This is a genomic window from Bacillus sp. ISL-35, assembly GCF_018613355.1.
Classification (GTDB): domain Bacteria; phylum Bacillota; class Bacilli; order Bacillales; family Cytobacillaceae; genus Mesobacillus.
Window position 1 is genome coordinate 1 of record NZ_JAGGQK010000010.1, and the last position, 57,671, is coordinate 57,671.

Consider the following 57,671-nt stretch of genomic DNA (forward strand, 5'->3'; position numbering starts at 1 on the left):
ACAGAATAATGGGCTTGACTTAGCTACCTCCTAGTTTCTAACAGCTATTCTCCGAACTATTTTTCCATTTATATTTTCCGGTTGATATGGAGAACCCGATCTGCCATATAACTATGGAAAAACCATTCACCAGACGCGATTAAGGCAGCTGCAAAAAGTGATGCTCCAATCAAGCCATTAGTCTGTTCAAACAACATCAGCCCCAGTCCCCATATTACGAGAAACGACAATGCAAAATCTGCAAGTGAAGCTGTCAGATTGCTAGTTTTGGGGAGGATAAACAAATCTCCTGCCAAGTATGATATAGCTCCAAGGACAAGGGTGATTATCAAGATATCCCCTATCCCTGCATAACTGCCCAAAAACAGAAGCAGGATGGCAAATGTCATGATGGCTTTAATCAGCAATGCTTTTGCGTGCTCCATATGCTCCCTCCTTTTTCCTTCACTATTTCCATTTGGCTTCCTGATTAAACACTTACTGTAAAAACCTCCGAGCGTACATTTCGCTTTCAGAAAGATTTTTTAGTAATATAGATATAATCGATTTTAAAAAGATTGATTCAATCAAAAGCAGAAGGACAAAGCCGCAAAAACTTGTTGGCAGACCAACAGGCGAATCATTCATTTTTCACATAGAAGGCTGTCACTTCGGCTATTATAAATTGAAAACATCGAAATCCGGGAAGGAGGAATAAGGATGGATCCGGTGATTTTGTCAGATGTCCAGGAAGCGTTGGACGGTTTTAAAGACAAAGAAGTCTATATTCATTTGGAAACAACAAATGGGGCATACGCTTCACATAACGATGAATCGTTCTTTTCATCAGGCGCATATATCCGAAACGCAAAGGTCACTTATGAACGCGCGAAGATTACTGGTGAAGGTCCATATCGGGCTGGTTTAAAGATCCCCTTCGGCTGGGTTTACGCAGAAGGAATCACTCATTTTGAGATTGATGATAAAGGCAGGCTGCTGCTTGCAGGCCATGATTTTACTGGAAAGTTAGCCGTTGCCCTTGAAATAAGCGAAACGCCGTTCGAATAAATAGTGTACAGAAAGGAGAGATCGTACGATGGAAAAAGAAAGGCAGGTACTTGTCGTGTTCCCTCATCCTGATGATGAGGCATTTGGTGTTTCAGGAACAATTGCATCCCATGTCAATATGGGGACGCCTGTCACATATGCCTGTTTGACACTTGGACAGATGGGACGAAATATGGGAAATCCGCCATTCGCAAACAGGGAAACCCTTCCTGCAATCCGTGAGCAAGAGTTAGATAACGCCGCACGGGCTATGGGAATCAACGATTTACGGAAACTTGGATTCCGTGACAAGACGGTTGAATTCGAGGATGAAAATATGCTCACAAACCTGATGTCCTCACTGATTGCTGAATTGAACCCTTCACTCGTCATCACATTCTACCCTGGCTACTCCGTCCACCCCGACCACGAGGCAACAGGTGCAGCAGTGGTGCGCGCAGTCGAAAAAATGCCTGAAGCAGACCGTCCAAAACTGCATTGCGTAGCATTCTCGCGTAACTGTGTTGAAGAACTAGGCGAACCAGATATCGTCCATAATATCAGTGCCGTTGCCGACATCAAGCTGGATGCCATTCGCGCCCACCGCTCGCAAACTGAGCTGATGCTTGCGAATATGGCTGAAAAGCTGAAAGAGAAAGACCCGCAAACGATGGCATGGCTGAATAATGAACGCTTTTGGACCTATAAATTTTAATCCACCTGTTACAGGTGGATTTTTCATTTTCTTTCATAAACTCCTTCAATCATCAAGCCTTTCACGAATACTACTTCCTCGGCAGGCTCTCCTTTGATTTTCCATACTGATTCCTTGAAGCCAAGGAACTTGCTGTTGTTTGTCTTGCCGATCAGCCTGTCAATTTCAAAATTACGTTCCCCATTATGATAAAACTTCTGATACGTTTCATAGCCGGTATGGAATTCTTGATCCTTAAAGACCAGGACCCCGTTTGTTTTGCTGGTATACACATCAAGGTTCGCATCATAGAAGTAAAGTCCGGAGATTAACAGGACCGGAGCAAGGATCAGAACCCATCTCTTCTTTTTCAGGAACAAGGAATCACTTCCCCCATTTTTAAAATTTTCAGTTTCTTCTATTTCATATAATAGCATATCATCAAAAGCTTTTAACGTAATTGTCGGATTGTAAACGAATTTGTGAGTGATTACTCACTATACAAATTCTTGCGAATGCGTTATGATTTTAGTGAGTGATTACTCACTTTTAAAAAGGAAGGTGAAATCAAATGATTGTTTCGGTAAAAAATGTAAGTAAACGCTACGGTACTCATGAAGTATTAAAAAATCTCAATCTTGAGATTGAGAGCGGGGAAATCTTTGGCCTGCTGGGCCCCTCGGGTGCCGGGAAAACCACTCTTGTCAGGCAGCTTGTCGGACTGGAAACACCAACCGAGGGCGAAAACTATCTTTTCGGCGAAAAAATGCCGTCATTGGCATTGATTGAGAGAATCGGCTACATGGCGCAATCTGACGCACTTTATACTGAATTGTCCGCCAGGGAAAACCTTGAATTTTTCGCTTCCCTATTTGGTCTGAAAGGCGCGCAGCGAAAAAAGCGAATCCTCGAAGTGATGGAGCTGGTAGACCTCTCCCAACACCTTAACAAACTGGTAACCAATTATTCTGGCGGCATGAAGCGACGCCTGTCCCTAGCTGCTGCATTGCTTCACGAGCCTGAGCTGCTGATTCTCGATGAGCCGACAGTCGGCATCGATCCTGTACTCCGTCAGAGCATTTGGTCGGGATTTTATGATTTGAAAAACAGCGGCAAAACGCTGATTGTCACAACACATGTCATGGATGAAGCAGAGAAGTGCGACAGGCTGGGACTGATTCGTGACGGAAGGCTGATTGCTGTCGGCACTCCTGCCGAGTTGAAGGAAAAGACCGGTTCAGCCAGCGTCGAAGAAGCATTTTTAGCATACGGAGGTGTCCAACATGCGAATTAGAGCTCTGGCAATCAGGATCATCCGGCAATTTATGAGGGATAAAAGGACGCTTGCAATGATGCTCGTTGCTCCTCTTTTGATCTTGACGATGCTCCACCTTGTCTTTAATGGGGAAAACTATATTCCAAAGGTCGGTTTGGTCAATGCCCCGGAAACAATCATCAACAAACTGGATTTAAAAGATGTCAAAATGACAGAATATGACTCTGAAAAAACCGCAAAGAAAGCCGCCCTCGACCATTCTCTTGACGGGTATGTTGTATTTGAAGGTCCAATGGTGGATAAAGTCGTGCTTGAAGGAAGCGACCCATCCGTTAACGGCGCTTTTATGAAGTGGTTTAAACAGGCGGCGAAACAGATTTTTCCATCACAAGGGAGTCCTGAATTGAACGCCGAATACCTTCACGGATCGGAGGATATGGGGCAATTTGATTATTTTGGGCCTGTATTGCTTGGATTCTTCGCCTTCTTCTTTGTATTTATCATTTCCGGGATTTCATTTTTGCGGGAGAGAACGAGCGGCACGCTTGAAAAATTACTGTCGAGTCCTTTGAGAAAGTGGGAAATCGTTGTCGGCTATATTCTTGGATTCGGGCTGTTCACCTTGCTGCAGGCTACCTTGATCGCCTGGTATGCGATTTATATCCTTGGAATGCTAATGGAAGGTTCGTTTATCTATGTGCTGCTGATTACGCTGATGCTTTCTATGACGGCCTTGACACTCGGGACACTGCTGTCAGCGTTTGCGAATAATGAGTTCCAAATGATCCAGTTCATCCCGATCATCATCGTGCCGCAATTTTTCTTCTCCGGGCTGATCAATCTGGAGACGATCTCCGATTGGCTCAGCTGGCTCGGACCGATCACGCCGCTCTATTATGCTGCTGAAGCTTTGCGTGATATTATGGTGAGAGGATATGGCTGGGATGCCATCTACGGCAATTTATTGATGCTTGCCGGGTTTTCCGCTTTATTCATGTTCCTGAATATTTTAGCACTGCGGAAACACCGTGCAGTATAGACCGTGGTGAAAGGAGTTACCGATGATCGATCATGAATTTAAGATTGACGAGTTGATGGATGGAGAAGAGCTGACGGATAAGCAGAAGAAAATCATTATTTCCGCGATTGAATCCTTCTCCGAAAAAGGATTTTCCGCTACATCAACCAGCGAAATAGCCAAAAAGGCAGGCGTAGCGGAAGGAACGATCTTCAGGCATTATAAAACGAAAAAGGATTTGCTGCTCGCGATTGTCGCTCCAGTGATGGCAAAGTTCGTGGCGCCTTTTATCATAAAAGATTTAAAGAAAGTCCTGGACCAGGACTATGAGCATGTTGAAGATTTCCTTAAGGCGATGCTAGAAAACCGCCGGGACTTCCTGATCAAGAACCTTCCCACTGTGAAAATTCTGGTGCAGGAAATTCCGTTCCATCCTGAATTGAAGGAGCTTTTCAAGGAGCATATCGGATTGAGGATCTATGAACGATTCATTAAGCTCGTAGAGTATTATCAGGCAAAAGGCCAAATCATTGAAATTCCTGCATACAGCGTATTTAGAATGGTGTTTTCCTCCATCTTCGGTTATTTGATCGCACGCTATATGATCCTTCCTGAAGCAGAGTGGGATGATGAAGCAGAAACAGAACGGACGATCCAGTTCATCATGCATGGATTGGCAGGACCGAATAGTAAGAATTAAACCGGGCGTGGTGCCCGGTTTTTTTGAATTGGAAAAAATCAAAGAAAATTTCCAGTTCGCCAATAAATTTTGATTTTCGCCAATAAACCAGTGAAAATCGCCAATAAAAAACTTTTTTCGCCAATAAAAGGGTGAATTTCGCCAATAAAACTCGAACTTCGCCAATAAATTGGTTAGCTCCTTTATAATAGGAAGTTAAAACTCTCCATCCTCCCCAAAAAAGAAAAGAAGCACCATTTTAAGTGCTTCTTGTGAACAATTTTAACGCAATTCATCAAGTTTTACGCGATATAGCTTATCATCGCCCTCACTCGGGGTGCCGCGGCCATCTGTATTGTTGCTGACGAAATACAGATACTCCCCATCCGCCAATACATCCCTGATCCGGCCGACTCCGGTGACGACTTCTTTCGTCGTTTTTGCAGCTGGATCGACTTCACGGAGTGCATTGCCTCTTAATGTTGCGACGTATAGCTTGCCATTATGCGCCGCCATGCCAGATGGTGCCCATGTACCGCTGCCAGACTGGAAAATGGGGGTTTCCATGCCCTGCTTTGTAGCGTCGCCGGTAATTTCTGGCCAGCCGTAGTTTTTCCCTGCTTCAATCCGATTGATTTCATCGTGGGCGGATGGTCCGTGCTCGCTGGCATACATGGTACCATCCTTTGACCAGGCGATGCCCTGCGGATTGCGGTGGCCGTAGCTGTATACAAAGGAATCTTCGAACGGATTATCTGCAGGAACAGACCCATCAAGGTTCATCCGCAGGATTTTTCCGCGGAGCGAAGTTAAATCCTGGGCAATTTCCGGGTTTGTTGCAGCATCCCCTGCTGTGGCATATAATTTTCCATCCGGCCCGATTTTCAGCCTTCCTCCATGATGGAAGCGGCCACTAGGGATATGATCGAGCAGCAACTTCCCTTCCGTCCATTCATCGTTTTTCAAAGTTAATTCGACAATGCGATTGTACTGGCCGGTGCCATTCTCGTATGTGTAGTATGCAAATGCCTTATTGGATTGCTCGAAATTCGGCGCAAGGACGAAGCCAAGCAAGCCTGCTTCAGCAGCCTGGGACAACTCTTTTTTCAAAGAAACCTTTTGCCTTGTCGTGCCGCCGCTATCGATTTTCACAATCGAACCGGGACGCTCACTTAAGTAAAATGTTTCATCGACTTTGTTGATTGACCACGGCACTTGGAGATTTTCCGCGACAACCTCAAGCTCGCCAACTCTGGCCGCCGCTTCCTCGTCCGCTTGATTTTCACTGATTTCACCGGCAGGTTGTGTTTCTTCGTCACTGCCAGTACATCCTGATAAAACCATCAGCATCGCCAGCAAAACATACAAGATTCTTTTCATGACACCAATCCTTTCTTAAATCAGTCTGCCAGCACCTGCATAATCGCCTTTCCTACACCGCTCTCTTCATTCGTCATTGTGACTTCGCCGCATAAGACTTTGATTTCTTGTGCTGCATTGCCCATTGCAACTGGCTTCCCGACTTTTTCAAGCATCGACACATCATTGAAATTATCTCCGAGGGCCATCGTTTCTTCGAGGCTGATTCCCCTTGATTGAACGAATTTTTCCAGGGCGATGCCTTTTTGGGCATCAAGGCTTGTGATTTCGATATTCTCCCGCCCGGATGAACTGACTGCTAATCCGGCAATTTCCTTCAAACCAGACCTGGCAGCATCAAGCTTGGCATCATCGAGCGAAAAAGCCAGAAATTTGTATATTTCGTATTGGTCATCCTCGAATAACTGGTCATATTGATCAATCTTTGTAATCAGTCCTTTATGCATCCTTTCCTCAGCCGCCGCAGCAATCTGTTCGATTGGCACTTCTGGATTGGCTGTTGAAAAAATATCGACGATGATCGAGACCGCTTTATCTTCGTCCTCCGTGAATGTGCCTTTGTTTGTATACACCTCGAAATAGACACCGTTTTCCACTAGACGCAGTGCAGCCTGGCGGGCCTTAGCCTTGTCCAGCGGATTGGAGGCAACAACCTCGCCTGCTACCGAACGAACCTCGGCACCATTCACACAGATCATCGGCAGCTTAAGTCCGGCTTCCTCCACCACGAATCTTGCCTCCTGGTAAGATCGCCCGGTCGCGACCACTACCTCGACCCCCTGCTCCTTCGCTTTTAAAATTGCTTCGCGGTTTTCAGGTGTAATCTCCTGGGTCGCCGTCAATAATGTTCCATCCATATCAGTTGCTATGCACTTAATCATGTCTTCACCTTCTGCTCTTATTTTTCAGTATTATCATCCATGATAGACCTTCAAACCCGCCACAAGCAAATAATACGTGTATATACATCATGCTATTGTTTTAACCGCTGTAATCAAACTTTTTTGCCAGCTTAAATTCTCTGAAACTTTCATATTGTCATCGTGAAAATCATATGCTATTATGTAGCCACAAGCTGCAATCGTTTGCATATGAGGATAGCATTATTCAATTTTTGGCGAAAAGTCCAGTAACAGCAATGTTCACAGGCCTTTTAACCCTTATATGTAAGCGTTTTAAAGGTGTTGTATATTATCAATATCTTCTAGAATCTATGCAAAAATATGCAAACGCTTTCAGAACGCATGTATTGCATGCAAAAAAACAAAATATTTGGGGGTATCTCAGCAATGAAAGCAAAAAAGCTATTTCCAGCAGTTCTTTCTCTTGGGCTTCTAGTTGGCGGCGGTCTGGCAGGATGTTCATCAGACGATGATGCGAAAAAATCAGGAGATGGCGGCGGCGACCAGGTTACCGTTGACATTTTCCAATTCAAGGTAGAATTCAAGGATCAATTCGAAGACCTTGCAAAAGCTTATGAAGATGCACACAAGGACGTAGACATCAACATTACAACTGTTGGCGGCGGCGAAGATTACGGTGCAGCACTTAAGTCCAAGTTCGCTTCAGGCAATGAGCCTACAATCTACAACGTTGGCGGACCGCAGGACGTTGCAGACTGGCAAGATAAGCTTGCTGACCTTTCTGATACAAAAGCGGCAAAAGCTGCTCTAAGCGGAACTCTTGAAGGCGTAACGAAAGATGACAAAGTACTTGGACTTCCATACAACCAGGAAGGCTATGGCTTCATCTATAATAAAGGCATTTTCGAAAAAGCAGGAATCGACCCTAAGAGCATCACAAGCTACAGTGCTCTAGAAGAAGCGGTTAAGACACTTGACAGCAAGAAGAAGGACCTTGGCCTTACATCTGTTTTCGCTCTTCCTGCAAAAGAAACTTGGGTAACAGGACTTCACCTTTCAAACGTGTTCCTTGCACCTGAATTCGACCAGAATGTAATCAACGCTTTCGAATCCAAGGAAGTTACTTTTAAACACGGTGATGCATTCAAGAAGATTCTTGACCTGCAAAACAAATATTCTGACCAGCCTACTGTAAGCCTTGACTATGCTAAGCAGGTTGAAGAACTATTCTCAACTGGCAAAGCAGCAATCATCCAGCAGGGTAACTGGGTATCTGGTTCTATCGCTGGAATCGACGAAGAGCTTGCTAACAGCGGCGTAGGCATCCTTCCTATCCCTGTTGAAGGCTATAAAGAAGACTCAATCCCTGTAGGCGTGCCAATGTACTGGGCTGTAAACAGCAACAAGGACGACAAAGAAGTAGCAGCAGCTAAGGAATTCTTAGACTGGTTGTACACTTCTGAAGAAGGTAAGACTGCCGTCATCGAAGACTTCAAATTCATTCCTGCATATGAAGGTTATGACGCTAGCAAGATCTCTGACCCTCTTGCAAAAGAAATCTATGAATACTCTTCAGCTGGCAAGACTTTGGCTTGGACATTCATGGGTTACCCAACTGGATGGGGACAAGAAAAGCTTGGCGTTAACATCCAGAAGTACGTAAGCGGTGAAATGAGCTGGGATGAACTAGTTAAAGAGTCTTCCAAAGCTTGGGCAGACGCTCGTAAATAATAGCTTTTCATCAGAGAAGGAAACAGAACGGCCGCGGCTGTTTTGTTTCCTATCTTTTTTCTGAGAAGCTTTCGCTCCGCCGCTGATTTTTGCGGAATTATGAAAAAGCCCTGCTGCCGGTTTTTTCATAATTCTTCTGCAGCGTTACAGGAGCATCATTTATTAAATTAGATTATTACATCATTAAGAATAGGAGGATTTACAGATGCGCAACCGGAATCTTTGGTACTGGCTTTTTCTTGCTCCAGCTTTGCTTGCTCTGGCTGTGGTGGTTCTTCTGCCGCTGGCTTACGGCGTTTATTATTCATTTACAGACTGGAATGGGATTAAGACCCCATCTTTTGTAGGTCTAGAACACTATAAAGCACTTTGGGCTGAAGAAGAATTCAGGGAGGCCCTGTGGTTCACTACAAAATTCACTGTCGTTTCAGTGTTCCTGATCAACTTTTTTGGCCTCTCCCTGGCATTGCTGGTCACACAGAAATTCAGGACAAACAATATCCTGAGAACGATTTTCTTCATGCCGAACCTGATCGGCGGATTGATCCTTGGATTCATCTGGCAGTTCATTTTCACAAAGGTCTTCGCCAGCATTGGTGAGCTCATCGGCGTGGAAGGCCTCCAGGGCTGGCTGTCGACTGAAACGACTGGCTTCTGGGCAATGGCAATTTTGATGAGCTGGCAAATGGCCGGTTACATCATGGTCATCTATATCTCATTCCTTGAAGGCGTGCCGCAGGAATTGCTAGAAGCAGCTGAAATTGACGGTGCGAACAGCTTCCAGCGCTTTTACCATGTCACGTTCCCGCTGGTCATGCCGGCATTCACGGTCAGCTTGTTCCTGACACTGTCCAACTCTTTCAAGCTATATGACCAGAACCTGTCGCTTACTGGCGGAGGTCCATACAACTCCACCCAGATGGTCGCAATGGAGATTTTCAAGACGGCGTTCGTCGAAAACGCCATGGCTTTCGCACAGGCAAAGGCTGTCATCTTCTTCCTGATCGTCGCGGCCATTTCGTTGACACAGGTGTATATCAATAAGAAACGGGAGGTCGAGATGTAATGAAAAAGAAGAAGCAAAGCCGCATCATTCTTGAAGTTCTCGGCATCATCCTTGCGCTGGTCTGGCTTTCCCCGTTTTATTTGATGATCGTTAACTCTTTTAAAACGAAAAGAGAAATGTTCGAAGATACTTTAAAGCTCCCGGATGTTTTTACATTCGAGAACTATACGGTTGCATTTGAGCGCCTTGATTTTATTAAGACATTCTTTAACTCTGTTCTGATTACTGTGCTCGCCGTTGCGGTGATCATCATTTTCTCCTCGATGGCTGCATATGCCCTGTCAAGACGGGGCGGAAAAACGAGCGGAATCATCTTCATGCTGTTCGTTGCGGCGATGCTGATTCCATTCCAATCGGTCATGATCCCGCTTGTATCCATTTTCGGAAAGCTCGAGATGCTGAACAGAGCCGGCCTGGTTTTCATGTACCTTGGTTTTGGCGCGAGCCTGTCGATTTTCCTTTATCATGGAACATTGAGCGGGATTTCAAAATCGCTTGATGAAGCGGCGACGATTGACGGAGCGAACCGGTTCCAGATTTTCTGGTACATCATTTTCCCGATGTTAAAGCCTGTTTCCGTTACTGTGGCAATTTTGAACATCATCTGGATCTGGAATGACTACCTGCTTCCTTCTCTTGTCATCAACCAGCAGGGAATGGAAACAATACCGCTAAAGATGTTCTTCTTCTTTGGGGAATATACGAAGCAATGGCATCTGGCGCTCGCAGGATTGACGATCGCGATCATCCCGGTCATCATCATCTACTTCTTCCTGCAAAAACAAATCATCAAGGGAGTTTCAGAAGGCTCAGTAAAATAATCGATACTATAGGAGAGACGATCAATGGCAGTCACAATCAAAGATGTAGCCAGAGCAGCCGGTGTGTCACCTTCCACCGTTTCCCGCGTGATTGGGGATCATCCTCACATCAATGACGAAACAAAGAAACGTGTGCGAAAGGTGATGGATGAACTGGGGTATCATCCTAATTACCAGGCACGCAGTCTCGTGGGAAAAAGTACAGAAACGATCGGGATCGTCATGCCAAATTCGGCTACCCAGGCATTGCAGAATCCCTTTTTCCCTGAAGTCATCAGGGGAATCAGCATGAAAGCCCATGAACACCAATTCGGGGTCTATTTAACAACCGGCATTACAGATGAGGAAATCTATCAGCAGGTCGTTTCGATGGTACAGGGGCGCAGGGTTGACGGAATCATCCTTCTGTACTCGAAGACAGACGACAAGATCATGAAATATCTGCTGGATCAAAAATTTCCTTTTACCGTCATCGGCCGTCCGAGCAAGAATGCCGAGCGAATTACCTATGTTGATAATGATAATATCTATATCACCAGGCAAGTGACAGACTATCTCATCGGCCTTGGCCATAAAAGGATCGCGTTTATCGGTGTCAATACCGAATATGTTTTCACGATCGACCGGCTAGAAGGCTTCAAACAGGCTCTTGAGGAAGCGAACATTCCTTTTGAAAAGGAATATATCATCCATGAACATTGCTTGAAATCCGAGGGGAAAGAAGGCATCCAGTCATTCCTTTCTTCTCATGAGCCCCCTACTGCCCTTGTAGTAGCGGACGATTTTACAGCGATTGAATTGATGAGTTACTCGGAAGAATTGAATATCTCGGTTCCGGATGATATCTCGATTGTCAGCTTCAATGACGTACCGCTGGCAGAGCATATGAAACCGCAGCTGACCTCAGTCAATATCGAGATTTTCCAGCTGGGATTCGAAGCGGCTCACTGTCTAATCGATCTCATCAAGAATCCGCACGCCTTGCCTAAGAGAGTCACAATCCCGGCAAAAATGATTGAGCGAAAATCTTGCAGTGCAATTAATAAGTAGGCTACTGGCAGTGCAAAATGATTAATATGAATGCTGTTTTCGTAAAGATTGTTGTTAAAATCCTAAAGCCGATTTCAACGTGATAATAGCCATTTTGTATGTCGGTACTAAGTTTGAAGCTCTTTTCTCAGCATAAGCTTTAATTGTGTAAATAATCTTAGATAATTCAATCCTATTATGTAGGCAATAGCAACGAAGTTTGAGAAAAGAGCCCTATGAAATTACAGGTTACATCAGGATTAAACAAAGAAATGAGGGTTCACATTGAAACATACATGGTGGAAAGAGGCTGTTGCCTATCAGGTATATCCAAGGAGCTTCATGGATTCCAACGGCGACGGCATCGGCGATTTGCAAGGAATGATTTCAAAGCTTGATTATTTAAAAGATTTAGGGATTGATGTCATCTGGATTTGCCCGATGTACAAGTCCCCTAATGACGATAATGGGTATGATATCAGCGATTACCAGGATATCATGGACGAATTCGGGACAATGGAGGACTTTGACAAACTGCTTGCTGAGACGCACAAGCGCGGCATGAAGCTGATCATTGACCTTGTCATCAACCATACGAGCGATGAGCATCAATGGTTCATCGAATCCCGTGAATCCAAAGACAGCCCCAAGCGCGACTGGTATATATGGCGTGACGGCAAGGATGGCGCCGAGCCGAACAACTGGGAGAGCATTTTTGGCGGATCTGCCTGGGAATATGATGAGACAACAGATCAGTACTTCCTGCACATCTTCTCTCGCAAACAGCCGGACTTGAACTGGGAAAACAAAGAGGTCCGCACAGCATTGTACGATATGATCAACTGGTGGCTTGATAAGGGAATCGATGGTTTCCGTGTGGACGCGATCAGCCATATCAAAAAGGAAGAAGGCCTGAAGGATATGCCAAACCCTGAAGGGCTTCAATATGTGTCTTCCTTTGACAAGCATATGAATGTCGATGGAATCCAGACCTTCCTTGAGGAGCTGAAACAGGAGACCTTCTCTAAATACGATATCATGACAGTTGGCGAAGCAAATGGCGTAAGCATCGAGGAAGCGGATCTCTGGGTCGGCGAGGAACAGGGCAAGTTCAATATGGTCTTCCAATTTGAACACCTTGATCTGTGGGACTCTGAGAAGAAAGCATTGGATCTGGCAAAATTGAAGGATACATTTACCCGCTGGCAAAAAGGCCTTGAAGGCCACGGCTGGAATGCGTTATTCATTGAAAACCATGATAAGGCGCGAATCGTTTCGACCTGGGGAGATGACAAGGAGTACTGGCGCGAAAGTGCGACAGCGCTTGCGGCAATGTACTTCCTGATGCAGGGTACACCATTCATCTATCAGGGACAGGAAATTGGCATGACGAATGTCCAGTTCCCTTCCATAGATGATTATGATGATGTTGCCATCAAAAACCTGTATAATATTCGCCGCGAAAACGGAGTCTCTCATGAAGAAATCATGGATTTCATCTGGGCAACTAGCCGTGACAACTCAAGGACACCTATGCAATGGTCCGATGCTGAAAATGCCGGGTTCACATCAGGAAATCCATGGCTGGGCATGAACTCGAATTACACCACGATCAATGTTGAATCACAACTCAAGGACCCAGATTCCATCCTTCATTTTTACAAAAAAATGATTCAGATGAAGAAGGCCCATGAAGTGTTCACTTACGGCACATACGATTTGGTGCTGGAAGAACATGACCAGATCTATGCATATACGCGGACATTGGATGACAAGCAGGCGATTGTGATTTCAAATCTATCCGGTGAACCGGCAAGCTTCGAATTCGACGGATTCCCGCTTGAAACAAGCAAGCTTTTGCTCAACAATTATCAAGTGGAAGAGCATGGACCTGCGGCAAAGTTCACGCTCAAGCCTTTTGAAACAAGGGTTTATATTAAATAATGATAAAGGGAGTGCCCGAATGAAGGTACTCCCTTTCTTTATTCCATTAAAAACGTTTGATAAATAACCTCTTCCCCATCCTGCACTTCCACATGCTCTTCTATATCAATCCCTGGGCTGCTGATAAACTTTTCTTCAAAACTTGATTACATTCATTCGCTTTTCTTCTATGAAAATAAGGTAATAGTTCTATTAGAAATTCCTCGTTGATGGAAGGATTCCTTCTGTAAAATATTGAATTTGACAAAATAGGTGCGTATTTGCAGTTTAGCTTGATAACTTTAGGAGAATATAACACAGGAAGGAATTGGACTGAGAAAAGGGTTGGCAAATCAGGGGTTATGAATTAAAATAATTTTTGGTTTATAAATATGTATTAAGGGTGAATTGAATTTTGGAAAAACCATTGCGTAAACAGAGATCAATAGGGGATTTATTAGCATTCATCATCCCCTCTTTAATAGGAATATTCTTTTTCATGGTACCGATCTCCTATCAAGGGAAAATCACAATCCCAATCGCGGTATTGTCAGGTTGGGTCCAGGAATTGCTTGGCGGCACGCTGCCGGCGATCATGACTGTCATCATAGTATTGACATTAATCGGTACAGTTTTAATAAAAACTATCAGGCCGGAAATCCTGAATCGCAATCATTTTCTAAAAGCATTATTCGATGTTCCGGCGATCTGGCTTGCTGCACGTATCTTAGGCGCGATTTTTGCGATTATGACCTTATTCAAATTAGGGCCCGAAGCCGTTTGGTCGCCAAATACAGGCGGACTGCTGCTCAATGACCTTTTGCCAATCCTGTTCGCTGTCTTCCTGTTTGCTGGCTTGTTCCTTCCATTGCTCCTGAACTTTGGTTTGCTCGAGTTATTTGGAACATTGCTGACAAAAGTGATGCGTCCGATTTTTAAATTGCCTGGCCGCTCTTCGATTGACTGTCTGACATCCTGGCTTGGCGACGGCACGATCGGTGTCCTGCTGACAAGCAAGCAATATGAAGAAGGCTATTACACCAAAAGAGAAGCGGCAATCATCGGAACGACATTCTCTGTTGTCTCCATCACATTCAGCCTTGTTGTCATTTCCCAGGTTGACCTGGCCCACATGTTCGTCCCATTCTATCTTACGGTGACAGGTGCCGGAGTCGTTGCTGCGATCCTGCTTCCGCGAATTCCGCCCCTATCCAGAAAGCAGGATACGTATTTCGTCGAGCAGAACAATGACTACTCAGAAGAAAACATCCCAGAAGGCTACACACCATTCTCCTGGGGGATGGCCCAGGCTGTCGAAAAAGCAGGCAGCAATAAAAGTCTCAAGGATTTCTTTCTTGCCGGTGTCCGCAATATCCTTGATATGTGGATGGGTGTTGCACCAATCGTCATGGCGCTTGGAACCCTGGCATTGATCGTTGCGGAGTACACTCCAGTATTCCAATGGCTGGGAATACCCTTCATTCCGTTGCTTGAGTTGATGCAGGTTCCAGAAGCGAAGGCTGCATCCGAAACACTGGTAGTCGGCTTTGCAGACATGTTCCTTCCTTCCGTTATCGGAGCCGATATCGCCAGCCCGATGACAAGGTTCATTGTTGCGGCTGTTTCCGTAACCCAGCTGATTTACATGTCAGAAGTCGGCGGATTATTGCTTGGATCAAAAATCCCTGTTTCATTCGGGGAACTGTTCATCATCTTCCTGCAGCGTACCATTGTGACATTGCCAATCATCGTACTGGTTGCGCATATGCTGTTTTAAGCAATTTTGGCAACCAACGATCCATATAAAATATGTAAATCCATGAAAACCGGTTGGCGTTATGCCAGCCGGTTTTTTCATCGTAGGGCAATTCCGTGAAAAATACGCTGGATTCTGCAAGAGAAGAATCGATTTCCGCGAGAGTTGATTGGGGTTGCGCGAAATGAGGCTGGGATAAGACGAAAAATGACTGGACTCCGCGGAACTAGTTTCGGATTCTGCGAAACAGAACCGGAATCCGCGAAATTAGTAACGGATCTTGCTTAAACAATACTCCATTTCGCTTAAACAGTACTGGATTCCGCGAAAAACGGCACTGAATTCCGCGAAAAGAGAATCAGATTCCGCGAAAAACCATATTAATTCCGCGAACTCCGCAGGTAATTCCGCGAACTGGAAAAAAACCGCGATTTTTTCCAGTCAAAAAAGAGAAGCAACACGCTCCTCTTTTCGATTCTTCTTATTTAACACTGGAATGACCGAATCTGTCTGAGATCCATACCGTAGTATACCCATCCGCGGCGGCGGCTCCATCTCCAGCCGGCAACTGAACTGCGGCCGAGGAAGACTGGATAGAACCAGAAGCTTCTGCCATCAATCAGCCAAATGTACGTAAACCGGAACATGCACCTCCGGATTCCGCCTGGGTCGACTGCAAAGGCTGTCGCCTGTTCTTGCGGGACGTAGGCTGGCGGTGGCGACGATGGCGGCCCTCCTGCCTGGCCTCCGCCTGGCGAACCGCCGGGGCCGCCCGGGAATCCGCCAGGTCCTCCTGGACTGCCTGGAAACCCGCCAGGTCCACCCGGAAACCCGCCTGGGCTGCCTGGAAATCCGCCGGGACCTCCTGGGAAACCGCCAAACGTTCTTGGGTCCTCCTGTTGATAATATTCATTTCCATAGCAATCATAATCATCTTCAAATTGCTGGTTCGGTCCGTATGGGTAGAAGTTGTTGTTATGCAAACTCATATCCCCTCTCTTGGTGTATTCCATGTAATCTATGCAAAACGCCCAGTTTGGTGCTAATTGGCACTAAGGTTTTCAAATTCTTTTTTGATTTTGCCGGTGATTTCATTCACTATTTCAAAGTCCATCGCTCCGATATAGATGCTCTCCAGTTGGTCGCGCAGTTCTTTAGCATGTGCCAGTGAGGCGATTGCTTCATTCATTTTTTCTTTGTACCGTCCGCCGACATCCTTGATTTCTTCAGCATACTTCTCATCGGTCCCGGGAGTGATCAGTTCTTCGTACATATCGATGATCTCATCGGTTTCTCTTTCGGGAAAATATTCATGCGGTGCAGTGCTGTCAAAAATCGCAAAATCCAGCTCGCGGACAATCACCATATCAAGACTGTGGGGATCAAATCCGCAATGGTAAACCTCAACGTCATACCCGCGTGATTGCGCTTCCGCTGCCAATTTCTTCAGCATCGTTGACTTTCCAGAGCCAGGACGTCCTTTGATGAAATATCTTTTTCCTACTGTTTCCGTCAGGTTCGGGACAAAATCAACCGCCCCCACCGGTGTTGCGGCACCAAGAAACCGGTCATACACCCGCCCATTTCCCGTTGCTGACCTGCTGTCGCCGAAGAAACTCTCGATCAATCTGTTTGTCAGACCGTTTGCTTTTTCAAAATCCATATTTTTGATATAAATTTTTTCCCATTCATCATGAATTCTCAGCGCTTCAGCAAAAAGGCTGTATGCTGTATTGAATGCTCCGCTGATTTTTTCAGTCAGCTCCAGGATTGTCTTCTTATGCTCCTTCAGCTTCCCGGAATTCCATGCTTCCCCAAGATTGATATACTCCTCCACCGCTCCCGGAGCCTTAGGCTCGATGACATGCGGCGCTGTGCCGTCGACAATTCCCACGTTCAGTTCAGGAATCAGTACACCATCAATCGAATTATTATCTGAGGAGCAATGCAGAAATTGAATATCGTATCCTTTTTCCTGCCATTCATTCCCGATCTTTTTCATGAGCGATGATTTTCCTGTCCCAGGACCGCCCTTCAATATGAACAAACGTGACAAGCCCTGCAAGCTTGAGTCATATAAGCTGTAAAATCCGCGGGCTGTGTTGCCGCCGGCGAAAAAGTTGAGGATTCTTCCTGCCATATAATCGCACTCCCTCCAGCCGTTGACCATAACGGCAAGTTTTTGCTTCCCCCTTACTATATGCAGGGCGTTTGTGCTGGGTGAATGCCCAATTGCAAATGTAATTTTGTCTATTTTTAAACTTTATTTCCCGGGCAAGTGATGTTATTCACAACCCCTCACAGCGCTTTCACAAATCATTCACAATAAACACAAATATGTGTGCCGTACATCACACTGCCGATTTTTTGAAAAAGTTAGGATGTAATTGTAAATCAATCTAGGGGGGAAGAAAGTGAATAAACCTGTCATCCATTTCATCTTAAGTGCTGTTCTCGGACTCGGAATTGGTTATATAGCCTACGACGTCATCCCACAAGGCAATGGGCAGGAAAAAGAAGTCACGGCTGTCGATCAGTCTCCAAAGGCTGAGGAACCCGCCAAGGAAGAAAAAAAATCGACTGAGACTTCTACAGCTTCTGCTGGCGAAGAAAGCATCCTGCAATCAAAAGGCTGCCTTGGCTGCCACTCTGTCGAAGCATTGAACCTAAAAGGCGGAGCAACCGGACCGGACCTGTCCCAGGCATTCAAAAATGTCGAAGGAAAGCACGGCAAACCTGTCAATGAATTTTTGAAAGAGCCTACCTCCGCAGTCATGTCAGGCGTCATCGGCGGCAACCCGCTGACAGATGAAGAAATAAATCAAGTCGTAGAAATTTTGAAGGAAGCTTCAGAAAAATAAACCAAAGGTGGTGCAGTATTAATGAAAAAATGGGTTCCCGCAGCTTCAGGGCTGCTTGCCGGTTTCATGGCGGCAACAGTATTTTTCGCTGATTTTTCACCAGGACCTAAAGGAACGGCAAGTAGTGACAACAACGCAAACAAGTCTAACGCTGAAAAAGTATATGTACCATATGGCGAGCTGGATGAGTATTACATGCTTTCATCAGGCGGACATTCTGGCCAGCTATTTGTATACGGACTGCCTTCCATGAGGAAGATCCGCACGGTGCCTGTCTTCTCGCCAGACCCGGCAACAGGTTATGGATTTGACAAAGACTCGAAAGAAATGCTTGGCAAGTATACTTGGGGGGATTTCCACCACCCGGCGATTTCCGAGACAAACGCTGAATATGACGGTAAATTCTTGTTTGCGAATGATGTCGCCAACAACCGGATCGCCGCAGTCGACTTAAGCATTTTCCACACCGCAGATATCATGGAAATGCCGAATATGGGCGGACCTCACGCCGGCACATTCGTCACCCAGAATACAGAATACATCGTGATGCCTACCCGCTTCTCGGTACCGATTGGTAAAGAGTATGCTCCTCTTGATGAATTCGAGGAGAAATATAAAGGCGTTGTGTCAATGGTCACTTTTGACCAGAAGAAGAAGGACCTTGACCTTGCTTACCAGATCATGCTTCCCCCTTGGTCCTATGACTTGTCTGACGCTGGCAAAAAGATGTCTGGCGACTGGATTGTCATGACGACTTACAACACTGAATTCGCAACAACCAATAACGAAATCAACGCATCACAGAATGACCGTGACTACATTGTATTATTGAACTGGAAAGAGCTTGAGAAGAAAGTAGCAGCAGGAGAGTATGAGGAAGTCAACGGCGCGAAGATGATTGACCCGCGCAAGCACAAAGGTTCCATTTACGCCGTACCTGTCGCAAAATCACCCCACGGCGTGGACGTCACCCCAGACGGAACACGCTTCATCGCATCCGGAAAACTGGCTCCTTTGATGACAGTGTTCTCTTTTGAAAAAGCATTCGAAGCCATCAAGTCTGGCGATTTTGAAACAGAGAAATTCGGAATTCCTGTCCTACCTTACGACAAAGTAGTTGAACGCGAAGTTGATCCTCCGGGAGCATTGGGACCACTTCACACGCAATTTGACGACAGAGGCAATGCATACAATACGATGTTCATTTCTTCCGAGATCGTGAAGTGGAAAATCGATACTGGTGAAATTATTGACCGTACACCTGTCCACTATTCACCAGGACACTCAACCGCTACGGAGGGTGACACAGCCTCTCCGGATGGCAAGTGGATCGTATCCTTGAATAAAATCGCGAAGGACAATTTCCTGTCTGTTGGACCTTCACACCCTGAATCAATGGAATTGATCGATATCTCTGGCGACAAGATGTCTCTGACTTACACAGCTCCGGTCGATCCTGAACCGCACTATGCGCAGACGATCCACCGCGATAAGATCAAGACGCTGAAGATTTATGAAAAGGATGTAAACCGCGAAAATTCTGTTTGGAAACAGGAAGATACACGAATCGAACGCAAGGGCAACGAAGTCCATGTATACGGAATCGCAATGCGTTCCAAGTTTGTCTTCGATGCAAAGGCGAAGCGTCCTGATGAAATCAAGGTTAACCAGGGTGACAAGGTCATCATCCACCTGACGAACATCGACCTTGACCAGGATATCACCCACGGCTTCGGCATCATGGACCATGACCTGAACTATGAAGTCCAGCCAGGCCAGACGAGCACCATTGAATTTACCGCTGACAAAGCCGGTACATTCCCAATTTACTGCACAAACTTCTGTTCAGCTCTTCACCAGGAAATGAGCGGCTACCTGCTGGTTGAACCGAAGTAACAGCTGGAACTGAAGGCGGAAAAGGGTATTGAGTATTTGCCGATACCCTTTCTCCCTTTTACAAAGAATTGTAAATCAAGAAATGACCAAATGCGCATTTCTTTTAGGAGATGATTCAGATGGCAAAGAAAATATCTGCTGGTTCTATGGCTAGTCTTATCGGGGCTGCAGCATTCCTATTTGCCTCTATCAAATTCCCCTGGTGGGGGATGAAATTTTTTGCACCACAGTATCCTGAAGGTCTTGATATTGTCGTTTATCCAAGCAAGCTTGACGGCGACATCGATATCGTCAACGGCCTGAACCATTATATTGGCATGTCTCCCTTCAGCAATGAAAGCTTTCCAGAGCTTCAATACCTGCCCGGCCTGATCATTGGGATGGCAATCCTTTTCATTATCATTGCTTTATTCAGAAGGAAAAGCCTGCTTTATTTTCCAATTGGACTGCTCGCTGTTGGCGGCGCCGTCGGCATCTATGACATGCACCGCTGGCTGACGAAGTTCGGCACTGAGCTTGACCCGAAGGCACCAATTGAGCTCGACCCGTTCGTACCGCCGATCATTGGAGAAAACATCCTTGCGAATTTTGTAACACACAGTTATTTCACGACAGGTTCATTCCTGCTCGGGGCAGCCTTCCTCCTTACCCTTCTGCCGTTCTGGCTGGAGCGCCGGAGATGAACAGGCTATTGATTCTTTTTGTTGGGATAGGCGTCTGGATTTTATCCACCCTGCCTGTCTCGGCAGATGCCTCCCTGCAGCAGCTGATTGATGAAACTCCAATAAACGGCGAATTGATTTTAGAGAACAAGCAATACGATGGCAATATCGAAATCACGAAACCAATCATGATCATAGGAAAAAAGGGCACAACTATCCGCGGTGACGCGAAAGGAAATGTCGTCCTGATCAAAGCTTCGAATGTTACGTTGAAAAACTTAACGATTGAACACGGCAGCCTGAACAGGAGCTCCGATGAGGAATATTCGGGGATCCGCACGATGGGAGAGCACAACCAGTTTATTAATCTAGTTATCCACGATGTTTACCATGGACTCTATATTAATAGTTCAAAGCATACACTCGTAAAAAATATCAAAGTCACCGGACAGGGCACAGGAAAGCTTGGCAGCCAGGGAAACGGCATCCAGCTTGTACGCACCTCCAATAATATTATTGAAGACTCTACGATCTCCAATACACGCGACGGCATTTATGTCGAATACGCCGATAAAAACGAAATCCGCAATAATTTTGTAAGCGAAACAAGGTACGGCCTGCACTATATGTACTCTAATGATAATGTTTTTTACAGAAATCGTTTCAATAAAAATACCGGTGGAGCAGCCATTATGCACTCCCAGAACATCCTGCTGAAGGAGAATCAGTTTTCCTTCAACCAGGGATCGCGTTCATTCGGGCTCATCATCCAGACGAGCACAAGCAATACCGTCCTGGACAATGAATTTTACCTGAACCAGCGCGGAATCTACCTGGAGCAATCCACACAGAACAGGATTGAGGGAAACAAGTTTTTCCACAATGACATCGGCGTCGAACTATGGACGACTTCGACATCGCAGGTATTCACGAAAAATCATTTCAAGCAAAATGTCGCCAATGTCCTGACGATTGGCGCAGAATCAATTAACCAATGGAATCAAAACGGGGCGGGCAACTACTGGGGCACAGAGCTATCTGTCCTCGACCTGGACCAGAACCAGATCGGCGACTCCCCTGTTGAATATAAATCATCGCTTTACAAGCTGGTAGAAGAAAATGAGCTGGCCTACTTATTTTTAAAAAGTCCGGCCATCACAATCTATGAAAAAATCAATGAAGTCTTAAGCACCCAGAAAGTCATGGTCGTGGACGAATTCCCGCTGATTGAAGCGAAGAAGGAATCTGAATCATGGAAGCTATTGGTCATTGCTGCAATTGCAATTCTCGGGTGGATATTTACCAAGAAGAGAAGGAGGCGTTCATCATGAATTACATTTGGAAGGAATGGCTTGAACAGTCACGCGGGAAAGGCCTCTGGCTCGGCCTGGCCATGGTCATGCTCTCTTCCATCTTCCTGTTGATGGAAGCACGCTCCTATCCAGCTGAACTCGGATTTGACGCTTTTCTTCTCTCGCTCTATGACATGAATATATACCTGGTGCCAATCTTCGCGCTGTTCATTTCGTCATTTTCAATCTTCCAGGAAAAAGAGCTGAAAACGTCGATGATCCTGTTGACGAAAAAGGAATCGAACTTCAGCCTGATGCTGAAAAAAAGCATCGCGATCCAAACCGTCGTCGTCGGCGTGTTTGTTGGCTGGTACTTCGTGCTTGCCATCGTGATGAAAATGTTCCTGCAATTCGAGATTGCCAGCTTTCTCTATTTTATCTGGACAGTTGTCGTGTTACTGCTGATTTTCAACCAACTGGGCCTGTTCCTAGGGAACATCACAAACACGAAGATGCAGCTGATCGGAGCGACGATTTTCACCTGGTTCCTGTTCGTGTTCCTGATTGACCTGGCCTTCATCCAGTATGTCCCGTCCGTTTCCTATGAAAATGTCAAACTGTTCTCGTGGCTCTACTTCCTGGACCCGCTGCACACATTGCGCTTTTACCTGGAAACATCACTCGGCCTGTTCTCGCTGAACAATATGTCACGCCTGATGGAAAAAATGATCTGGATGGCACCATCGAAGTTTCTGTTGATCGACCTGGCCTTCTGGATGATCACCTTCTTCGGCCTTTCCATCCTGTTCCGCAGCAAGGGGGAAAAATCATGATTGAAATCAAGAATCTCTCACAATCCTATAAAAACAAACAAGTCTTGAAAGATATCAACCTGACAGTCGAGAAAAATGAATACTGTGCCCTGGTTGGGCGAAACGGTGCCGGAAAATCCACTTTGATCCGATCGATTCTCGGTTTACAGCCGGTAAAAAAAGGCTCGATCACGCTTGGGGGATTTCCAAATTCAAAAGGAGATTGGAAGAAGATCGTTTCTTATCTACCGGAAAAATTTCACCTCTACCCTCACCTGACTGGTGAAGAAAATATGCGGTTTTTCGCATCGCTTGGAACCGGTGAGGTCGATGAAAAGAAAATCGAAGAGAAGCTCAAACTTGTGTCCTTGTGGGAGGATCGCCATAACCAGATAAAGGGCTATTCCAAAGGGATGCTCCAGCGCCTCGGACTGTGCGTCATGCTCTATTACGATACAGAGGTGCTGATCCTCGATGAACCGACGAGCGGACTCGATCCACTTGGGCGTGAGGAAATCCTGCAAATTTTGAAATCCTTGTCTGGAAAAACGATTTTCATGGCCTCACACCATATGGATGAAATAAAGCAAATCTGTACACATGTCGCTTTTTTGGAAAATGGCGAAATGACCAAATACACAGTTGATGAATTCCTGAATGAACATTTAAAAGGAGCGGATTACAAATGAAAAAATTGATCGCAGGCTTCCTGTTGCTGATGTTGGTTCTTGCCGGTTGCGGATCAGGGTCTGATTTTGAGGTCAGTTTAAAGGAAGCACCGAAATATAAAGGTGGTGAAAGTTTTCCCGTCGTGATTGAGATCCTACAGAATGGTGAGCCCGCTTCCGGCCTCGAATTCACTGCCTATCTTGAGATGGCCAAAATGGACCATGGCACACTCGAACTGAATTTCGAGGATAAGGGAAATGGGATCTATGAATCCAGTGTCGAACTGCCGATGGCCGGAGAATGGATCGCCAATATCGAAGGCGAAGCAGATGGCTCAGCTTTTGAACATGTGATTACATTCGAAGTGGAAAAGGAATGACGACGATGAAACGCATACTTTTTACTTTGCTCAGCCTGCTCATCATCAGCTTTGGGCTAGCCGCCTGCCAGCAGGATGAAAAACAGCCTGAAGCTGAGAGCCGCGCTGGTGCCGAAAGCCAGACTGGTGCTAAAAGCCATACTGAAAAAAGCAAGTCTGCCCAAAGCGACGGCTTCACTGCCGAAGACAAAGTCGTCACCATTAGCGGCAAGGTCCTTTCCTATGAGGACCTGCAATTTTACCAGCTGATGAACAAGGTCGACATCCAGCTGAACCGCTCTGTTGATGAAAAGAATCTCGAAGGCGAAAACTTGAAGGAAAAATTGGCTTACTGGGATGAGCAGCTCAAGTATCACGATAACTTCCATGTGAATCTATCAAAAATGATCGAACAGCACGCAATGTACCTGCTTGCGAGGGAAAAAGGACTGGATGTTGAAAGTGCAGCTGTCGCGAAAACAGTGGAAGAGTTCACTGCCAAAGCCAAACAGAATGAAGTAGCATCACTGCTGATCTCTGAATTCCCATCCGATGCATATAAAAACCGGCTGAACAACTACTTCACCGAAAAACTGCTGACACAGCAGATTTACGACACACTCAAAGCCGATGTGATAAAAGAAAAACCTGACGCGCCAGAAATTGAAATCGCCTATGACACTTCAAAAAACTACGAAGAACTCTATCAATCACAAATCGCCAGCCTGGAAATCAAGATCAATGCGGCTGAAAAACAATAGAATAGGAAAATAGGAAACAGCCCCTGCGTACGTACAGAGGCTGTTTCCTATTTTGTGTGGGAAATCTGATTTACTTCAGACAACTTTTCCGCTTTCTCTTGCAAACCTGTCCGAACTCGGGTCTACTTCAGACAACTTTTCCGATATTCCTCGCAAACCTGTCCGAACTCGGGTCTGATTCTGACAGCTTTTCTGAATTCCCCTTGAAAGCTGTCCGAACCGGCACCAGATCTTGGCACGATTAGTCTCTTTTGACCGTTACCAGATTGGCATATTCCCCATCAGTTGCCTGAATCAGCTGATCTGGTGCCAGCTCGACCTGGAAACCGATTTTCCCGGCACTGACGATGATGGTTTCAAGCTCTCGTGCGCTCTCATCTAAGAAAGTTGGATAGTTCTTTTTCATGCCAATCGGTGAGCAGCCGCCGCGGATATAACCGGTGAATTTCTGGATGTCCTTGACCGGCAGCATTTCCACTTTCTTCTCGCCAGCTTCCTTTGCCGCCTTTTTCAGGTCCAGCTCCTCTTCAACCGGAATGACAAAGACATATAAATTCTTGCTTGCCCCTACTGACACAAGCGTCTTGTAGACCTGTGCGGTATCGCGGCCGATCTTGCCGGCAACCGTAACACCGTCTATCTTGCCATCATTCGCATCATAAGTAAGAATTTCATACGGCATTTTCTGTTTATCAAGGATCCGCATTGCATTCGTTTTAACCTTAGCCATCCTGGTCCCTCCCAAACTGAGGTATTTAGGTTCATTTTACCTTATCCTGCCAGTCAGGCACAATGACCATCAACGCTTGAAACTCTTCAGGCTGTCGTGAACATTTATTGCCTTCCTGCCGATCGAAAAATACGTCAGTCCAGTTGCTTCTGCCTGGTCCAGGCTATAGCAATTCCGTCCGTCAAAAATGATAGGCTGCCGCATCAATAATGGATACCGCGTTAATTCATACTCCTTAATTTGCGGCCATTCGGTCATGATGAACACCGCATCCGCTCCTTTGATGGCAGTGTCGGCCTTTTCAGCATAATAAAGCTTGCTGCCAAAAATATCTGAGACTTGGCCTAAAGCAGCCGGGTCATAGACAGAGATATCCGCCTGTTCGTCCAACAGCCTGGTAATCAGCTCAATGGCGGGCGCCTCGCGGATATCATCGGTATGCGGCTTGAAAGCAAGGCCCAGCACAGCCACCCTTTTCCCCTGAAGACTCCCAAACAGCTCCTTCGCTTTATAAAAAAGCTGCTGTTTCTGCCTGCTGTTCACCTCAATGACGGACCGCAGGATTTTAAAATCATAATCGTAGTACTCCGTCAGTTTTTCCAGCGCCTTCGTATCCTTCGGGAAACAGGATCCTCCATAGCCAATCCCTGCGTTTAAAAACTGGCTGCCAATCCGATGGTCCATGCCCATTCCCTTTGCCACATCCTCGATATTGGCACCCGTATGTTCACATAAATTCGCGATTTCATTGATAAAACTGATTTTCGTCGCCAGGAACGCATTGGATGCATACTTGATGAGCTCCGCACTTCGGACATCCGTCTGCACTACCGGCCTGCCAAATGGTCCATACAGCTTTGCCACCGCGCGGCCGGCCTCATGATCATCTGCACCGATGACAATCCGGTCCGCGTGGAAGGTATCAAGGATGCCCGAGCCCTCGCGGAGGAACTCGGGATTTGAAACGACGGTTGCCCGCAGTTCACTCGGTATAATCGCCTTCAGACTTTCCCGGACGCGTTCATTGGTCCCTACAGGCACCGTGCTTTTGATGACAATGACTGCATCCCTGTCCAAGCTCTTGCCAATCTCGGCAATCGCGGCATCCAGATACTCAAGGTTCGCTGACCCGTCTTCATTTTCAGGCGTTCCGACAGCGATAAAAATATAATCAGCCTTTTTGCAGGCGGTTTTTGAATTCTTTGTAAAATAAAGCCGGCCCTCTGCAAGATTCCTTCTCAGCATCTCCTCAAGACCTGGCTCATAAATCGGACACTTCCCTTCAGAAAGGGCAGTGATTTTATCTTCATCGATATCAAAACAAGTGACATTGCAGCCGATTTCAGCAAAACAAACACCAGTGACAAGGCCAACATAGCCTGTCCCAAAAACTGCGATTTCCATATTGGCCTCCGTAACTTTTTATTTTTTATTTTATCATGCTGCACCCGCAATCCTGGCCAATTCGCTCAATTTGGTAAAAACTTGTCTATCCATATTTTTAGGGGGTAAAAGGAAAAATAGCATGATTCTCACTAAAACAGGAAAAATTAGATACTATGAAGACTTTTAAGGAGGATTGTTGATGAACGATTATACTTCAAAGCTGCCTCGTTTCCCTGAGCCCTACTGGCGCAAAACAGCTGAACTGCCTTCTTTTCCGAAGCTGCAGGAGGACCTGAAGACAGACGTTGCGATTATTGGGGGCGGGATCACTGGCTTGACCTCTGCCTACCTGCTGGCGAAGGCTGGCGCGAAAGTCGCGGTAATCGAAGCTGGCAGCATTTTGAACGGGACAACCGGGCATACAACCGCAAAGGTGACCGCGCAGCATGGGATGATTTATGACGAGCTCATCAGCCACTTTGGTGAGGATCAGGCACGTCTCTACTACCAGGCCAACTATGACGCGATGCAATTTGTCAAAAGTCTTGTAAAAGAACAACAGATCGATTGCGATTTTTCCGAAGAAGATGCCTATTTATATACCAATTCCGATAAGGAAATGGAAAAGCTGCTGAAGGAATTCAAAGCCTATGAAAAACTGGGCGTGGTGGGCAGTGAATATGTTTCCGAGGTGCCGATTCCGGTCGACGCGATGGCAGCGATTGTCATGAGGAACCAGGCCCAGTTTCACCCGCTGAAATTTTTGAAGCATCTTGTGGAGCGTTTTACAGAAATGGGCGGCCAGATTTATGAAAATACAACCGCAGTCGATATGGAGGAAGGCTCTGAGCCAGTCGTGACCACCAGGGACGGGCATAAGGTGCACTGCAATCAGATGATCATAAGCACCCACTTCCCATTTTACGATCTAAAAGGGTTCTATTTTTCAAGGATGCAGGTCCATCGTTCCTATGTGCTCGCTGTTAAGACAGAAAAAGAATTCCCGGGCGGCATGTACATCAATGCCGAGACACCATCCCGCTCCCTGCGTTATACAGACTGGAATGGCGAAAAGCTGGTGCTGTTTGGCGGAGACAGCCATATTACCGGACAGGATGATAATACGCACCAGTATTATGAGGCCCTTGAAGCGTTCGCTGCCCAAACGTTCGGCGTAAAGGAAATTCCATTCCGCTGGAGCGCGCAGGACCCGACTACACTTGATAAAATCCCTTTCGTCGGCAAATACTCGTCAAGCACGGATAATATCTTTGTTGCCACAGGCTACCGGAAGTGGGGAATGAGCAACGGCATTAATGCCGCGCTGCTCATGTCCGATCTTGTCCTAAGGAAAGGCAATCCGTATGTGGACGTTTTCGAACCGCAAAGATTCCATGCAAAACCGGATGTGGCGACATTCGTTGCTGACAATGCCACCGTCGCAAAGGAACTGGTTAAAGGAAAACTGGAGCGACCATCAACCAATCCCGAGAGCCTTGCTCATGACGAAGGTGCTGCCGTAACAGTCAACGGCAAACGTGCAGGAGCGTATCGCGATGAAAACGGCCAGCTGCACGTCGTCGATACCACCTGCACCCACATGGGCTGCGAGCTTAAGTGGAACAACGGCGATCGCACCTGGGATTGCCCATGCCACGGCTCACGCTTCTCCTATAAAGGAGATGTTATCGACGGCCCTGCCGAACTGCCGCTGGAAAAAGTCGATCTGGAATAAAACGAAGCCGCCATTCATGTTTGAGTGGCGGCTTTCTTTTTAGAAACGCATTTTTTAAACCGGGAGAAAGATCAATCCAACCGGTATTATATTGCTACCAACCGGGAATAAAGTGGTCTCAACCGGTATTAAATTGGTTCCTACCGGGAATATCTTGCTCCTAACCGGAGATATTTTGCTTACAACCTGAGAATTCTACTCACAACTGGATATATCCTGCGCCCAACTGGAGAAATCCCGCTCACAACTGGAGATATCCCACGCACAACTGGAGATATCTTGTTCCCAACTGGAGATATCCTACCCTAATCGAGAATACCTCGCTCCAAACCGGAAATATCTACGTCCAACAGGAAAAGATTACTTCAAAAGGATAAAACTACCTCATAACAGCAAATTATCCCTTGTCCGCTAAAAGTGTCTTATGGATCCAGATGCTGGCCTGCATGCCGTCTCCCATTGCGATGGTGGTCTGCTCGGAATGGGCTACAAGGTCGCCTGCGGCCCAGACGTTTTCGACATTGGTCATTTTCGTCCTCGGGTCCACTAATACATGCTTGTTTTTATGAAGATCGACGCCAAGCTGTTGCGCAAGCTGCGACTTTACTTCATTCCCGCCAAAGGCCATGAAGCCGCGTTCTGAAGTCAGCTCCTCACCGTTCGCGAGCACAACCCCTCTGAAGTCTGGACCATCCGCCAACACCTTTTCAATCGGCCCTTCAACATACTTAATTCCCTTATCTTTCATGGCGGACATCACATCCTCGTCCACTTCTTTGTTTTCATGATTCACATACGTGAGTTTATCGGTAAAATAACTCAGGGTCAGTGCCATGTTCGCACCAGGATTACCTGATCCCATCACAATTGTCGACTTGTCTTTCACTTCATGTCCATCGCAATCAGGACAGATATACACACTGATTCCAAGAGTCGGCATCAGCTCTGGGAAAGGAGGAATCCGGTCCATGACTCCTGTGGCCAGAAGCAATGTCTTCGCTTCGTAAGTGTCCCCGCTCTCCGCCTTGACTTCAAAACTGGAACCTGTCTTTCGTGCAGCTTCGGCTTTACCAATCACAAACTCGACGCCATATTGAGCAGCCTGTTTTCGGCCGATTTCCCGTAACTGTGGCCCGCTTACACCATCCGGGTAGCCCAGGATATTATGATAGCTCTGGCATAATGCCGACCGTCCATCTCCTGCATCAAGCACCATTGTTTTATGATTATAACGTCCGAGCTGAATCGCCGCCTGCAGACCGGCAATACCGCCTCCAACTATAAGGCAATCGTACATACTGCTACACCGTCCTTTTTAAAAATTCCCATAGTAGCATATTTCCCTGTTGAAGAGCGGATAATCCAGCAAATGCTTTCTGAATGTTTTTACTAACACTAGTTTTGTCGAAACCAATTAAATAGCTACTTTGGCACTATGGCATCAGTTATAATGAAACTGAGGTGGATAATAATGACAAATGCCGTCGTGAAAAAACCAAGATTCTTGCTTTTTGCCGTTTTAGCCTCTTTGATTCTAGCAACGAATTTCATCCTTTACCGTACACCGATGTTCGGACCGGTACCGGATGGCGCTGTCATCGGTTCACTGCTGGACCTGTTGATCATTTTGCCTCTCCTGACATATTTCATGGTCATCCGCAAAAGGTATTCACTCAAATATATGGGACTCGTCATATTCGCTGGCTTTGCTGCTGCCTACTTCATCGTCCCGCAGCATCATCTTTCAGATTACCCCTTCCTTCCCTATCTTTTAATGGTTTCAGAAGGCGCATTCCTGCTATTCGAGCTTTATTTAGCCTATACCGTGATCACCAGGCTGCCCAAACTGCTAAAAGGGTATAAAACCATGTCAAACCAAAATTCGTTTTTTCTTTTCAACATTCGTAATGCTGTTGAAACAAGCTTACCGGGCAATACTGCTGCCAAAATTCTTGTCACTGAATTTTCCCTGTTCCATTACTCACTTTTCTCTTGGAAAAAGAAAGTGAAGATTGACCATTGCATGGCTTTTACCTATCATCAAAAAACAAGTGTGAATGCTGTCTACATCATGATTATCCATGCCATCGCAATCGAATCAATTGGGCTGCACTATTTCCTGCACGGCTGGAATCCAATCATTTCGTACATTCTGCTGTTTTTGAACATCTACGGCATTCTGTTCATCCTGGCTGAGCTCCAGGCGACCAGATTGACGCCATTCCTGCTGACAGAGGACCATTTGTTATTGCAGACAGGCTTTTCAAAATCGATGCACCTGCCCTTAAATAACATTAAGGAAATCAAACAGTACGACGGCCCGGAAAAATTCAGCAGAAAAGAGCAAGCTGAAGTCTTTGATGCCAGGGTGCCTGATTTGATTCAGGAAAAACCAATGTTTGAAATCCTGCTTCATCAGCCGCAAGACGTCCAGCTTATGTATGGAATGAAGCGTAAAGTGAACCGGATTGTTCTGAATGTTGACGAACCAGATGCTTTTTTTCGTGAAATGAAGCGGTCACTCATTGAGTGATTGCTTTTTTAAAATTTTAAAACCCAGCCGCACATTTACGACTGGGTTCTGGAATGTTAACCATTATACACTTCTACGATTTTCTCAAAAGAAAGCTCTGCAGTGCTGGCATAGACAATATCAGCATTTTCAAAGCTTTCCTTAGGACCGACAGCAACTGCAAACATACCGGCCGATTTGATAGCCTGTACGCCTGCTGCTGCATCCTCGACACCGATGCAGGCTTCCGGCTCAACGCCTAGCATTTCAGCAGCGCGTAGGAAGACTTCCGGATGTGGCTTGCCGTTTATGACTGTTTTCGCGTCAACGATGATATCAAACTCGGATTTCATCCCAAGCGACTCCATCACAGTAAACGCATTCTTGCTCGCGGACGCTAGGCCCAGTTTTAGGCCTTTCCCTTTGATATCGATGATCAATTCCTTGATCGCCGGCAACAAGTCAGCAGGAGTGATATTCTGGATCAATGTCAGGTAGTGCTCATTCTTCTTCTCAGCCAATGCTTCTTTTTCCTCAGCAGAAAAATCCCCAGTCCGGCCGCCCAGCTCAAGAATCTTTTCGAGAGAATCCATCCGGGAAACACCCTTCAGCTCCTCGTTATCCTCGCGGGTAAAAGTAATTCCCAAATCCTCAGCCAGCACCTTCCACGCTAAAAAGTGGTATTCCGCTGTATCCGTAATGACCCCATCAAGGTCAAAAATAAATGCTTTAAGTGGTCTAGTCATCGTCAAACTCCTTTCATGAATCATTCATGTAGCCTCAGAAGCAGATTCAGAGTATCATTGGACATTTCATAGCCCTCTACTCTTCAAAATGTCCATTAAATCACACTTCTTGGACATTTCAACGCCTTGTGCTCTCCAAAATGTCCATTAAATTACGTTTCTTGGACATTTCAACACCTTGCACTCCCCAAAATGTCATTTAAATTACGTTTCTTGAACATTTCAGCACCTTCCGCTCTTCAAAATGTCCATTAAACCACGTTTCTTAGACATTTCAGCACCTTCCGCTCTCCAAAATGTCCATTAAACCACGTTTCTTAGACATTTCAACATCTTCCACTCTCCAAAATGTCCATTAAATCACGTTTCTTAGACATTTCAGCACCTTCCACTCTCCAAAAATGTCCATTAAATCACGTTTCTTAGACATTTCAACACCTTGCGCTCTCCAAAATGTCCATTAAATCACACTTCTTGGACATTTCAACACCTTCCGTTCCCTAAAATGTCTATAAATCACGTTTCTCATACATTTCACGGCAATTCACACACCAAAACCTTACCCCAATGAGAGAGACCTCCGGGCTCGCCCAAAGATCTCTTCATCGACTTATTTCAATTTTACAGATAGCTCGCCTTCAGCAGGGATTGTTACGTTCTCGCCGTATAGTTTCATGGCGAGTTCTGGTCCTTGCTGTGTAAGGACGACGTTTTCCTGGTTCACTTCTACCTTGATGTAGTGGTCGCGGTAGATGATGTTGAAGCTGTATTGATCCCAGGCTTTCGGGATGAATGGTGCGAATGACAGTGTGCCTTCCGCTGTGCGCATGCCTGCGAAGCCCTGGACGATTGCCAGCCATGCACCTGTCATGCTTGTGATATGCAGGCCGTCTTCTGTATCGTTATTGTAGTTATCCAGGTCAAGGCGCGCCGTACGGTTGTACATTTCGTACGCCTTTTCTTCCATGCCAAGTTCTGCAGCAAGGACTGCGTGGATACTTGGAGACAATGAAGACTCGTGAACGGTCATTGGCTCATAGAATTCAAAGTTACGGCGCTTTTCTTCCTCTGTGAATTCATGGTTGAAGAAGTATAGTCCCTGGAGGACATCTGCCTGCTTGATGAAGCAGCTGCGCAGAATTTTATCCCATGACCAGTTCTGGTTGATTGGGCGATCTTTAGCAGCAAGCTCATCCACTGTCATCAAATCTTTATCAAGGAATGTATCGTGCTGGACGAATACACCTTTTTCTTCATCGTACGGGAAGTACATTTTTTCGATGATGTCCTGCCATTTTGCCAGCTCTTCGTCCGTGAACTCTAGGCCTGCGAGACGCGCCTCGTGACCGTTCTGCTTAAGGAATTCAATGACTTCGAGCGTGTAGCGCAATGTCCAGACAGCGATACGGTTTGTGTACCAGTTGTTGTTGACATTGTTTTCGTATTCATTCGGTCCGGTAACGCCATGCATCATGTAGACGTTCTTGGACTTGTTAAAGTGGACGCGGTCTGCCCAGAAACGGGAGATGCCGGCGAGCACATCGATTCCATATTCCTGGAGATAATCTTTATCTCCTGTGTAGTTCACATAGTTATAGATTGCGTAGGCGATTGCGCCGTTTCGGTGGATTTCCTCGAACGTGATTTCCCATTCGTTATGACTCTCTACGCCTGTAAAAGTAACCATTGGGTATAGCGCACCCTTCAGTCCCTGCTGCTTTGCGTTATGATAGGCGCCGTCAAGCTGGTTGTGGCGGTAGATTAGCAGGTTGCGCGCAACCTCTGACTCTGCGGTAGAAAGATAGAGCGGGATTGCGTAAGCCTCTGTATCCCAGTAAGTCGCACCGCCGTATTTTTCACCTGTGAAGCCTTTAGGGCCGATGTTCAAGCGTGAATCTTCACCATAATAGGTCGAGAATAGCTGGAACAGATTGAAACGGATTCCCTGCTGTGCCTCGTCATCGCCTGCGATTTCAACATCAGCGATTTCCCAGCGGCTCAGCCAGCCATTCCGATGCTCTTCCAAAAGCTGATCAAAGCCTTTTTCAACAGAACGATCAAGCACTTCACGGCCTTTTGAAACCAGTTCGCCTTCTTCATAGTCACGGTCCGTTGTGACAGCGACATATTTGTAAAGGGTTACTGTTTGTCCCTGTTCAGCTTTTACTTCGATAACATTTTCCACGTATTCTTCTTTTTCATTGACTTCAAGCTTGGCCACTTCACCTTCGACAACCGTTTGCATAGTGGTTGCCACCTGGAAAATCGGTGTCCCGAATGGATTGTCTTTCGTCTTCATCACAAGGCTGCCGCGATAGTCTGCAGCATCCCTGCTGATCTCATACCAAAAGTCCTCTTCATAGTTGGAGTCTTCATTGCGGACGTCTCCATCAAGATAAGGAACAAAGGTAACGTTTCCATTATAGTTCTTGGCAGTGACAGAGTAACGAATAGCGGCTAGCTCCTGATCAGCTACTGACAGGAAGCGAACAGCCTCTACTTCTGTTTCTTTGCCGTTTTGGCTGACGGTGAATTTACGTGTCAAGACACCATGCTGCATATCAAGCTCGCGATAGTAATCGCTTACTTCAGCATTGTGCAGATCCAATTCTTCCCCATCAATAAGTACTTTGATTCCGATAAAGTTCGTGGAGTTGATGACCTTTCCAAAATAATTCGGATAGCCATTTTTCCACCAGCCTACACGTGTTTTGTCCGGGAACCACACCCCAGCAATATAAGAACCGCGATGGAAATCTCCTGAGTATGTTTCTTCAAAATTCCCGCGCATGCCCATATGTCCATTCCCAAGGCTCATGATACTTTCAGCCAGGCGGAAATCTTCTTTATTCAAGTCCGTTTCGACGATCTTCCAGCTATCAATTCCAAATAGTCTTTTCATAGCTTTATCTCCCTTTTAGAAGTTGTACAAACGTTTGCACTATTATATCATGAATTCCCGTAAAAATGATAAAACCAAAGGTGATATTTTTGTGTCATCCTGAACTCATTATTATTTTACTATTATAATCACCACAAAAATTTAATTTTCCTATTTTGTTAGTACATATGTTATAAATTTTCAGAAATTTTATATAATCTAAAAGAACTAATTAGAAAGGAGGAAAACAGTTATGAGTATACGGTTTTTCAAGGTCGCTGCGGTCTATTTTGTTATTGCCATTATTCTAGGAATTGTTATGGGGATCGTGCATGATTTCACCCTGTCCTCGGTCCATGCGCACTTAAACTTGTTAGGCTGGGTCTCAATGGCACTGTTCGGGACGATTTATTATCTATTTCCAGACGCCGGTAATAGCAAGCTTGCCTCAACACACTTCTGGATCCATAACATTGGAGTTCCTGTCATGCAGGGCGGGATTACATTATCGATGTTGGTAGGGGGAGTCATTTTTACCGTCTTTGCCATCGTGGGATCATTAGTCGTCGTCATTGGTGGCATTCTCTTTCTTGTGAATGTGTTCAAATATGTTGATGCGTAATTAAGATGAAAAAGTTCGCCTCCTCGAAGGCGAACTTTTTCTTTTTACACAAGCTCTTTCTGCTTCGTTTCTGTGCCCCAGAAAAATACGGCAGCGGCACCAATCAGGATCGCGATACAGAAAATCGTGAAGATGGCTGTAATTGAAAGATTTTGCGCTGACAGATACGGGACCATCAGCGGTCCGACAATTCCGCCAATGCGGCCAAAGGATGCGGCCATTCCCGCTCCTGAACCGCGGATTGTCGTTGGGTATTGTTCTGGCGTGTAGGCGTACAATGCGCCCCAGGCACCAAGATTGAAAAATGACAGCAAAATTCCAGCCGTGATCAGCAGTGCAAGCGAATCTGCCGTCCCAAAGAAGTAGGCGCTTAGGGCAGTTCCGATCAAATAAACAACCAGCACGAATTTCCTTCCCGCTTTTTCAATCAGCCATGCGGCGGTAAAATACCCTGGAAGCTGGGCGAGAGTCATGATCAAGACATATTGGAAGCTCTTGATCAATGTGAAGCCCTTCATGACCATCACGCTCGGCAGCCAGAGGAACATTCCATAATAAGAAAATACAACACTGAACCAGAGGATCCAGAGCATCGCCGTTCTCTTGAAATGTTCCTTTGACCAGACCTCTGCGATGCTCTCCCTCATCGTCAGCCGTTCTTTCTTGGCAACCGCCAGGAATCTTGGTGAATCAGGCAGGTTGATGCGAAGATACAGCGCATACAATGCCGGCAATGCACTTAGGATCAACGCCATTTGCCAGCCGAACTTCGGAATGATGAAGTAGGAAATCAAAGCAGCAACAAGCCAGCCTGCAGCCCAAAAGCTTTCGAGCAGGACAACGACGCGTCCGCGTTTTTCTGCTGGAACACTCTCCGCAACAAGTGTGGATGCAACCGGCAATTCGCCTCCAAGTCCCATCCCGATAAAAAACCTCAATAGTAAAAAGAATGACAGGGTCGTTGCCATTGCAGATATTCCGCTTCCGGCAGAGAAAAGCAATAATGTAATGATAAAGACATTTTTCCGGCCGATCCGGTCAGCGAGCAATCCAAATATGAAGGCACCGACAGCCATTCCAATCGAGTTTACACTGCCGATCCACCCCATCTCCTTGCCTGTCAATCCCCAATCCACCTGCAGGGCAGCGATGACAAAGGACAGGATCCCTACATCCATTGCATCAAACATCCAGCCTAGTCCGGCAATCCCTAACAGTTTCTTTTCTGAAATCTCCTGTGACTTTTTCATAAAACCCTCCTGCAACACTGGCGAGATACAAATAGTTTCCCTAAAATGGGTTGTTTTAACATAATATTGTGCTGCTTCTCTATATTATCATGTGTCTTTACACTAGTCATGATATAAATTTACAGGTTCTGTCCCCGTAAATAATTTCAAAGAATTAGCAAACATTATAGCTATATACTTTGTAAAAGCTGGAGTGTTGGATATGAAAAAAAACAAACTCGCAACAAAGAACACTCTTCCCTTTCTGCTCCTGGCTGTCATTCATGTCTTTCTTTTTTTCATATTCACGAAAAGAGGCCGCCAAAAGAATATATGGACCCTGCTGCTCTCCAATATCGGTATGGCCTATCTATTCGAGTACCCGGTCCTTAATTTGTTCAAAGGGTATTCATATAAACCAAAAATCCTTAAAAAAAAGGCCCATGATCAAATTCTTGGAGCGATTTTATCGCAGGGATTTTATGTTCCCATCACAGCTACCCTCCTTACTTTGTACCGGAAAAATGGATACTGGAAGCTCGGCAGCACATTGATCTATTATGGGATCGAACGGTATTTCCTGCGTTTAAAAATCTATAAAGCCTACTGGTGGAAGCCTTCCTATACAGTATTCTTTATGAATATTTATTTTTATATCAGCGATCGGTTTTACAAAGCGCTGAATGCAGAAAAAAAGTGGGCACTGGTGATTGCCCAATATCTCTCAACTGAAGTCATCTGTGTTACATTGCTCTATATTTCGGCGGTCGGCAGGAAAGTCCGTTTTGGGCGGGGAATCTACCACTCATGGCGCGAGCATTTTATCATCGCTCCGCTCTATAGTCTGGTCCGGGCAGTTTTCTTTGTCATCAACTCTTCAAGGCAGGGGATCCTCCCACGGCTGACCATGTTCTTGGGATTGACGGGTATGGATTGGATTCTGGAGAGGACCGGCCTGTTGAAAATGCGATTGAACAAGCTCTGGAATATCTCATTCAATGCGGTGATGGTCCTGCTATCAAGGTTTCTTTACATAAAAATCCGCCAAAAACAGTGAAATCCCCCTCTGCATAGCAAAGGGGATGTTGGTGTTACGCTAATTGGTCAAGGACGACCGTTACCTTGAACAGGTCTCCGTCGACTTCGATGTCAAGCGAGCCTTCGTGCAGGTCGACAATCGATTTGGCGATCGCCAGCCCCAGCCCTGAACCATCTGTATGGCGCGACTGGTCACCGCGTTTGAAGCGCTCGAACAGTTCATCCAGGTCCTCGCCCAGCTCGTATTTGGTGATATTTTTAAAAGTGAGCACCACCTGGTTTTGCTCTTCTTTTACCGAAATATAGACCCTCGTATTCTCCAGCGCATACTTCAGGATATTGCCGATCAGGTTATCGAACACCCTCCAGAGCTTTTGCCCGTCAACAAAGGCATAAACTGGATGATCCGGCTGGGAAACCCGCAGCTGCAAGGACGACTGGCTCAGTGCTTCATTATGCTCGGCCAATGCCTGCTGCAGCAGCTGATTGAGGTCGACCTTTTCCTTGTGAAGTTCAATATTGCCGCTCGCCATTTTCGTTGCCTCGAACAGGTCATCGATCAGCACTTTCAGCCTCTTCGATTTACGGTCCAGGATTTCAAGATAAGACTCACGGTCCTCTGGTGCCAGGTCAGGCGTTTTAAGGAGCTCTGTATACGTTATGATCGAAGTCAGCGGAGTCCTGAGGTCATGGCTAACATTCGTGATCAATTCCGTTTTTAGTCGCTCGCTTTTTGCCTGTTCCTTGTTGGACATGTTCACCGCTGTCCTCAGGTCATTGATATTAGCCGCATGCCTGGCGATTGCCGACTTTCCTTTCACCGGTATATCCGCGCCTAAATTGCCTGCAGCCAGTTCTTCTGTATGCTTCATTACTTTATTCAGATAGCCAGCTTTCCTCATGATGAAGATGAAAATCGGAAGACTGATAACACCAATAATGAAAGCAATGACGATTACATCCCCTCCGCCTGCTGCAACGGCTGCAACAAACAGCATGCCCATCATAAACGCGATCCCAAGGATAACAAGCAGCTGGAATCCGATGCTCTTGATTAAAAATGCATTTAGAATGGAGTGATAGCTTTTTACTAAAAGGCTGTTACTCAGATCCTCTTTCAGCTTTGGCCAATCATTGCGGTACTCTGAAAGGAACCTCAGCTGAATCCACCCGAATGCCAGCAATGAAGCTGCAGCAACCAGGCTGACGATCAGCTCGGTTAGGGTAGCGAAGACGTTTGAATGATAATAAACAAATTGTTCACTAATCAGCGTCATAGAAAGCAGCAGGAAAAACCCTGTTATTAAAAGCAAAACTGCTCTTACATCCAGCGGGATTCTCCTATAGAAGGGCTTCCACTGGTCGAATGTGCCAAAAACGGTTGCCGGTTTCCGTTTTGCCAGGAAATAGCTCGCAATCAGGGCTGCGATACTCGCTAAAAGATAACCGAAAAATAGTTTTTGTCCTTTCTGGTAGTCTTGATAATTCATGATAGCGGTATTATTTTCTGATGCGTGCTTAGAAAGCCCGATTTGTCCGGTCATATCCCGGTCTTTTTGATTCTCAAGAATTGCTTCAGCCACTTCATTAAAGGGCAGGAAGTTCTCATTATAACCACTGAACATATAGTTTTTCTGCAAACCCTCGTAATCCAGTACATAATACATATCTTTTTTGTTCAAATAATCAGATGCTGATTCACCCTTCGAAACATTAAGGTTCGTATAGACTTCTCCTGTTTCATTGTCTTTTAGGTGATATTTGAATGCATCCCCTAAATTGTTGAATTCACGGCGATAACTTTGAAGCTCCTTGTAAAATTCATCAATTTTCTTCTCTTTTTCTTTCACGATTTTAGCGCGGACATATTCATCGCTGTTGAAGTTCTCTGTGATATCCGCAATCTTTTCGTCTCTTTCCTTCTTAAGAACCTCTTCAGCTGCCTTGTTTTCTGAATCGATGGCCGCCCGGATCTGGTCTTCATATTGCATTCCAATATTTGAAATTTGATCACTGAGATTGCCATATCTTGTACGATGTTCTTCAATTTCCTCTTCTGAAACAGTGATCTGCTTCTTCATTTCTTCTTTTGGCATTTCATAAAGCTCGTAGACATTCAGCATGGCAATGAACTGATCCATTTGTGAGTTGAATTCTTCCGACTCAAAATAATCGCCATGCATGTACCTGCTGCCATTGGTCAGCACTGAAAACATCCCGCTCAAGCCAAATGCAATCAGAAGCACCCAGGCCACAAATAAATACTTACTTTTCGATTTTATATCCAATCCCCCACACCACCTTCAAAAATCTTGGATTCTTCGGATCGATCTCTATTTTTTCGCGGATCTTGCGGATATGGACGGCCACTGTGTTTTCGGCATTGTAGCTCGGCTCCTTCCATACACGCTCATAAATGTCATTAATGGAGAACACTCTGCCAGCATTCGTCATCAGCAATTCGAGGATCTTGTACTCGATTGGCGTCAGTTTTACTTGTTCGCCATGGCCGGTGACCTCCTTCGAGGACTGGTCAAGTGTCAGGCCATTCAGGTCAATCACCTTCGTCTTCCCTTCGTATGTACCGAGGGTGACATACCTCCTGAGCTGCGACTTCACCCTGGCGATGAGTTCCAGCGGATTGAACGGCTTCGTTACATAATCATCGGCACCGACCTGAAGCCCAAGAATTTTGTCCGTATCCTCCGCTTTAGCGCTCAAAATGATGATCGGGATATTCTTGTCTTCCCGAATTCGGAACGTCGTCGTAATCCCGTCCTGACGGGGCATCATCACATCGAGCAGGATCAAATGGACCGGCTGCTCGTTCAGCTTCTCGATCGCCTCGATGCCATCCGCCGCCTTGATGACCTTGATACCTTCGTTCTTTAAATAAATCTCAATCGCATCCCGGATCTCTTTCTCATCATCCACGACAAGCACATTGTATTGTTCCAAGTTTGAAAACCCCCTTCCCTAACAGGCAAGCTTTGATATTGTCTATTCTAGGCAGTGAACCTTAATATTCACTGAGCATAAATCTTAAGATTTTCTTAATAATGGTAAAAGTGGTGTGTGAATCTATTATATATTTTTATGAAGGTTGAGAGGAAAGGTAATTTTGGAGGTGATTTTTATAAAAAATGAAGCTTTTCTGCAGAGGAAATCGGCTCAACTTCCCGGATATTGAGCCGATTGGGTGAGTTTCATGCCTGTGATTTACTCTTGAATCTTTTTATTGGCGGTTTTCACAATTATATTGGCGATTTTTGAGTTTTATTGGCGAAAAAATTATTTTATTGGCGATTTCACCCTACTTATTGGCGAAAATCAAATTTTATTGGCGAACTGGAAATTCCAGGTGTTTTTTTCCAGTTCAGGCTCGGTGCTTGAAAAGCCATTTTCAGCTTAGCCCAGGTACTTTCGCAAGGCTGTAAAAATTCACCCGGTTACTTCCGGAGTGTAGCGATCAACCGCATGGGATTCAGCAGCAGATCCAACCCATCATTAATACTTTCAATCACCAGATCGCTTTTCAACAGTGTTGTCGTTGCGCAGCCTTCTCTTCCGGCTATGGCAATGGCAAGGTCGGATTCTGCGAACATTGCTTCATCATTTGCCCCGTTGCCCATACAGATTACGCCATCCAGCCCCCGGACAAATTCTCCCTTCTCGTCTGTATGATTCTCTGACTGTAGAATTTGTACAGTGACAGGGAGTCCTTCACACTGCCGGACCACACTGCCGTTTGTATCGGCTGTAATGACATGGATCTCGATTTCCCTGCTCAGCAGCTGGATTCTTTCCCCGACGGCAGAGATCAGCTCGCCGCCAAAAGCAATCGTTCCGTTAAAATCCAGGACCAGATGATGCAGGTTGAACTGGCCTCTCCCCGGGATGTTCAATTCAAGCATGCAGATGCCCCCTCTTATTTGATAGAATAACGTTATTATACACCTGCATGGAGGATATCGATGAAAAAGAACAATGTCATACTGTATATCGCAATGAGCCTGGATGGCTATATCGCCAGGGCGGATGGGGCCGTTGACTGGCTGGATGATGTCGAAGGTGATGGCGATAATGGTTACGGTGAATTTTACAGCCAGGTTGGAACAGTGATCATGGGGCGGAAAACGTATGAGGAAGTTCTGAAACTGACCGATGAATTCCCTTATGCCGGTAAAGACTGCTATGTTCTCACACGGCAGTCCCAGGAAAGCAATTCTCATGTCACCTTTACCGATGAAGATCTGGAAACCCTGGTCTCCAATCTCAAAGAAGTTTCTAATGGGTATGTCTGGCTGGTCGGCGGCGGACAGCTTGTGAAGCAATTCCTTGAAAAAAAGCTGATCGACGAAGTGGAGCTTTATATCATTCCAAAATTGATTGGTGAAGGAATCCCGCTGTTTCCGGATGGCACTCCGCCTGCAGATTGGGAATTAATCAGCACAGGGCGCTACGGTCAGATTGCGGCACTGAAATATACATTGAAAAAAGGCGCTGAATAATGTCCAGCGCCTCGCCTTTTAAAGGTCTATTTTAATAGACTTAAACTTCTCTCCTGAGTCAATTGCGGGCTGGACTTCAATAAAATCCGAATCAAGTACCATAGGAATCGTAATCCGTCTCTTCTCCGTCACCAGGCCATTTTCGGTTTTCCCTTCAAGCTTTGCATCCGAAGTCCCTCCGATGATTTGCTTACCCTTACCATCAAAAAGATCAAGCATGACCCTCTTGCCACCTTCTGGATAGTTCAGAGTATATTCAATCGCCGTCGAAGATTTTCCTGTAATCAATTTTTCGAGCGTGATTTTATGCTGGCCCAGTTCAGTTGACTGACCAAGTTTGCTCGCTTCAAACGGCAGCTGCAAAATCGGCACGTCGAAATTCCATTTTCCCTGTTCATCCTTCCAACTGTCCTTGATTTCACCGATTCCAATGATGTTGAATGGCAAAGTAGATCCTGTTGGCAATTCTGCTCTTGGATAGCTCAACTGGATATGCCCTTTATAGCCTGCTCCATCCGGCACTAATTTCACTAATTCCATCGTTTCTTCAATGTTCGGGTCACGGTCGAAGATTTCATAGAAAGCGTAAATTTCGTCCTTTTCGCCTTTTATCTCCCCTTCTATATCAAAAGTAACACCGATCATGGCACCGTCATAATAAGCATCCGTAACCGTCACATCAATGCCATCATAACTCGCTTGTTCATTCAATTCAGTAATCAGCTGTTGAGAAGCCAGGTTTTCAGCTACCTTGTCATGCTCATACAATTTTGCCAGCAAAGGGATTTCAGCCATCACACTCGCCATTGATGGGAACATGAATCCTGATAATATGAAAAGAGCTGCCGCAGCTGCTGATACTGCCGCTGCTTTAAAAAGCGGCTGCCGTTGTGGTCTCATTTTTTTCCCTTTCCGAACACCAGCCTGAATCGCACTGATAACATCTTCTTCAGGCACTTCAATCTGGCCGACGGATTCAAGAAACGTTTTCTTTTCCATTTGCCTCGCCTCCCAATCTATTTTTCAATTCCTTTCTGCCCCGCTGCAGATAGGTTTTCACGGTATTTTCGGGAATGTCCATACTTCTGGCAATCTCGCTGATTGACAGGTCATGATAGTAAAACAGGATAATCGCTGTTCTGTGCTGTTCTTTCAGCAGAGTAATGGCCTCCATCAGATCCAGGTTCTCCGCGACACGATTATCACCGCTCGAAGGCAGCTCAACCAGTTCGTTAACCGGCATTTCTTTTTCCCTTTTTTTCAAAACGTCATAAGCACAATGAATCAAAATCCTCGTCAGCCAGGTTAAAAAGTATTGTTCATTCTTCAGCTGCCCAATCGCCAGAAATGCTTTGCATGATGTTTCCTGGACAATATCAAGGGCATCCTCCCTGTTCCCCGCATATAGAAAAGCGGTTCGGTATAATCGCTCACTATGTAAAATCAGCAGCTCTTCAAATGCTCTGGCATTCCCCTTCACTGCTTTCTTCACTAGCCTTTCTTCTTTCATTTCCTGACCTCCTTTCACTCTTTAGAGCAGAATCAGGTAAAAAAAGTTTCAACTTTTCCGAGATATTTTTCTAGTACTAAAGTAATATAGTAATAAATGGAAGCTTACCACAGATTCATTTACCATTGATAGTCTTTCAAAAGGGGTGAAGATATGGGCTTTTTCCTTCGCAAGCCTGATTTCCATATTCCCGCAGATGGAATCGATCAGATTAAGACGATTTCAATTGGCGGGATCCAACAGACCATCCTCATCCAGTCCCACTCACCAGAGAATCCTGTTCTGTTATTTTTGCACGGCGGACCTTCCATGCCCCTTCCCGGTGTTTCATCAAGAGGAAAGGATTACACGGTCGCTACCAATACAAGAGAGCTGGTCAAGCATTTTACCGTCGTTTTCTGGGACCAGCGCGGGACGGGAAAATCGTATCACAAAAATATCCCTCCATCATCGATGACCTTTGATCAGCTTGTATCTGATACAGCGGAACTGACGGATTTTTTAAGAGACACATTCAGCCAGGATAAAATCTTCTTGGCGGCCCACTCATTCGGCACTTTGATCGGCATGTATCTATTAAAAAAGCATCCTGAAAAATTCCATTCCTATGTCGGCATTTCGCAGATCATCAGCTGGACGGATAATGATCGGTCAGCTCTCATCTGGGTAAAAGAAGAAGCAAAACGGCGCGGTGACTATAAAGCGTTGAATGAACTGGAGGAGGTTGGAGATCCCCCTTTTACAGAGAGCTATAAACAATGGGGAGTACTGCGAAAATGGCAGATGAAGTACAATTCAATGGTCTATCAGGATGACACCATCAAACATCCCGGCCTTGCAAAAGTGTCCCTCGGTATGCTCACATCAAAAGATTATCGACTGACTGATGTATTCCACTCCTTTTACAGTGGATTCAAGTTGATTTATACAGACGAATTCATCCAGAACATCCCGAAAATCGATGTACAAAAAGATGTACCCCAGGTAATGGTTCCGGTCACGTTCATTCATGGCAGAAAGGATGTCCACGTCTCTGCTTACCTTGTCGAGGAATATTTCAATACATTGAAAACCACCAAGGAGAAGCGTTTTATTTGGACGGAAAAATCAGCTCATCTTTTCCATCCTGAAGACACTGCGTTAATCGAACAGCATCTGATTGAAGAATTGAAGCATATCAAAGCTGAGGTACCGATCCATGAAATCTATTTATAAAAACCTGGCAGGAAAAGAGAAGATCTTAAGCCAGTATGAAGAGTATCTTTCACAGTTCGAATCCCTGATTGGCCGTGATTACGTCAAGACGAGGTTCGGCAGCACGCATGTCCTTAAACTCGGGAAGGAGGATGGAAAGCCATTATTCATTTTCCAGGGCGGCAACTGTATCAATCCGGTCACGTTATCCTGGTTCAAAGGCTTGCTCAAAGAATATAAAATCTATGCACCTGACACCATCGGCCATCCCGGTTATAGTGATGAAACCCGGATTTCAGCCGCGGACGAAAGCTTCGCCCATTGGATACAGGATATAATGGACTATTATCTGATTGAAAAATGTGCATTCATCGGGCCATCATATGGTGGAGGGATCATTCTCAGGCTAGCGGCGTTTTCACCTGAAAGAGTCCAGTGCGCAGTCTTTGTTTCACCTGCAGGGATCATTCTTGGGTCCAAGCTGGAAATGATCAGGAAAATCCTGATTCCGATGCTATCTTACAAGATGAATGGTTCTGCGAAAAGCCTCAAAAAGATTGCCAATCGCATGTCCTTGAACAGCATGAGCCAACTCGATGAGCAGATCATCGGCAACATCTTTAAGTACACGACTCTCGAGCAGGAAATGCCCAAACTGACAACCACGGAAGAAGTGAAGGATTATCATGCACCAACGCTTGTGATTGCCGGTACAGAAGATATATTTTTTCCAGGCGAAAAGATTTTCCAAAAAGCGGAAGGACTTTTTAGCCAGCAACTAGAAATAAAAAGTTATCAGATGGGCCATTTTCCATCACCTGAAAACCTAATAAAAATTGATACAGACATAAGGGCCTTCCTGAAAAAACACTATTAGGAGACATGTCATGCAATCAAATCAGATTCAAAAAATCGGCCAAGTCGGCATCCCTGTAAAAAATATTGAAAGAGCCACTGCTTTTTATCAGGAAAAATTAGGACTGACACTTTTATTTAATACCGATACAATGGCGTTCTTCGATTGTGACGGTGTCAGACTCTTGTTAACTCTGCCAGAAAATGAGCAATTTGCCCACCCGAGTTCCGTGCTTTACTTCCAGGTTGGAGATCTCAAGGCAAAATATGAAGAGCTTCTTGCAACTGGAGTAAACTTCGTAGGTGAACCGCATGTTGTCACAAAAATCGGCAATACAGAAACCTGGATGGTGTTTTTTATGGACCCTGAAGAAAACACCCATGCCTTTATGTCTGAGGTCGTGGCATAGCACGGCTGGCCTCGTGCCTCTTTTCAAGTCAGATGGGAAAGTCCATCAAAAAAACCAAAAAGGATGCTGCCAATGCGCAGAATCCTTTTTTACTGGATTGCTTTCAGTTCATTCTTTTTAAGAAATAGCTCGATTTGATGAGCAGCCATCATCCCTGCTGTGCTGTTTAAATGGATGCCGTCCGTAAGCAGCAAGTATCCATTTCGGACCGATATGCGGTCGAGGCTGTAGCCGTATACAAAATGGTCGGTGACCGCTTTTTCGTACAGCTTCATGCTGTTTTTAAGCGAGCGTCCCCTCGTCTGGCCTTTTCCCTTTAGATAGGCTTTTAACTTTTCGTTGAATGGAAGATAGGAAACATTGTGCATTTCCGCGATTTTTTTGATGACGTCATTGTACTGGTCAATTTCCTTATTCGCTTTTGAAAAGAGGTTCTCACCGGCCACCGGCAGCGACAAAAGCCCGATATTCGCTTGGGTTTCGGCTTTCAGCCTGGCAACAATCAGGGCAAGGTTCTTTTCATACACCAATAATGATGGCTTTTCTAATTGCTCCGCAAGCTTGATATTCTTTTTTGCAAACTCAGGGGCAATCTTAGCTGAGGCGTCATTCAAGCCGACCATGATCACTACATAATCCGGCTGGCAGGCGATCACACTGTCCAGGCGCTGGAGGACATCATAAGCCGTACTTCCATTCACGCCTGCATTGATAAATTGGTAATCCTGGCAGCTCCGCCTCCTGGCAGCGTCTTCAACGAAATTGTAGCTGATATTACCATGGACCACATCGCCGCCGACCACTGCAACAAGCTTTTTGCCTTCCTGGCGCAGGCCTTTTTCCAGGAAAGCATGCGGATGATTGGCAGGCAAGTGTTTCAACCTGCTCTTCCGCTGGTAGTACAGGGACAAACTTACCGCAGCGATCAACAAAAGCACCAAAATCCCGCCAAATAGTAATTCCATGTAAAACCCCTCTCCATTATTTATTAATTAAATATTCTGAATATATAAGATAGAATATTCGACAAACTGCGAAAAAATCCCTTTCTAAGGGTTGTCTCCTGACATAAAAGCTTATAAATCCATTATAGCCCTTTACGATATGCAACAGACAATGAAATGGCACAAAAATTTGCACAAATCAAAAAATTACTTTGCAACTATCTTTAGAATTAGGATAAAATTAGGATGGTAGAGTTTGGGAGAGGGGAATTTTTGCCTATGCTGAAAGCTAGGTTGTATGATTTTACATTATTTTTTGCTGCAATTGCCGTTGCTTTTGGTCTGGGTGTTTTTACATTAGATAAAAATGTGTTTTTAATCGCATTGTTCATTTATTGGTTATTCTCAACCCTTTACAATCATTTGCGAATCACCGCGCAAAACGGGACACTGAAATTCGACTACGGCATCAGCTACAGTTTATCTTTCGGGATTTTCGCGGGGCCGATTGGGCTATTTATTTTCGAGACCATCTTCCGGTTCACCGTTTACTTTTCAAGGAAAAGTTCAAAGACCGCTGATGAAGATGAACTCTGGGATACATTTTACAATATAGGCGCACATGCGCTGATTTACTCCATTGGTTACTTTTTGTTTCAATGGGGTTACCAGGCGTTTAATAATATACCATTTGGTTTTTGGATCCTGATGTGTATACTGACTGTGACCACTACTCTGATTTCCTATACTTTTTTATCGACTGCCTTTTTTATCATGGGCGAAATCAAGAATGTCAAGCAGGCAGTCAGGTTTTTTCGTGAAAGCAATAACTGGCTTGATCTGGGCAAAACAGCGTTCACGAACGGGCTGCTGCTGCTGTTGCTGACAGAACAGAAATGGGAAATGGTTGTCGGCCTGTTCATCCTGAACTACCTTGTGAGCCGCTCGTTCCACTCGAAGTCGCAAAGCATCAAAAACAAGATTGAACGGGACAAGTTCGAACAAATGGCCTATACAGACTTCCTGACGAGGATTCCGAACCGAGCATTGATGGATAAAAAAATGTCCGAATTAAACCAGGCTGGAGAAACAGTCGGCATTGTCGTAGCCGATATCGATAAATTCAAGCTGATCAATGACTCGTACAATCATGCGGTAGGAGACCGGGTCATCCAGCATTTTGCCAATACTCTTAAAAGCTATTTATCTGCGGATGACTACGTCTTCCGCAGCGGCGGAGAAGAGTTCACTATGATCCTGAGAAATAAATCCTTCAGGCAAACCATCGATCTCGTTGAAAAAATCCGGCATGGAGTCGAGACAAGCTCAGTTGAAGTCGATTATCAATCAGAAAAACATGACGTTACCATCACCTCTTCCTTTGGCTTGTATTACTTCAAGGTAAACCAGTATACCTCCATGGAAAAAGGCTATATCTATGCTGACCAGCTCCTTCTGCAATCGAAGGAGCTCGGCAAAAACAAAGTCACCGTCAAGGACGAGCTTTCCCAGAAGACCCCGGTGAATGCCATGTAAAAAGACAGAGAGCCCGTATCTCTGTCTTTTTTTTGATAAAAGTGTGGCCATGTTCTGATTTTGACAGCTTTGATGCTATGGACCTCGAACTTGTCTGAATCCAGAGGTTTTTTTGACAGCTTTGACACTTTGCACCTTAAACCTGTCTGAATCCAGAGGTTTTTTTGACAGCTTTTACGCTTTGCTCCTCAAACTTGTCTGAATCCAGAGGTTTTTTTGACAGCTTTGACACTTTGCACCTTAAACCTGTCTGAATCCAGAGGTTTTTTTGACAGCTTTTACGCTTTGCTCCTCAAACCTGTCTGAATCCGAAGCTTTTTTTGACAGCTTTTACGCTTTGAACCTCAAACATGTCAGAATCCAGGGCCTTTTTTGACAGCTTTTACTCTTTGAACCACAAACCTGTCTGAATCAAGGGGTTTTTTTGACAGCTTTGACACTTTGCACCTTAAACCTGTCTGAATCCAGAGGTTTTTTTGACAGCTTTGACGCTTTGCTCCTCAAACCTGTCTGAATCCAGGGCTTTTTTTGACAGCTTTTACGCTTTGAACCTCAAACCTGTCTGAATCCAGAGCTTTTTTTGACAGCTTTTACGCCTTGCCCCTCAAACCTGTCTAAATCCAGAGGTTTTTTTGACAGCTTTTACGCTTTGCCCCTCAAACCTGTCTAAATCCAGTGGTATTTTTGACAGCTTTTACGCTTTGCACCTCAAACCTGTCTGAATCTGGAGCTTTTTTTGACAGCTTTTACGCTTTGCACTTCAAACCTGTCTAAATACCGGACTAATTTTGACAGCTTTTAAGCTTTATCCCTGGAACCTGTCAAAATTCCTACCATCGCATCCAGCATCACCTTAAAAATGCATGAATAAATTCGCGGTTGCTGCCTCGTTTAATAGCCATTTGATTGGTACTTGTTCGGCTGGGTGGATGAACTCGAAGTCGTCTTTCACATCGAGATCCACGACATACAGCTGGGCACCCATCTCTACGGCTATTCCAAGGAGGTCATGGACGGATGATACTCCAAAGTCATTCAATGCGTTCGATAGATATTCCAGATTTTCAGACGGAACCGATACATACCGTTTATCAAGGATGTTCACTCCTTTGCGGGAAAAAGCAAGGATGACGTCTGCACCTGAGGAGGCAGCCCCAACCGCTACATTCAAGGGAGGATACGCAGACTCCAGTTCATCATGCAAGGCCATCACCACTACCTTCTTCTTCTCCATCAGCCCTTCACCTCCATTAGTAACTTAGCACCGCGTCCGCCTGGTAGGCGGCCTCTAAAAAGGTGGCAACCCCTGACAATTCTGCTCCTTCAACAAGTTCCAGCCCATCAGCGATCAGCACATTCATCTGGCAGCCAAAAAACTTGATTCCCAAATCCATCGCCTGCTGCATCAGTTTTTGCAAATCGATGTTGTGGGTTCTTTCCATGATCTTCAAATACCGTTTATCCAATACCCTGGCGCCATCCAAATCAAAGAAAATCGCCACCTCATTTTCTTCCTCTGCTTTTTTCAGCGCTTTTTTCAAAACATAAGGAACATTGGAGCTCAATGAAACGAAATAAACAAATTTCTTGTTGGCCATCGGCGACCCTTCTTTCGTTTGTTTGCTACAGCTATTTATTTTGTCCAAACGACAGTCTAGCATGAACAGTTTGCACTATTATTATATACCCATTACCGTATTTTTAGAAACAATAAAAAACAGGCAGCCTCGGGTTAGAACCCTTAAATGCTGCCTGTCGATATATCCTTATTTTACCCATTTATGAAGAAGAGGTCCTGAATCCCCATATACCGGGTCTGTTTCCGGCACGGGTACGTTTTTAATTTGGGATAGTGCCTGTGCCCTTGTGCCAGGGTCTTCTGTTTTCAAATCTGGCTGCCTTCCGTTTGGATAGGCACCAACGACGGCAAAATCCTGGCTGCTGTCGATCTTCTTGTGCCCAGTTCCCGCCGGCAGGACGACTACATCCCCAGCTTTCAGCTCAAGTCGTTCTCCGCTGTCACCGCCGATTTGCACGGTTGCGCTGCCTGACTTCACGCCTAACACCTCATGGGCATTGGTATGATAGTGGTGGTAATCGAAAATATCACCTGTCCAGGTTCCTGTCCAATTATGCTGCTCAAATTGTTCCTCCATGCTTAAGTTGTCGACAAAAACACCCTGGTAGACAATGACCGGCAATGTTGGATTGTTTGGAATACTACCTGTGTCCTGTGCAAAAAACGATTGTATTTGTGTTCCCATTGTGGAATTTGCTCCTTTCCTTTAAAAAGTTAAGTGCCACCCACAATGATGGCATCGGCCAGAAAGGCCTCTGCTTATCTCTACCTAAAATCCTCGTGTGTTAAACGTGTCTCCCTGTTCAAGGTTGCCAGCTTTATAACCTTTGTAGAACCAGCTCTTCCTTTGCTCTGATGTACCATGCGTGAAGCTTTCTGGAACGACATAGCCCTGTGACCGTTTCTGGATGGTGTCATCTCCGACGGCACTTGCAGCATTCAGCGCTTCCTCAAGATCGCCTTCTTCAACTACACCCATTCCCTGGGCATGGTGTGCCCATACGCCTGCCAAATAATCGGCCTGCAGTTCAAAACGCACTTGATATTTATTGAATTCCGTCTGATCCAGCTTGCCGCGAAGTGAATTCAGTTTATCGGATGTTCCTAATAATGTTTGCACATGGTGGCCGACCTCATGGGCGATTACATATGCCATCGCGAAATCTCCAGGCGCCTGGAATTTAGTCTGGAGTTCATCATAAAAGCTCAGGTCAATATACAGCTTCTGGTCACCCGGACAGTAAAACGGCCCTACCTGTGAACCGGCCATTCCGCAGGCTGACTGGACACTGCCGGAATATAGCACAAGAGTAGGCTCCTGATATTCCATGCCTTGTTCAGCGAATACATCGGACCACACTTCTTCTGTATCGGCCAGTACAACTGAAACGAATTGGGCCAGTTCCTCTTCCTCTGCTGTTTGCTGGTAGGGAGCAGGCGACTGGTTCCCGCTGTTCGTCATATTATTGAGGACATCACCCATATCGCCGCCTCCGAGGAAAGTCATGACGACCAATAGGATGATACCGCCAAGGCCGCCGCCCATGAGCATGCCTCCGCCGCCACTTCCTCTTCTATCTTCTACATTGCTGCTCGCTCTTCTGCCTTTCCATTCCATGTTGATGGTTCCTCCCTGCTTTATAGTAAACAATGATTAGACATGCTTATTGAATTCCTTAGTGTTATACCCGCTATGAGGCGATTTATTTGCGTTTCCAGGAATATTTTTTGCAGCAGCATGGTTTCCAGCAGTTCAAGGACAGCCTGCAGGGTTACTTTGAAAAATAAAAAGGCAGAACACCAAAAAAGTGTCCTGCTCCCTGTTTCATTGCCTAGGAAATATCCATTTCGATCGCTTCTGATAGATTATACAAGGCAAGATCGATTTCCAATTCTCTGCCTGATGCAAGTTGTGCAAGCTGGTAACCGAGGTAAGGTCCGACTGTCAGGCCTGAGGACCCGAGTCCATTTGCCAGGAAAAGATTCTCGAATCCCGGGACATAGCCAATGATTGGGAGAAAGTTTGGAGCGACAGGGCGGAAGCCAACTTTCGTTTCAATAAAAGTTCCATCAGCCAGGCCAGGTGCCACCTCCAAGCCTGAATCGATGATTTCCTGCATACCGCCAAGGGTCGGCCTCCGATCAAATCCCATATCGTTTTCATGGGTAGCGCCAATCACTACTTTTCCACCATCGAATGCCACGATATATTGAGTATTCGGCGGCATCACAACAGGCCAGTCTCCTGTTTCCTCGGTTTCAAGCTGCAGATGGACGATCTGGGCTTTTTGCGGAGTGATCTTAAGTTCCATCCCAAGCGGCCTTAACAGCTCAGGCGCCCATGCACCTGCTGTGATGATCATCTTATCCGCTTCATATCTCGTTCCGCCGACAATAGCCCCTGTTACCTTGCCGCTGGAAACATCAAGGGCCGCGCTTCCTTCTATCCATCTGGCACCGTGTTTTTGTGCAGACGCTAATAATGCCTGCCGCAGCAGCCGGCCATTCACACGTGCTGCCCCGCTTACATGGACAGAGGAAAACTCCTCGGATAGCGGAGGGAACAACGCCCTTGTTTTCTTTGCATCAAGCTGCTCGATATCGCCTATTTCAGGGGCCTCTTCCCTTCTTTGTATTGCTCTTTCTTCCATTTTGAGTAATTTTTCCGAAACGTTATGGAGGCTGATAGCACCTGTTTGCTTATAGCCGGTTTCATGTTCACCATCTTTTTCTAGCTGTTGTATCAGCGATTTATAATAGGCAGCACCATTTTTCGCCAGGAAATACCATGCCTTGTTCCGCCGCTGGCTCAGCCACGGACAGATGATGCCGGCTGCAGCGTCTGTTGCCTGCCCCGGCTCCCCTCGATCAATGATCGTCACACTGTTTCCAGCCTTCGCTAAATGATAAGCAGTAGAGGCACCCAGAATGCCTGCTCCAATGACCACATATTTTTTCATCCTTACACCTTTTTCTGTAAAAGTTTCCTGTTTACCATTCTACAGAAATTCCGCAACAGACTCAAAAGGCTTATGTCAGTTCACCTCAAAGGTGTGAACAAAGGCTATTTCGTTCCCGTCAATTGCCAAGGAACCGTGATTATTCGCATTCAGCGTAACCTTGAGTTTGTAGATCCCTTTATCCAATTCTCCCAAATTATAATACTTCCCGTACAATCGGTTGACTTTTTTCCCATCCAAATAGATATGGGCATGTCCTTCGTTATAGCTGATCTTTGTTGAACCGGCCTTCTCTGGAGCAAATTCAAAATTCTCCGTTTCTATCGCTAGCAGCCATGAACCTGATGGGTCCTTCATTACCTTCCCCCTGATTCCGGGGTTTTTTTCTCCCGCCGGGACGTTGATTAACTCATGTCCATGACTCCCTCCGTGATCGGATGCTTGGTAATGGCTATTTTGGCTGTGAAAGTAGAGCAGCAATGAGACAAAAGAGAATATGACAATAAAACTGATCGTTCTGTACATGATTTATCCCTCATTAAACCTTGCCATTGGCAGGTCGTTTTCTTCGAATTGCCTCTCCGATGATCACCAGCAACAATCCTAAAGTCAGGAAGGCGATATCATAAAATAAGGCGTTAGGATCACCCGGTTTAACACGATGGATTTTTAAAAGGTGATGATTTACCAATCCCTCAACCAAATTGAATATGCCTGCTCCGGCTAAAAATCCGCCAACAAGCCGGCCAATCCCCCGTGATACCTCTGACGGCCTCCCTGCCAGCCATAAGAGGATCCCTCCGATGACCAGAGCAACTGTCACGCCAAAATGGAAGACCCCATCACTTACTATCTGAGCTTGCCTGGTTGTATCCATTACAACGCTATGCCACTGGAGCAATTGATGAAAAATAATGCCGTCCATCGCCCCCATAAATCCAAAGCCAAGAATAAAACTGCCGATTCCAAGGAAATTCTTTTTCGTATTAGGGCTCATTGTAAAACTCCTCTCGGGGTATATTTCAACTTTTGATTTATATATCCAAACTGACCTGCAACTAACCTTTTATCAGGATAAAAAAGGTTTTCATGAAGGAAAAGTTTTTGGGACTCTCTTTTCGCTATACCCCCACGGTTTCTGATATAATTTTCTTTATCGTTAAAAGTTATCGTTAAAATAATGGAGTGAATGCGCAAATGAATACAAAAAAGGCTCTGCCTATTTTATTTTTAGTCATGTTCCTTGTGATGGTCGGATTTGGGATCATCATTCCAGTCATCCCTTTTTATGCGGAGGAAATCGGAGCAACACCCACACAACTTGGACTGTTGATGGCTGTTTACTCACTGATGCAGTTTTTATTCGCGCCAATGTGGGGACGTATTTCAGACAGGATTGGAAGGAAGCCGGTCATCATGATTGGCATCCTTGGATTGTCTCTATCCTTCTTCCTGATGGCCATTTCCACCCAGCTTTGGATGCTGTTTGCTGCACGAATTATCGGCGGATTATTGTCATCGGCTAATATGCCGACGGTTATGGCATATGTCGCGGACATCACCTCTGAAGAGGACCGCGGAAAAGGGATGGGAATCATCGGGGCTGCTGTTGGACTGGGCTTCATCTTCGGCCCAGCGATCGGCGGCGTATTTTCCAAAACGAGTTTGAGCACACCATTTTACATTGCTGGCGCCACTTCACTCATCACGTTCTTATTTGTCACCTTTGTATTAAAAGAGTCCCTCTCAGCAGATCAGCGCAATAATGAGGAACGGGAGCGCACTTCATTATTGAAAGCCTTCACTGGACCTTTGTCCATGTTGTTTTTGCTTCAGTTGTTCGTTTCTCTTTCGCTATCAGGACTTGAGGCAACTTTTGCCTATTTCGCTGCGGAAAAAGCTGGACTCGGTTCGGTTGAATTGGGCTATATTTTCATGATTATGGGACTTGCCGGTGCGGTTGTGCAAGGCGGTTTAGTCGGCAGATTGACGAAGACACTCGGCGAAGGAAAGGTCATTCAGCTCGGCATTGTTATCTCTGCTATAGGTTTTGGCTTGATTCTTCTGACGAAAGGTTTTGGTACTGCCGCATTATTCCTGACCATTTTCGGTATCGGCAACGGATTGATCCGGCCAAGTGTTTCTTCCTTACTGACAAAAAAGTCGACGACTGGTCACGGCGGAACAACCGGGCTGCTCTCATCCTTCGACTCCCTCGGCAGGATTATCGGGCCTCCTTTAGGCGGATGGCTGTTCTCGCTTGCCATCGGGTTGCCGTATATTTCAGGGATTGTGCTATCAATTGTTGCTCTGATGTTATATCAAGTTTATCAGGCACGAACAAAAAGATCCCATTCTTTAAACCAATAATGACAAAAAGGAGGATGGCATAGTTACCATCCTCCTTTTATTTAACCTTCCTAACTTATTAAGGGCAGTCTGATTTCTACTAATGTTCCATGATCCAGCTTACTATGATAGAAAATAGCCCCATTATGCTGTTTAATGATTTTATGGCAAATCATCAATCCGAGTCCCGTCCCTTTTTCCTTCAATGTATAAAATGGCTCCCCTAAACGCGGAAGCAGTTCTTCTGGAATTCCGGACCCTTCATCTTGAACAGAGATAATACAATCATCATTTATCCCTCTTTGTAGTTTTATATCAATATTTCCACCCTTGGGCATAGCCTCCATAGCATTCTTGAAAATATTCAGGAACACCTGTTTAATCTGGTTTTTCTCACATGTTATGAAGAAATCTGTGCCCAGATAACTGCGGCTGAATTGAATATTTTTCATATTGGCTTGCGGGGATAAGAATTCGACTGTATGATCGATCAAATCACATAAATTGGCCCGGTTGAGCTGAATAGCCTGCGGTTTCCCTAAAGAAAGCATTTCACTTGTGATCGTTTCGATTCTTTCTAGTTCGCTTAGAAGCAAATTGTTAATTTCGTTGGACTTACCTTCTTTTCCATATAGCTGGACAAACCCTTTTATTGTTGTAAGAGGATTCCGTATTTCATGGGCTACCCCTGCAGCCAGTTCCCCTACAATCGATAGCTTTTCAGATTGCAAAAGAATCTCTTCTGCTTTTTTGCGTTCAGATATATCCCGGCTTATTATAACAATGTGCTCAATCACCTGCTCATCACTCATTACCGGCATCCAGCGGGACTCAAAATCTATCCATTTACCACTTTTATCTTGAAAGCGAAACTCTAATGGCATTGATTCTTTATTTTTCATAAGCTGTGTGATTGTTCCTCTGAACTTCACAACATCATCTGGATGAATCAACTTACAAATCTCCGTTTTTTCAAGCTCTTCAACCTTGAATCCCAACACCATCTCATGAGAGGGTGAAAAATAAGTTATGGCATGCTCTTTATCCATTACCATGATGAGATCTGATGTATTCTCGGCTATGAGGCGGTATTTTGATTCACTTTCCTCCAGTGTCTGCTCCATCCTTTTTCGTTCCTTAATAATTCTGTATAACTTTTCATATGACTCAATCAAGATTCCTCCAATAAGGACTCCTATTGAAACAAACAATAAGTATTGAAGGTGGAAAACCGGATTGTCTCTAATGACGTTTAAAATGATTGGTACAGTAATAATATATGTGACTATATAAGAACAGAGCAAAATCATAACTCTTTTGGCTGGTTTCAAATGCATAGTAAATCTGTGAGCAATGACCAAAATGGTCATCACCAAAAACCAGCCAATTATCGCAGGAAACCAGTTTTCAGATTCCATTAACCTTGACGCCAACGCAATACTGCCGGTAATCATGCCTGCACCTGGTCCAAGATAAGCGAAGACCAAAATGATGATCGAATACCGGATATCATATGAGTAACCTTGATCCTGGAATGAGAACATTACAAGTACAGAGGAAACAACACCCCCGTATAATCCTACCCAGAGCCACAGTTGCTTGAGTGGCTTATGATTCAGGTAAGAGCGAATGACTAAAGGAGTACTGACCATTAAAGAAAGCATAGAGAGATTAATTATGTAGTCTATTAAAATCAACTGGCTCCCACCTATAATTTTCCGAATTTATTAATTATCATAAACCAGAGATTACACCTTTTCCATAAAATTTAATTCAAATAGGTCATTATTATTTTTAAATTTTTAAAATAGTTAAATTATAACTTAAACTATTTCGGTATTCGTAGTAATATGAAAGGATAAAGGAGGAGTTAAACATGAATAAAACTGTTGAAAAACGTCTTGCCCGCTCAGAAGTTCATGAATCACTGACTTGGGACCTTAATGATTTATACCCGTCTGATCAAGTATGGGAGGATGCGCTGAAGGAGATTGACGCCGAAGTTAAAAAATTTGACGGCTTCAGGGGAACTTTACATACAGGGCCGAAAGCTTTACTGGAATGCCTTACTGCCCAGGAAGAGTTAACAAAGAAATTGGTCAAGGTCCGTACATATGCAAGCTTGAAGCAATCCGCTGACGGCACTGACCCAGTGAATCAGGCTAATTCAGCAAAGGTCGGCGCAGTTGGCACAAAAGCGATGGCTGCACTTTCCTTTATCTCGTCTGAAATTCTTGAACTTGAAGAAGGAAAAGTGGAAGAATTCGTCCAGGCTGAGGAAGGACTCCAGCCTTTCAAAAAGACTCTCCTGGAGCTTCTTGAAACGAAAAAGCATAAATTATCGCCTGAAACAGAGCAAGTCCTTGCTGCT

Annotated in this window: 56 protein-coding genes (1 of these 56 running past the window's edge); 30 read left to right on the forward strand and 26 right to left on the reverse strand. The window is 45.3% G+C overall.

Annotated features, from left to right (window positions below; all coding sequences use genetic code 11):
- Positions 1–68: 68 nt before the first annotated feature.
- Positions 69–425: a DUF2512 family protein gene (locus tag J7E38_RS14575; RefSeq protein ID WP_214705204.1), complete on the reverse strand. Its 357-nt coding sequence runs from the start codon at positions 423–425 to the stop codon at positions 69–71.
- A 274-nt stretch (positions 426–699) separates the two neighbouring features.
- Between J7E38_RS14575 and J7E38_RS14580 the strand changes: the two genes are divergently transcribed.
- Both J7E38_RS14580 and bshB2 read left to right on the forward strand, forming a co-directional pair.
- Positions 700–1,047: a YojF family protein gene (locus J7E38_RS14580; protein WP_214705205.1), complete on the forward strand. Its 348-nt coding sequence runs from the start codon at positions 700–702 to the stop codon at positions 1,045–1,047.
- A gap of 28 nt (positions 1,048–1,075) precedes the next feature.
- Positions 1,076–1,741, forward strand: coding sequence for a bacillithiol biosynthesis deacetylase BshB2 (gene bshB2, locus J7E38_RS14585; RefSeq protein WP_214705206.1), 666 nt, complete (start codon positions 1,076–1,078; stop codon positions 1,739–1,741).
- A 23-nt stretch (positions 1,742–1,764) separates the two neighbouring features.
- On the opposite strand, the gene J7E38_RS14590 is transcribed toward bshB2, so the two are convergent.
- Positions 1,765–2,100 carry a hypothetical protein gene (locus J7E38_RS14590; protein WP_214705207.1) on the reverse strand — a complete coding sequence of 112 codons (336 nt, stop codon included), beginning with the start codon at positions 2,098–2,100 and terminating at the stop codon, positions 1,765–1,767.
- 191 nt (positions 2,101–2,291) lie between these two features.
- On the opposite strand from J7E38_RS14590, the gene J7E38_RS14595 reads away from it, so the two are divergent.
- The 3 genes from J7E38_RS14595 to J7E38_RS14605 are packed head-to-tail and all read left to right on the forward strand — an operon-like array spanning position 2,292 to position 4,714.
- A complete protein-coding gene (locus tag J7E38_RS14595; protein WP_214705208.1) occupies positions 2,292–3,014 on the forward strand; it encodes an ABC transporter ATP-binding protein in 723 nt (240 codons plus the stop codon).
- Positions 3,004–4,035, forward strand: a complete 1,032-nt coding sequence (locus tag J7E38_RS14600) for an ABC transporter permease (protein ID WP_214705209.1) — start codon at positions 3,004–3,006, stop codon at positions 4,033–4,035. The genes J7E38_RS14595 and J7E38_RS14600 overlap by 11 nt, the downstream gene beginning before the upstream one ends.
- Before the next feature lie 22 nt (positions 4,036–4,057).
- A complete protein-coding gene (locus J7E38_RS14605; RefSeq protein ID WP_214705210.1) occupies positions 4,058–4,714 on the forward strand; it encodes a TetR/AcrR family transcriptional regulator in 657 nt (218 codons plus the stop codon).
- Between the two features lie 261 nt (positions 4,715–4,975).
- Here J7E38_RS14605 and J7E38_RS14610 read toward each other — a convergent pair whose 3' ends face one another.
- Positions 4,976–6,073 (reverse strand): PQQ-dependent sugar dehydrogenase, encoded by a 1,098-nt coding sequence (locus tag J7E38_RS14610; RefSeq protein ID WP_214705211.1) that lies wholly within the window; start codon positions 6,071–6,073, stop codon positions 4,976–4,978.
- A gap of 20 nt (positions 6,074–6,093) precedes the next feature.
- Positions 6,094–6,954 carry a Cof-type HAD-IIB family hydrolase gene (locus J7E38_RS14615; protein ID WP_214705212.1) on the reverse strand — a complete coding sequence of 287 codons (861 nt, stop codon included), beginning with the start codon at positions 6,952–6,954 and terminating at the stop codon, positions 6,094–6,096.
- Positions 6,955–7,362: 408 nt separating this feature from the next.
- Between J7E38_RS14615 and J7E38_RS14620 the strand changes: the two genes are divergently transcribed.
- The 6 genes from J7E38_RS14620 (at position 7,363) to J7E38_RS14645 (ending at position 15,283) form a co-directional block, all read left to right on the forward strand.
- Complete coding sequence (locus J7E38_RS14620) at positions 7,363–8,667, forward strand: ABC transporter substrate-binding protein (protein ID WP_214705213.1); 1,305 nt, start codon at positions 7,363–7,365, stop codon at positions 8,665–8,667.
- A gap of 205 nt (positions 8,668–8,872) precedes the next feature.
- Entirely contained in the window at positions 8,873–9,733 is an 861-nt protein-coding gene (locus J7E38_RS14625; RefSeq protein ID WP_214705214.1) for a carbohydrate ABC transporter permease, read from the forward strand.
- Positions 9,733–10,554 (forward strand): carbohydrate ABC transporter permease, encoded by an 822-nt coding sequence (locus J7E38_RS14630; RefSeq protein WP_214705215.1) that lies wholly within the window; start codon positions 9,733–9,735, stop codon positions 10,552–10,554. Before J7E38_RS14625 ends, J7E38_RS14630 begins: the two co-directional genes overlap by 1 nt.
- A gap of 24 nt (positions 10,555–10,578) precedes the next feature.
- Positions 10,579–11,604 (forward strand): LacI family DNA-binding transcriptional regulator, encoded by a 1,026-nt coding sequence (locus J7E38_RS14635; protein WP_214705216.1) that lies wholly within the window; start codon positions 10,579–10,581, stop codon positions 11,602–11,604.
- Positions 11,605–11,868: 264 nt separating this feature from the next.
- Positions 11,869–13,527 (forward strand): glycoside hydrolase family 13 protein, encoded by a 1,659-nt coding sequence (locus J7E38_RS14640; protein WP_214705217.1) that lies wholly within the window; start codon positions 11,869–11,871, stop codon positions 13,525–13,527.
- Positions 13,528–13,921: 394 nt separating this feature from the next.
- The gene (locus J7E38_RS14645) at positions 13,922–15,283 is read left to right on the forward strand and encodes a YjiH family protein (protein WP_214705218.1); all 1,362 of its coding nucleotides are present in this window, start codon (positions 13,922–13,924) and stop codon (positions 15,281–15,283) included.
- Positions 15,284–15,747: 464 nt separating this feature from the next.
- Here J7E38_RS14645 and J7E38_RS14650 read toward each other — a convergent pair whose 3' ends face one another.
- A complete protein-coding gene (locus J7E38_RS14650; protein ID WP_214705219.1) occupies positions 15,748–16,245 on the reverse strand; it encodes a hypothetical protein in 498 nt (165 codons plus the stop codon).
- A gap of 59 nt (positions 16,246–16,304) precedes the next feature.
- On the reverse strand, positions 16,305–17,402 hold the full coding sequence (locus J7E38_RS14655; protein ID WP_214705220.1) for a PRK06851 family protein: 1,098 nt from the start codon (positions 17,400–17,402) through the stop codon (positions 16,305–16,307).
- A 274-nt stretch (positions 17,403–17,676) separates the two neighbouring features.
- Here J7E38_RS14655 and J7E38_RS24330 point away from each other — a divergent pair, with 274 nt between their 5' ends.
- The 8 genes from J7E38_RS24330 to J7E38_RS14695 all read left to right on the forward strand — a co-directional run bounded on the left by J7E38_RS24330 (position 17,677) and on the right by J7E38_RS14695 (position 24,573).
- On the forward strand, positions 17,677–18,123 hold the full coding sequence (locus J7E38_RS24330; RefSeq protein ID WP_214705221.1) for a c-type cytochrome: 447 nt from the start codon (positions 17,677–17,679) through the stop codon (positions 18,121–18,123).
- A gap of 21 nt (positions 18,124–18,144) precedes the next feature.
- Complete coding sequence (gene nosZ, locus J7E38_RS14665; protein ID WP_214705222.1) at positions 18,145–20,019, forward strand: Sec-dependent nitrous-oxide reductase; 1,875 nt, start codon at positions 18,145–18,147, stop codon at positions 20,017–20,019.
- Positions 20,020–20,138: 119 nt separating this feature from the next.
- Positions 20,139–20,702: a hypothetical protein gene (locus J7E38_RS14670; RefSeq protein ID WP_214705223.1), complete on the forward strand. Its 564-nt coding sequence runs from the start codon at positions 20,139–20,141 to the stop codon at positions 20,700–20,702.
- The gene (nosD, locus tag J7E38_RS14675) at positions 20,699–22,012 is read left to right on the forward strand and encodes a nitrous oxide reductase family maturation protein NosD (RefSeq protein ID WP_214705224.1); all 1,314 of its coding nucleotides are present in this window, start codon (positions 20,699–20,701) and stop codon (positions 22,010–22,012) included. Before J7E38_RS14670 ends, nosD begins: the two co-directional genes overlap by 4 nt.
- The gene (locus tag J7E38_RS14680; protein ID WP_214705225.1) at positions 22,009–22,806 is read left to right on the forward strand and encodes an ABC transporter permease; all 798 of its coding nucleotides are present in this window, start codon (positions 22,009–22,011) and stop codon (positions 22,804–22,806) included. The genes nosD and J7E38_RS14680 overlap by 4 nt, the downstream gene beginning before the upstream one ends.
- Entirely contained in the window at positions 22,803–23,474 is a 672-nt protein-coding gene (locus J7E38_RS14685; RefSeq protein WP_214705226.1) for an ABC transporter ATP-binding protein, read from the forward strand. Before J7E38_RS14680 ends, J7E38_RS14685 begins: the two co-directional genes overlap by 4 nt.
- Positions 23,471–23,833, forward strand: a complete 363-nt coding sequence (locus tag J7E38_RS14690) for a FixH family protein (RefSeq protein WP_214705227.1) — start codon at positions 23,471–23,473, stop codon at positions 23,831–23,833. The genes J7E38_RS14685 and J7E38_RS14690 overlap by 4 nt, the downstream gene beginning before the upstream one ends.
- A 5-nt stretch (positions 23,834–23,838) precedes the next feature.
- Positions 23,839–24,573, forward strand: coding sequence for a hypothetical protein (locus J7E38_RS14695; RefSeq protein WP_214705228.1), 735 nt, complete (start codon positions 23,839–23,841; stop codon positions 24,571–24,573).
- Positions 24,574–24,814: 241 nt separating this feature from the next.
- Here the strand turns inward: J7E38_RS14695 and ybaK are convergent, their stop codons facing one another.
- Positions 24,815–25,303, reverse strand: a complete 489-nt coding sequence (gene ybaK, locus J7E38_RS14700; protein WP_214705229.1) for a Cys-tRNA(Pro) deacylase — start codon at positions 25,301–25,303, stop codon at positions 24,815–24,817.
- Between the two features lie 69 nt (positions 25,304–25,372).
- Complete coding sequence (locus tag J7E38_RS14705; protein ID WP_214705230.1) at positions 25,373–26,707, reverse strand: UDP-glucose dehydrogenase family protein; 1,335 nt, start codon at positions 26,705–26,707, stop codon at positions 25,373–25,375.
- 181 nt (positions 26,708–26,888) lie between these two features.
- Here J7E38_RS14705 and J7E38_RS14710 point away from each other — a divergent pair, with 181 nt between their 5' ends.
- Positions 26,889–28,424 (forward strand): FAD-dependent oxidoreductase, encoded by a 1,536-nt coding sequence (locus J7E38_RS14710; RefSeq protein WP_214705231.1) that lies wholly within the window; start codon positions 26,889–26,891, stop codon positions 28,422–28,424.
- Positions 28,425–28,821: 397 nt separating this feature from the next.
- Here the strand turns inward: J7E38_RS14710 and J7E38_RS14715 are convergent, their stop codons facing one another.
- Positions 28,822–29,721, reverse strand: coding sequence for an NAD(P)/FAD-dependent oxidoreductase (locus J7E38_RS14715; RefSeq protein ID WP_214705232.1), 900 nt, complete (start codon positions 29,719–29,721; stop codon positions 28,822–28,824).
- Between the two features lie 174 nt (positions 29,722–29,895).
- Here J7E38_RS14715 and J7E38_RS14720 point away from each other — a divergent pair, with 174 nt between their 5' ends.
- Complete coding sequence (locus tag J7E38_RS14720) at positions 29,896–30,957, forward strand: hypothetical protein (protein WP_214705233.1); 1,062 nt, start codon at positions 29,896–29,898, stop codon at positions 30,955–30,957.
- 56 nt (positions 30,958–31,013) lie between these two features.
- Here the strand turns inward: J7E38_RS14720 and pgmB are convergent, their stop codons facing one another.
- Together pgmB and J7E38_RS14730 are read right to left on the reverse strand one after the other, a co-directional pair.
- Entirely contained in the window at positions 31,014–31,682 is a 669-nt protein-coding gene (pgmB, locus tag J7E38_RS14725) for a beta-phosphoglucomutase (protein ID WP_214705234.1), read from the reverse strand.
- Between the two features lie 610 nt (positions 31,683–32,292).
- Positions 32,293–34,584 (reverse strand): glycoside hydrolase family 65 protein, encoded by a 2,292-nt coding sequence (locus J7E38_RS14730; protein WP_214705235.1) that lies wholly within the window; start codon positions 34,582–34,584, stop codon positions 32,293–32,295.
- Positions 34,585–34,816: 232 nt separating this feature from the next.
- Here J7E38_RS14730 and J7E38_RS14735 point away from each other — a divergent pair, with 232 nt between their 5' ends.
- Entirely contained in the window at positions 34,817–35,185 is a 369-nt protein-coding gene (locus J7E38_RS14735; RefSeq protein WP_214705236.1) for a hypothetical protein, read from the forward strand.
- Between the two features lie 44 nt (positions 35,186–35,229).
- Here J7E38_RS14735 and J7E38_RS14740 read toward each other — a convergent pair whose 3' ends face one another.
- Positions 35,230–36,435: an MFS transporter gene (locus J7E38_RS14740; RefSeq protein ID WP_214705237.1), complete on the reverse strand. Its 1,206-nt coding sequence runs from the start codon at positions 36,433–36,435 to the stop codon at positions 35,230–35,232.
- 202 nt (positions 36,436–36,637) lie between these two features.
- Between J7E38_RS14740 and J7E38_RS14745 the strand changes: the two genes are divergently transcribed.
- Positions 36,638–37,471: a hypothetical protein gene (locus tag J7E38_RS14745; protein ID WP_214705238.1), complete on the forward strand. Its 834-nt coding sequence runs from the start codon at positions 36,638–36,640 to the stop codon at positions 37,469–37,471.
- A gap of 34 nt (positions 37,472–37,505) precedes the next feature.
- Here the strand turns inward: J7E38_RS14745 and J7E38_RS14750 are convergent, their stop codons facing one another.
- The 3 genes from J7E38_RS14750 to J7E38_RS14760 all read right to left on the reverse strand — a co-directional run bounded on the left by J7E38_RS14750 (position 37,506) and on the right by J7E38_RS14760 (position 41,366).
- Positions 37,506–39,740, reverse strand: coding sequence for a sensor histidine kinase (locus J7E38_RS14750; protein WP_214705239.1), 2,235 nt, complete (start codon positions 39,738–39,740; stop codon positions 37,506–37,508).
- Positions 39,718–40,410 (reverse strand): response regulator transcription factor, encoded by a 693-nt coding sequence (locus tag J7E38_RS14755; RefSeq protein ID WP_214705240.1) that lies wholly within the window; start codon positions 40,408–40,410, stop codon positions 39,718–39,720. Before J7E38_RS14755 ends, J7E38_RS14750 begins: the two co-directional genes overlap by 23 nt.
- A gap of 491 nt (positions 40,411–40,901) precedes the next feature.
- Positions 40,902–41,366, reverse strand: coding sequence for an HAD family hydrolase (locus J7E38_RS14760; protein ID WP_214705241.1), 465 nt, complete (start codon positions 41,364–41,366; stop codon positions 40,902–40,904).
- A 60-nt stretch (positions 41,367–41,426) separates the two neighbouring features.
- Here J7E38_RS14760 and J7E38_RS14765 point away from each other — a divergent pair, with 60 nt between their 5' ends.
- Entirely contained in the window at positions 41,427–41,963 is a 537-nt protein-coding gene (locus tag J7E38_RS14765) for a dihydrofolate reductase family protein (RefSeq protein ID WP_214705242.1), read from the forward strand.
- An 18-nt stretch (positions 41,964–41,981) separates the two neighbouring features.
- Here J7E38_RS14765 and J7E38_RS14770 read toward each other — a convergent pair whose 3' ends face one another.
- Positions 41,982–42,962: a DUF4179 domain-containing protein gene (locus J7E38_RS14770; RefSeq protein ID WP_214705243.1), complete on the reverse strand. Its 981-nt coding sequence runs from the start codon at positions 42,960–42,962 to the stop codon at positions 41,982–41,984.
- Positions 42,940–43,473 (reverse strand): sigma-70 family RNA polymerase sigma factor, encoded by a 534-nt coding sequence (locus tag J7E38_RS14775; protein ID WP_214705244.1) that lies wholly within the window; start codon positions 43,471–43,473, stop codon positions 42,940–42,942. Before J7E38_RS14775 ends, J7E38_RS14770 begins: the two co-directional genes overlap by 23 nt.
- 153 nt (positions 43,474–43,626) lie before the next feature.
- On the opposite strand from J7E38_RS14775, the gene J7E38_RS14780 reads away from it, so the two are divergent.
- Genes J7E38_RS14780 through J7E38_RS14790 form a run of 3 tightly spaced genes read left to right on the forward strand, consistent with a single transcriptional unit; the run spans position 43,627 to position 45,932 of the window.
- On the forward strand, positions 43,627–44,688 hold the full coding sequence (locus tag J7E38_RS14780; RefSeq protein WP_214705245.1) for an alpha/beta hydrolase: 1,062 nt from the start codon (positions 43,627–43,629) through the stop codon (positions 44,686–44,688).
- Positions 44,672–45,544, forward strand: a complete 873-nt coding sequence (locus J7E38_RS14785) for an alpha/beta fold hydrolase (RefSeq protein WP_214705246.1) — start codon at positions 44,672–44,674, stop codon at positions 45,542–45,544. The genes J7E38_RS14780 and J7E38_RS14785 overlap by 17 nt, the downstream gene beginning before the upstream one ends.
- 10 nt (positions 45,545–45,554) lie before the next feature.
- Positions 45,555–45,932 carry a VOC family protein gene (locus J7E38_RS14790; RefSeq protein ID WP_214705247.1) on the forward strand — a complete coding sequence of 126 codons (378 nt, stop codon included), beginning with the start codon at positions 45,555–45,557 and terminating at the stop codon, positions 45,930–45,932.
- Positions 45,933–46,021: 89 nt separating this feature from the next.
- Here the strand turns inward: J7E38_RS14790 and J7E38_RS14795 are convergent, their stop codons facing one another.
- Positions 46,022–46,897, reverse strand: coding sequence for an SGNH/GDSL hydrolase family protein (locus J7E38_RS14795; protein ID WP_214705248.1), 876 nt, complete (start codon positions 46,895–46,897; stop codon positions 46,022–46,024).
- Positions 46,898–47,155: 258 nt separating this feature from the next.
- On the opposite strand from J7E38_RS14795, the gene J7E38_RS14800 reads away from it, so the two are divergent.
- Positions 47,156–48,412, forward strand: a complete 1,257-nt coding sequence (locus J7E38_RS14800) for a GGDEF domain-containing protein (protein ID WP_214705249.1) — start codon at positions 47,156–47,158, stop codon at positions 48,410–48,412.
- Positions 48,413–49,265: 853 nt separating this feature from the next.
- On the opposite strand, the gene J7E38_RS14805 is transcribed toward J7E38_RS14800, so the two are convergent.
- The 7 genes from J7E38_RS14805 to J7E38_RS14835 form a co-directional block, all read right to left on the reverse strand.
- On the reverse strand, positions 49,266–49,646 hold the full coding sequence (locus J7E38_RS14805) for a hypothetical protein (RefSeq protein ID WP_214705250.1): 381 nt from the start codon (positions 49,644–49,646) through the stop codon (positions 49,266–49,268).
- A 16-nt stretch (positions 49,647–49,662) separates the two neighbouring features.
- A complete protein-coding gene (locus J7E38_RS14810; protein WP_214705251.1) occupies positions 49,663–50,010 on the reverse strand; it encodes a DsrE/DsrF/DrsH-like family protein in 348 nt (115 codons plus the stop codon).
- A gap of 168 nt (positions 50,011–50,178) precedes the next feature.
- Positions 50,179–50,676 (reverse strand): cupin domain-containing protein, encoded by a 498-nt coding sequence (locus J7E38_RS14815; protein ID WP_214705252.1) that lies wholly within the window; start codon positions 50,674–50,676, stop codon positions 50,179–50,181.
- A gap of 84 nt (positions 50,677–50,760) precedes the next feature.
- Complete coding sequence (ypfJ, locus tag J7E38_RS14820; RefSeq protein ID WP_214705253.1) at positions 50,761–51,609, reverse strand: KPN_02809 family neutral zinc metallopeptidase; 849 nt, start codon at positions 51,607–51,609, stop codon at positions 50,761–50,763.
- Positions 51,610–51,823: 214 nt separating this feature from the next.
- On the reverse strand, positions 51,824–52,951 hold the full coding sequence (locus tag J7E38_RS14825; RefSeq protein WP_214705254.1) for an NAD(P)/FAD-dependent oxidoreductase: 1,128 nt from the start codon (positions 52,949–52,951) through the stop codon (positions 51,824–51,826).
- A 75-nt stretch (positions 52,952–53,026) separates the two neighbouring features.
- The gene (locus J7E38_RS14830) at positions 53,027–53,476 is read right to left on the reverse strand and encodes a hypothetical protein (RefSeq protein ID WP_214705255.1); all 450 of its coding nucleotides are present in this window, start codon (positions 53,474–53,476) and stop codon (positions 53,027–53,029) included.
- 13 nt (positions 53,477–53,489) lie between these two features.
- A complete protein-coding gene (locus J7E38_RS14835) occupies positions 53,490–53,948 on the reverse strand; it encodes a DUF2243 domain-containing protein (RefSeq protein ID WP_214705256.1) in 459 nt (152 codons plus the stop codon).
- 200 nt (positions 53,949–54,148) lie between these two features.
- Between J7E38_RS14835 and J7E38_RS14840 the strand changes: the two genes are divergently transcribed.
- Positions 54,149–55,321 carry an MFS transporter gene (locus J7E38_RS14840; protein ID WP_214705257.1) on the forward strand — a complete coding sequence of 391 codons (1,173 nt, stop codon included), beginning with the start codon at positions 54,149–54,151 and terminating at the stop codon, positions 55,319–55,321.
- A 50-nt stretch (positions 55,322–55,371) separates the two neighbouring features.
- Here J7E38_RS14840 and J7E38_RS14845 read toward each other — a convergent pair whose 3' ends face one another.
- Positions 55,372–56,997 (reverse strand): ATP-binding protein, encoded by a 1,626-nt coding sequence (locus J7E38_RS14845; RefSeq protein ID WP_214705258.1) that lies wholly within the window; start codon positions 56,995–56,997, stop codon positions 55,372–55,374.
- Positions 56,998–57,176: 179 nt separating this feature from the next.
- Here J7E38_RS14845 and pepF point away from each other — a divergent pair, with 179 nt between their 5' ends.
- Positions 57,177–57,671 carry the 5' portion of an oligoendopeptidase F gene (pepF, locus tag J7E38_RS14850; protein WP_214705259.1) on the forward strand. The gene runs 1,323 nt beyond the window's last position, so 495 of the gene's 1,818 nt are visible here — the first part of the coding sequence; it begins with the start codon at positions 57,177–57,179; its stop codon lies off the right edge, out of view.

Coding starts and splice junctions, on each gene's coding strand:
- J7E38_RS14800 (WP_214705249.1), top strand. CDS start 47,156: ATGCTGAAAGCTAGGTTGTATGATTTTACATTATTTTTTGCTGCAATT.
- pgmB (WP_214705234.1), bottom strand. CDS start 31,682: ATGACTAGACCACTTAAAGCATTTATTTTTGACCTTGATGGGGTCATT.
- J7E38_RS14815 (WP_214705252.1), bottom strand. CDS start 50,676: ATGGGAACACAAATACAATCGTTTTTTGCACAGGACACAGGTAGTATT.
- J7E38_RS14575 (WP_214705204.1), bottom strand. CDS start 425: ATGGAGCACGCAAAAGCATTGCTGATTAAAGCCATCATGACATTTGCC.
- ypfJ (WP_214705253.1), bottom strand. CDS start 51,609: ATGGAATGGAAAGGCAGAAGAGCGAGCAGCAATGTAGAAGATAGAAGA.
- J7E38_RS14600 (WP_214705209.1), top strand. CDS start 3,004: ATGCGAATTAGAGCTCTGGCAATCAGGATCATCCGGCAATTTATGAGG.
- J7E38_RS14740 (WP_214705237.1), bottom strand. CDS start 36,435: ATGAAAAAGTCACAGGAGATTTCAGAAAAGAAACTGTTAGGGATTGCC.
- J7E38_RS14595 (WP_214705208.1), top strand. CDS start 2,292: ATGATTGTTTCGGTAAAAAATGTAAGTAAACGCTACGGTACTCATGAA.
- J7E38_RS14610 (WP_214705211.1), bottom strand. CDS start 6,073: ATGAAAAGAATCTTGTATGTTTTGCTGGCGATGCTGATGGTTTTATCA.
- J7E38_RS14810 (WP_214705251.1), bottom strand. CDS start 50,010: ATGGCCAACAAGAAATTTGTTTATTTCGTTTCATTGAGCTCCAATGTT.
- J7E38_RS14830 (WP_214705255.1), bottom strand. CDS start 53,476: ATGTACAGAACGATCAGTTTTATTGTCATATTCTCTTTTGTCTCATTG.
- J7E38_RS14785 (WP_214705246.1), top strand. CDS start 44,672: ATGAAATCTATTTATAAAAACCTGGCAGGAAAAGAGAAGATCTTAAGC.
- bshB2 (WP_214705206.1), top strand. CDS start 1,076: ATGGAAAAAGAAAGGCAGGTACTTGTCGTGTTCCCTCATCCTGATGAT.
- J7E38_RS14805 (WP_214705250.1), bottom strand. CDS start 49,646: ATGGAGAAGAAGAAGGTAGTGGTGATGGCCTTGCATGATGAACTGGAG.
- J7E38_RS14745 (WP_214705238.1), top strand. CDS start 36,638: ATGAAAAAAAACAAACTCGCAACAAAGAACACTCTTCCCTTTCTGCTC.
- J7E38_RS14615 (WP_214705212.1), bottom strand. CDS start 6,954: ATGATTAAGTGCATAGCAACTGATATGGATGGAACATTATTGACGGCG.
- J7E38_RS14765 (WP_214705242.1), top strand. CDS start 41,427: ATGAAAAAGAACAATGTCATACTGTATATCGCAATGAGCCTGGATGGC.
- J7E38_RS14690 (WP_214705227.1), top strand. CDS start 23,471: ATGAAAAAATTGATCGCAGGCTTCCTGTTGCTGATGTTGGTTCTTGCC.
- J7E38_RS14625 (WP_214705214.1), top strand. CDS start 8,873: ATGCGCAACCGGAATCTTTGGTACTGGCTTTTTCTTGCTCCAGCTTTG.
- J7E38_RS14655 (WP_214705220.1), bottom strand. CDS start 17,402: ATGGCAGGAAGAATCCTCAACTTTTTCGCCGGCGGCAACACAGCCCGC.
- ybaK (WP_214705229.1), bottom strand. CDS start 25,303: ATGGCTAAGGTTAAAACGAATGCAATGCGGATCCTTGATAAACAGAAA.
- J7E38_RS14635 (WP_214705216.1), top strand. CDS start 10,579: ATGGCAGTCACAATCAAAGATGTAGCCAGAGCAGCCGGTGTGTCACCT.
- J7E38_RS14605 (WP_214705210.1), top strand. CDS start 4,058: ATGATCGATCATGAATTTAAGATTGACGAGTTGATGGATGGAGAAGAG.
- J7E38_RS14790 (WP_214705247.1), top strand. CDS start 45,555: ATGCAATCAAATCAGATTCAAAAAATCGGCCAAGTCGGCATCCCTGTA.
- nosD (WP_214705224.1), top strand. CDS start 20,699: ATGAACAGGCTATTGATTCTTTTTGTTGGGATAGGCGTCTGGATTTTA.
- J7E38_RS14580 (WP_214705205.1), top strand. CDS start 700: ATGGATCCGGTGATTTTGTCAGATGTCCAGGAAGCGTTGGACGGTTTT.
- J7E38_RS14840 (WP_214705257.1), top strand. CDS start 54,149: ATGAATACAAAAAAGGCTCTGCCTATTTTATTTTTAGTCATGTTCCTT.
- J7E38_RS14730 (WP_214705235.1), bottom strand. CDS start 34,584: ATGAAAAGACTATTTGGAATTGATAGCTGGAAGATCGTCGAAACGGAC.
- J7E38_RS14620 (WP_214705213.1), top strand. CDS start 7,363: ATGAAAGCAAAAAAGCTATTTCCAGCAGTTCTTTCTCTTGGGCTTCTA.
- J7E38_RS14835 (WP_214705256.1), bottom strand. CDS start 53,948: ATGAGCCCTAATACGAAAAAGAATTTCCTTGGAATCGGCAGTTTTATT.
- J7E38_RS14630 (WP_214705215.1), top strand. CDS start 9,733: ATGAAAAAGAAGAAGCAAAGCCGCATCATTCTTGAAGTTCTCGGCATC.
- J7E38_RS14780 (WP_214705245.1), top strand. CDS start 43,627: ATGGGCTTTTTCCTTCGCAAGCCTGATTTCCATATTCCCGCAGATGGA.
- J7E38_RS14760 (WP_214705241.1), bottom strand. CDS start 41,366: ATGCTTGAATTGAACATCCCGGGGAGAGGCCAGTTCAACCTGCATCAT.
- J7E38_RS14695 (WP_214705228.1), top strand. CDS start 23,839: ATGAAACGCATACTTTTTACTTTGCTCAGCCTGCTCATCATCAGCTTT.
- J7E38_RS14775 (WP_214705244.1), bottom strand. CDS start 43,473: ATGAAAGAAGAAAGGCTAGTGAAGAAAGCAGTGAAGGGGAATGCCAGA.
- J7E38_RS14705 (WP_214705230.1), bottom strand. CDS start 26,707: ATGGAAATCGCAGTTTTTGGGACAGGCTATGTTGGCCTTGTCACTGGT.
- J7E38_RS14710 (WP_214705231.1), top strand. CDS start 26,889: ATGAACGATTATACTTCAAAGCTGCCTCGTTTCCCTGAGCCCTACTGG.
- J7E38_RS14795 (WP_214705248.1), bottom strand. CDS start 46,897: ATGGAATTACTATTTGGCGGGATTTTGGTGCTTTTGTTGATCGCTGCG.
- J7E38_RS14715 (WP_214705232.1), bottom strand. CDS start 29,721: ATGTACGATTGCCTTATAGTTGGAGGCGGTATTGCCGGTCTGCAGGCG.
- J7E38_RS14770 (WP_214705243.1), bottom strand. CDS start 42,962: ATGGAAAAGAAAACGTTTCTTGAATCCGTCGGCCAGATTGAAGTGCCT.
- J7E38_RS14670 (WP_214705223.1), top strand. CDS start 20,139: ATGGCAAAGAAAATATCTGCTGGTTCTATGGCTAGTCTTATCGGGGCT.
- J7E38_RS14685 (WP_214705226.1), top strand. CDS start 22,803: ATGATTGAAATCAAGAATCTCTCACAATCCTATAAAAACAAACAAGTC.
- J7E38_RS14720 (WP_214705233.1), top strand. CDS start 29,896: ATGACAAATGCCGTCGTGAAAAAACCAAGATTCTTGCTTTTTGCCGTT.
- J7E38_RS14680 (WP_214705225.1), top strand. CDS start 22,009: ATGAATTACATTTGGAAGGAATGGCTTGAACAGTCACGCGGGAAAGGC.
- J7E38_RS14735 (WP_214705236.1), top strand. CDS start 34,817: ATGAGTATACGGTTTTTCAAGGTCGCTGCGGTCTATTTTGTTATTGCC.
- J7E38_RS14825 (WP_214705254.1), bottom strand. CDS start 52,951: ATGAAAAAATATGTGGTCATTGGAGCAGGCATTCTGGGTGCCTCTACT.
- nosZ (WP_214705222.1), top strand. CDS start 18,145: ATGAAAAAATGGGTTCCCGCAGCTTCAGGGCTGCTTGCCGGTTTCATG.